General features: G+C 51.3%; 46 protein-coding genes and 1 pseudogene (2 of these 47 cut by a window edge). 35 read left to right on the top strand and 12 right to left on the bottom strand.

The window, feature by feature from the left end:
* From ACTOY7_RS00495 to ACTOY7_RS00445, 11 genes are all read left to right on the top strand, one after another.
* Positions 1-1194 carry the 3' portion of an MFS transporter gene (locus ACTOY7_RS00495; protein WP_300884421.1) on the top strand. Its footprint begins 204 nt before the window's first position, so 1194 of the gene's 1398 nt are visible here — the last part of the coding sequence; the start codon falls outside the window, past its left edge; its stop codon occupies positions 1192-1194.
* 309 nt (positions 1195-1503) lie between these two features.
* The gene (locus tag ACTOY7_RS00490; RefSeq protein WP_482671073.1) at positions 1504-2835 is read left to right on the top strand and encodes a bifunctional folylpolyglutamate synthase/dihydrofolate synthase; all 1332 of its coding nucleotides are present in this window, start codon (positions 1504-1506) and stop codon (positions 2833-2835) included.
* Positions 2836-2914: 79 nt separating this feature from the next.
* Positions 2915-3478: a GTP cyclohydrolase I FolE gene (gene folE / locus ACTOY7_RS00485; protein WP_482671072.1), complete on the top strand. Its 564-nt coding sequence runs from the start codon at positions 2915-2917 to the stop codon at positions 3476-3478.
* Between the two features lie 51 nt (positions 3479-3529).
* Positions 3530-4018 carry an HD domain-containing protein gene (locus ACTOY7_RS00480; protein ID WP_300884419.1) on the top strand — a complete coding sequence of 163 codons (489 nt, stop codon included), beginning with the start codon at positions 3530-3532 and terminating at the stop codon, positions 4016-4018.
* A gap of 57 nt (positions 4019-4075) precedes the next feature.
* The gene (gene folP / locus ACTOY7_RS00475) at positions 4076-4897 is read left to right on the top strand and encodes a dihydropteroate synthase (RefSeq protein ID WP_482671071.1); all 822 of its coding nucleotides are present in this window, start codon (positions 4076-4078) and stop codon (positions 4895-4897) included.
* Positions 4898-5020: 123 nt separating this feature from the next.
* Positions 5021-5872, top strand: coding sequence for a 2-amino-4-hydroxy-6-hydroxymethyldihydropteridine diphosphokinase (gene folK / locus ACTOY7_RS00470; protein ID WP_160281482.1), 852 nt, complete (start codon positions 5021-5023; stop codon positions 5870-5872).
* Between the two features lie 472 nt (positions 5873-6344).
* Positions 6345-6536 (top strand): hypothetical protein, encoded by a 192-nt coding sequence (locus tag ACTOY7_RS00465; RefSeq protein ID WP_160281483.1) that lies wholly within the window; start codon positions 6345-6347, stop codon positions 6534-6536.
* A 71-nt stretch (positions 6537-6607) separates the two neighbouring features.
* Positions 6608-7279 (top strand): response regulator transcription factor, encoded by a 672-nt coding sequence (locus ACTOY7_RS00460; RefSeq protein WP_482671034.1) that lies wholly within the window; start codon positions 6608-6610, stop codon positions 7277-7279.
* Positions 7276-8532, top strand: coding sequence for a sensor histidine kinase (locus ACTOY7_RS00455; RefSeq protein WP_482671033.1), 1257 nt, complete (start codon positions 7276-7278; stop codon positions 8530-8532). The genes ACTOY7_RS00460 and ACTOY7_RS00455 overlap by 4 nt, the downstream gene beginning before the upstream one ends.
* A 173-nt stretch (positions 8533-8705) precedes the next feature.
* Positions 8706-9386 (top strand): ABC transporter ATP-binding protein, encoded by a 681-nt coding sequence (locus ACTOY7_RS00450; protein ID WP_160281486.1) that lies wholly within the window; start codon positions 8706-8708, stop codon positions 9384-9386.
* Between the two features lie 6 nt (positions 9387-9392).
* A complete protein-coding gene (locus ACTOY7_RS00445) occupies positions 9393-11747 on the top strand; it encodes an ABC transporter permease (RefSeq protein WP_300883953.1) in 2355 nt (784 codons plus the stop codon).
* A 71-nt stretch (positions 11748-11818) separates the two neighbouring features.
* Here the strand turns inward: ACTOY7_RS00445 and aroA are convergent, their stop codons facing one another.
* Together aroA and ACTOY7_RS00435 are read right to left on the bottom strand one after the other, a co-directional pair.
* The gene (gene aroA / locus ACTOY7_RS00440; RefSeq protein ID WP_300883956.1) at positions 11819-13114 is read right to left on the bottom strand and encodes a 3-phosphoshikimate 1-carboxyvinyltransferase; all 1296 of its coding nucleotides are present in this window, start codon (positions 13112-13114) and stop codon (positions 11819-11821) included.
* Positions 13115-13154: 40 nt separating this feature from the next.
* A complete protein-coding gene (locus tag ACTOY7_RS00435) occupies positions 13155-14252 on the bottom strand; it encodes a prephenate dehydrogenase (RefSeq protein ID WP_300883959.1) in 1098 nt (365 codons plus the stop codon).
* Between the two features lie 88 nt (positions 14253-14340).
* Between ACTOY7_RS00435 and ACTOY7_RS00430 the strand changes: the two genes are divergently transcribed.
* The 9 genes from ACTOY7_RS00430 (at position 14341) to alaS (ending at position 27631) form a co-directional block, all read left to right on the top strand.
* Positions 14341-14499, top strand: coding sequence for a hypothetical protein (locus ACTOY7_RS00430; protein WP_160281490.1), 159 nt, complete (start codon positions 14341-14343; stop codon positions 14497-14499).
* Positions 14500-14661: 162 nt separating this feature from the next.
* The gene (locus tag ACTOY7_RS00425; RefSeq protein WP_160281491.1) at positions 14662-16740 is read left to right on the top strand and encodes an elongation factor G; all 2079 of its coding nucleotides are present in this window, start codon (positions 14662-14664) and stop codon (positions 16738-16740) included.
* A gap of 370 nt (positions 16741-17110) precedes the next feature.
* Positions 17111-18175, top strand: coding sequence for a SpoIVB peptidase S55 domain-containing protein (locus ACTOY7_RS00420; protein ID WP_300883962.1), 1065 nt, complete (start codon positions 17111-17113; stop codon positions 18173-18175).
* 252 nt (positions 18176-18427) lie between these two features.
* A complete protein-coding gene (spo0A, locus tag ACTOY7_RS00415; RefSeq protein WP_160281492.1) occupies positions 18428-19216 on the top strand; it encodes a sporulation transcription factor Spo0A in 789 nt (262 codons plus the stop codon).
* Positions 19217-19402: 186 nt separating this feature from the next.
* Entirely contained in the window at positions 19403-20851 is a 1449-nt protein-coding gene (glgA, locus tag ACTOY7_RS00410; protein WP_160283085.1) for a glycogen synthase GlgA, read from the top strand.
* 1 nt (position 20852) lies between these two features.
* The gene (gene metF / locus ACTOY7_RS00405; RefSeq protein ID WP_300883965.1) at positions 20853-21722 is read left to right on the top strand and encodes a methylenetetrahydrofolate reductase [NAD(P)H]; all 870 of its coding nucleotides are present in this window, start codon (positions 20853-20855) and stop codon (positions 21720-21722) included.
* Positions 21723-21815: 93 nt separating this feature from the next.
* Positions 21816-22466 carry a vitamin B12 dependent-methionine synthase activation domain-containing protein gene (locus tag ACTOY7_RS00400; protein ID WP_160283083.1) on the top strand — a complete coding sequence of 217 codons (651 nt, stop codon included), beginning with the start codon at positions 21816-21818 and terminating at the stop codon, positions 22464-22466.
* Positions 22463-24913, top strand: coding sequence for a homocysteine S-methyltransferase family protein (locus ACTOY7_RS00395; RefSeq protein ID WP_394684311.1), 2451 nt, complete (start codon positions 22463-22465; stop codon positions 24911-24913). Before ACTOY7_RS00400 ends, ACTOY7_RS00395 begins: the two co-directional genes overlap by 4 nt.
* A gap of 78 nt (positions 24914-24991) precedes the next feature.
* Positions 24992-27631, top strand: coding sequence for an alanine--tRNA ligase (gene alaS / locus ACTOY7_RS00390; RefSeq protein WP_482671032.1), 2640 nt, complete (start codon positions 24992-24994; stop codon positions 27629-27631).
* 130 nt (positions 27632-27761) lie between these two features.
* Here the strand turns inward: alaS and rpsU are convergent, their stop codons facing one another.
* Positions 27762-27938 carry a 30S ribosomal protein S21 gene (gene rpsU, locus ACTOY7_RS00385; protein ID WP_004054229.1) on the bottom strand — a complete coding sequence of 59 codons (177 nt, stop codon included), beginning with the start codon at positions 27936-27938 and terminating at the stop codon, positions 27762-27764.
* Between the two features lie 297 nt (positions 27939-28235).
* Here rpsU and gdhA point away from each other — a divergent pair, with 297 nt between their 5' ends.
* Both gdhA and ACTOY7_RS00375 read left to right on the top strand, forming a co-directional pair.
* Positions 28236-29570, top strand: coding sequence for an NADP-specific glutamate dehydrogenase (gene gdhA / locus ACTOY7_RS00380; RefSeq protein ID WP_160283080.1), 1335 nt, complete (start codon positions 28236-28238; stop codon positions 29568-29570).
* Between the two features lie 357 nt (positions 29571-29927).
* Complete coding sequence (locus ACTOY7_RS00375) at positions 29928-32537, top strand: cation-translocating P-type ATPase (protein ID WP_394684309.1); 2610 nt, start codon at positions 29928-29930, stop codon at positions 32535-32537.
* Between the two features lie 191 nt (positions 32538-32728).
* On the opposite strand, the gene ACTOY7_RS00370 is transcribed toward ACTOY7_RS00375, so the two are convergent.
* The 3 genes from ACTOY7_RS00370 to ACTOY7_RS00360 form a co-directional block, all read right to left on the bottom strand.
* Complete coding sequence (locus ACTOY7_RS00370) at positions 32729-33490, bottom strand: type 1 glutamine amidotransferase (RefSeq protein WP_300883977.1); 762 nt, start codon at positions 33488-33490, stop codon at positions 32729-32731.
* The gene (locus ACTOY7_RS00365) at positions 33487-34848 is read right to left on the bottom strand and encodes a Mur ligase family protein (RefSeq protein WP_482671031.1); all 1362 of its coding nucleotides are present in this window, start codon (positions 34846-34848) and stop codon (positions 33487-33489) included. The genes ACTOY7_RS00370 and ACTOY7_RS00365 overlap by 4 nt, the downstream gene beginning before the upstream one ends.
* Before the next feature lie 313 nt (positions 34849-35161).
* A complete protein-coding gene (locus ACTOY7_RS00360) occupies positions 35162-36478 on the bottom strand; it encodes a replication-associated recombination protein A (protein ID WP_160283076.1) in 1317 nt (438 codons plus the stop codon).
* Positions 36479-36688: 210 nt separating this feature from the next.
* Here ACTOY7_RS00360 and ACTOY7_RS00355 point away from each other — a divergent pair, with 210 nt between their 5' ends.
* Together ACTOY7_RS00355 and ACTOY7_RS00350 are read left to right on the top strand one after the other, a co-directional pair.
* Positions 36689-38371, top strand: a complete 1683-nt coding sequence (locus tag ACTOY7_RS00355; protein WP_300883982.1) for a methyl-accepting chemotaxis protein — start codon at positions 36689-36691, stop codon at positions 38369-38371.
* Positions 38372-38823: 452 nt separating this feature from the next.
* Positions 38824-39528, top strand: coding sequence for a J domain-containing protein (locus tag ACTOY7_RS00350; protein WP_160283074.1), 705 nt, complete (start codon positions 38824-38826; stop codon positions 39526-39528).
* Here ACTOY7_RS00350 and ACTOY7_RS00345 read toward each other — a convergent pair.
* The 5 genes and pseudogenes from ACTOY7_RS00345 to ACTOY7_RS00325 form a co-directional block, all read right to left on the bottom strand.
* On the bottom strand, positions 39523-39981 hold the full coding sequence (locus tag ACTOY7_RS00345) for a low molecular weight protein-tyrosine-phosphatase (protein WP_160283073.1): 459 nt from the start codon (positions 39979-39981) through the stop codon (positions 39523-39525). The two genes, ACTOY7_RS00350 and ACTOY7_RS00345, sit on opposite strands and share 6 nt — an antisense overlap.
* A 78-nt stretch (positions 39982-40059) precedes the next feature.
* A complete protein-coding gene (locus ACTOY7_RS00340; protein ID WP_482671030.1) occupies positions 40060-40332 on the bottom strand; it encodes a hypothetical protein in 273 nt (90 codons plus the stop codon).
* 184 nt (positions 40333-40516) lie between these two features.
* Positions 40517-40969: a DUF3795 domain-containing protein gene (locus ACTOY7_RS00335; RefSeq protein WP_160283072.1), complete on the bottom strand. Its 453-nt coding sequence runs from the start codon at positions 40967-40969 to the stop codon at positions 40517-40519.
* A gap of 6 nt (positions 40970-40975) precedes the next feature.
* Positions 40976-41446, bottom strand: a pseudogene (locus ACTOY7_RS00330) (transposase); the annotation flags it as partial.
* Between the two features lie 225 nt (positions 41447-41671).
* Entirely contained in the window at positions 41672-42388 is a 717-nt protein-coding gene (locus ACTOY7_RS00325) for a PilZ domain-containing protein (protein ID WP_482671029.1), read from the bottom strand.
* Positions 42389-42853: 465 nt separating this feature from the next.
* Here ACTOY7_RS00325 and ACTOY7_RS00320 point away from each other — a divergent pair, with 465 nt between their 5' ends.
* The 7 genes from ACTOY7_RS00320 to ACTOY7_RS00290 all read left to right on the top strand — a co-directional run bounded on the left by ACTOY7_RS00320 (position 42854) and on the right by ACTOY7_RS00290 (position 51434).
* Positions 42854-44185, top strand: a complete 1332-nt coding sequence (locus tag ACTOY7_RS00320) for a D-alanyl-D-alanine carboxypeptidase family protein (protein WP_300883989.1) — start codon at positions 42854-42856, stop codon at positions 44183-44185.
* Between the two features lie 287 nt (positions 44186-44472).
* Positions 44473-45123, top strand: coding sequence for a deoxyribose-phosphate aldolase (gene deoC, locus ACTOY7_RS00315; protein ID WP_160283070.1), 651 nt, complete (start codon positions 44473-44475; stop codon positions 45121-45123).
* A gap of 124 nt (positions 45124-45247) precedes the next feature.
* Positions 45248-46177 (top strand): metallophosphoesterase, encoded by a 930-nt coding sequence (locus ACTOY7_RS00310; protein ID WP_160283069.1) that lies wholly within the window; start codon positions 45248-45250, stop codon positions 46175-46177.
* An 81-nt stretch (positions 46178-46258) separates the two neighbouring features.
* The gene (locus ACTOY7_RS00305) at positions 46259-47002 is read left to right on the top strand and encodes a segregation and condensation protein A (RefSeq protein ID WP_160283068.1); all 744 of its coding nucleotides are present in this window, start codon (positions 46259-46261) and stop codon (positions 47000-47002) included.
* A 137-nt stretch (positions 47003-47139) separates the two neighbouring features.
* Positions 47140-47709: an SMC-Scp complex subunit ScpB gene (scpB, locus tag ACTOY7_RS00300; RefSeq protein ID WP_160283086.1), complete on the top strand. Its 570-nt coding sequence runs from the start codon at positions 47140-47142 to the stop codon at positions 47707-47709.
* Positions 47710-47907: 198 nt separating this feature from the next.
* Positions 47908-49230: a D-alanyl-D-alanine carboxypeptidase family protein gene (locus ACTOY7_RS00295; RefSeq protein ID WP_482670486.1), complete on the top strand. Its 1323-nt coding sequence runs from the start codon at positions 47908-47910 to the stop codon at positions 49228-49230.
* 215 nt (positions 49231-49445) lie between these two features.
* Positions 49446-51434: a 2-isopropylmalate synthase gene (locus ACTOY7_RS00290; protein WP_482670483.1), complete on the top strand. Its 1989-nt coding sequence runs from the start codon at positions 49446-49448 to the stop codon at positions 51432-51434.
* 208 nt (positions 51435-51642) lie between these two features.
* Here ACTOY7_RS00290 and abc-f read toward each other — a convergent pair whose 3' ends face one another.
* Positions 51643-53628, bottom strand: a complete 1986-nt coding sequence (gene abc-f, locus ACTOY7_RS00285) for a ribosomal protection-like ABC-F family protein (protein WP_482670482.1) — start codon at positions 53626-53628, stop codon at positions 51643-51645.
* A gap of 139 nt (positions 53629-53767) precedes the next feature.
* On the opposite strand from abc-f, the gene ACTOY7_RS00280 reads away from it, so the two are divergent.
* The 4 genes from ACTOY7_RS00280 to ACTOY7_RS00265 all read left to right on the top strand — a co-directional run.
* Complete coding sequence (locus tag ACTOY7_RS00280) at positions 53768-54412, top strand: redox-sensing transcriptional repressor Rex (RefSeq protein ID WP_300884000.1); 645 nt, start codon at positions 53768-53770, stop codon at positions 54410-54412.
* Positions 54413-54546: 134 nt separating this feature from the next.
* Positions 54547-56067 carry an NAD(P)H-hydrate dehydratase gene (locus ACTOY7_RS00275; protein ID WP_482670481.1) on the top strand — a complete coding sequence of 507 codons (1521 nt, stop codon included), beginning with the start codon at positions 54547-54549 and terminating at the stop codon, positions 56065-56067.
* 23 nt (positions 56068-56090) lie between these two features.
* Positions 56091-57221: an alanine racemase gene (gene alr / locus ACTOY7_RS00270; RefSeq protein WP_160283062.1), complete on the top strand. Its 1131-nt coding sequence runs from the start codon at positions 56091-56093 to the stop codon at positions 57219-57221.
* A gap of 152 nt (positions 57222-57373) precedes the next feature.
* Positions 57374-57671, top strand: partial view of a type II toxin-antitoxin system PemK/MazF family toxin gene (locus tag ACTOY7_RS00265; protein WP_160283061.1) — the 5' portion only. 50 nt of this gene lie beyond the right edge of the window; 298 of the gene's 348 nt are visible here — the first part of the coding sequence; its start codon is at positions 57374-57376; the stop codon falls past the right edge of the window.

Raw genomic sequence — 57671 nt, 5'->3', positions numbered from 1 at the left:
ACCATGGGGCAGATCGTGGATCGCTCCAGACCGACAAAAGACGGAAAGTTTAAGCCGTGGATCAAACGGATGTGCGGGCCGGTGGCAATCTCGTCCTTTTTGATCTATCAGTCTGCGTTTGCGGATATGTCCTATGGATTCCGGATTGTATGGATGGTCATTACCTATATTTTATGGGGATCTATTTTCTATACATCTATCAATATTCCTTATGGATCCATGGCTTCGGCCATTTCCGCGGATCCGAAGCAACGCGCGGAGCTTTCCACCTGGCGGACCATCGGCGCTACGCTTGCAGGGCTGGTGATCGGTGTGGGGACTCCTGTAGCGGCTTATGTGGTGGTGGACGGCAAGACGGTTCTTTCCGGCCCCCGGATGACCGGCATCGCCGGAGTATTCAGCATTCTGGCGATTGTCTGTTATCTGCTCTGCTTTCGTCTTGTGAGGGAACGGATTCCGGTGGAGGCCAATAACCAGAAGCTGGAGATCGGAAAAATGTTAAAAAACCTGGCCATGAACAGGGCATTGCTGGGGATCATCGCGGCAGCCATATTGCTGCTGCTGGGAATGCTGGGCATGCAGGGGATGGCAGGCTATGTGTTTCCGAATTACTATGGCTCCGCAGCCGCCCAGTCTTTGTCTGCCATGACAGGAAGCATTGTGATGCTGGTGATCTGCGCGCCTCTTGCCGCCAGACTGTCCGCAAGATTCGGCAAAAAAGAGCTTTCGGTGGTTTCCTGCGCGTTTGGGTCGGCGGTGTATCTGCTCTGCCTGCTGATCAAGCCGCAGAATCCGTATGTATATGTGGGATTTTATACATTGGCTTATGTAGGGCTTGGATTCTTTAATACGGTGATCTGGGCCATGATCACGGATGTGATCGACGATGCGGAGATCAAAAACGGGGTGCGGGAGGACGGCACGATTTATTCGGTGTATTCCTTTGCAAGAAAGCTCGGACAGGCATTTTCCTCCGGCATGATCGGGGGGCTTCTGAGCCTGATCGGCTACACCCAGGCGACAGCCTTTGACCCGGAGATCACGTCAGGGATTTTTAACCTGTCCTGTATCATTCCGGCCGTTGGGCTGGGCGCGGTGTCTTTGGCCCTGCTGTTTATCTATCCGCTGAATAAGGCACGGGTGGAGGCGAATGTGGCGGAGCTGGCGCGGAGGCGCGGGAAACCTACAATTTGATTTATCAGTATTTAGTATATGTATAGAAAGATTAAGCATTTTCTGGAATCATGGAAAGAGAGCAAACACCGTAATCCTTTGATTTTACTTTGCTGCAGCCGCATATCAAAGACAGTACGATACAAAAATGCTCTATGCAGTCCTGCTGAGCGCTGCGGTTTTTGTGAGGAGTCCTGCGGCATTCAGGCTGAAATAAGGGACGGACAGATAGCGGAAAAGACTTTTTGAGACGAATTTATACTTGTAGGATTCCATGGGAAGTGATATGATGTTTGATGGCAGCATTATTTTCAGCGTGGGATTGCTGCCATGAAGAAAAATCAGAAAGGAAACAACGATAACGTGACCTATAAAGAAGCAAGGGTATATTTGGACGAGGTGTCGAAATACGGAAGTGTACTTGGCTTGGATACGGTTCGGGAGCTTTTGCGTGAGCTGGGGGATCCCCAGAAGGATCTGAGGTTCATCCATGTGGCGGGAACGAACGGAAAAGGGTCTGTGCTTGCATTTATTTCTACGATTCTGAGTGAAGCGGGCATCCGGACCGGAAGATATATTTCACCGACCGTGGTTTCGTATCTGGAGCGGATCCAGATCAATGGGAAATGGATTCCGGAGGAGGAATTTGCAGAACTGGTTGAAGAAATTCAGAAAGCTATTGTGCGTATGGAGGCAAAGGGGTTTCATAGCCCTACTGTTTTTGAGATTGAGACCGCAATAGCTTTTTTATATTTCCGAAAAAAACAATGCGGGATCGTGGTATTGGAGACCGGGCTGGGCGGGAAGGAGGATGCCACCAACATCGTAGAGCATACGTTGGTTTCTGTCTTTACCCCAATCAGCCGGGATCACATGGGCTTTTTGGGGGATACGCCGGAAGCGATCGCAGAGCACAAGGCGGGCATCATCAAACCAGGCTGTATTGTGGTATCCGCACCCCAGGAGCCGGAGGTCAGAAGCGTGTTGGAAAGGCGCGCGGCAGAACAGGGCTGTGAGATCCGGTTTGCAAAGCCGGAGGATGCCATGGTCACACAGGAGGATTACCGGGGACAGACATTTTCTTACGGGGGGATGAAGGATCTGAAGACGCGGCTGGCGGGAACCTGTCAGATCATCAATGGGATAACTGCATGGGAGGCTGTCCGGGCGGCGGAAGATGCTGCGGGGATTCAGATCCGGGAGGAGGAGATACGCAGGGGCTTTGAGAAAACCCGTTGGCCGGGAAGGTTTACCTGTCTGAGGGAAGCGCCGGTGTTTTTAGTAGACGGGGCACATAATGCAGACGGGGCCCGCTGGCTTAAGGCCTCTGTGGAACGCTATTTTCCAGGGCGGAGACTGTTTCTCATTATGGGAGTATTCCGGGATAAGGAATATGAACGAATGGCGCAGATCATGGCTCCTCTGGCAGAACGGATCTATACGGTCAACCTGCCGGATGAAAAGCGAAGCCTGTCTGCGGAGAAATTGAAAAAGGCGGCGGAGATTTATTGTAAGGGAACGGTTCTGGCAATGGACGGGATTGACCGGGCAGTAGAGGAAGCCATGCGGGACGCGGGGGAGAGGGATGTGATTCTGGCCTTTGGGTCACTGTCCTATCTGGGCAGAGTCATGGAAGTAGTGCAAAAAAAGACCGCCGGATGATGAGGACAGGCAGATTTTATTCGGAAACTGCTGTGAATAGTCAATGCATGCGAAGGAATGAAACAGAGAGGTAGGGAACATGATAGATCAGGAGAAGGTAAAACAGGCAGTTCGTCTGTTTTTGGAAGGGATCGGAGAGAATCCTGAGCGGGAGGGGTTGATAGAGACACCGGACCGGATCGCCAGGATGTGTGAGGAAATCTACGGAGGGCTGGAAGAGACGGCAGAAACACATCTCCGGAAAACATTTCGGACCGAGGAGCGGGGGATGGTGCTGGAGAAGGACATTGTATTTTACTCTACCTGCGAGCACCACCTGCTGCCGTTTTTCGGGAAAGCCCATATCGCCTATATCCCGGACGGGAGGGTGGTGGGCTTGAGCAAGCTGGCCAGGACTGTGGAAGTCTATGCAAGGAGACCCCAGATTCAGGAGCAGCTGACCGGACAGATCGCAGATGCATTGATGCGGGAGCTCTGCCCTAAAGGGGCTATGGTGATGGTTGAGGCAGAGCATATGTGCATGACCATGCGGGGGATCAAAAAGCCGGGAAGCCGGACCGTGACGGCAGCAAAACGGGGGTGCTTTTTGGAGGATCCGGAATTGGTACATACGTTTTACGCAATGCTCGGGCAGGGACGGTAGAGATGGAAGTAAGGAACTGTGAGCCTGAATAGAAAAGAAGGGAGCGGCAGTATGAAGGCGATTGAGGAAATCCGAAATCATCCGCTGTATGTGGAATCTTATAAAAAATTAGAGCATGCAGAACAGGAACGGATCTTTTGCTGTCACCAGATGGAGCATCTGCTGGATGTGGCGCGGATCGCATACATCAAAAGCCTGGAGCAGAAGCTGGAGATCCGCAAGGAAGTCATCTATGCGGCCGCGCTTCTGCATGACATCGGAAAATACCGGCAGTATACAGAAGGCATCCCCCATGAAAAGGCATCTGCTGAGATTGCGGAGGTTATTCTGAACGAGCTCTCGGAGGAACTCTTTTCGGAAACAGAAAAAGCTTCCATACTCCGGGCCATCCTGGGGCACCGCAGGCCGCGGGAGGATATGGAGGCGCTGGAAAGGCTGATCTATACCAGCGACAAGCAGTCCCGGAATTGTTTTGCATGTAAGGTGCAGGAAGAATGTGACTGGGATGTGGGGAAGAAGAATACTGTGCTGGAAATTTAAAAACTGGCGGATAAAAACTGAAATTTGACATCACAGGAAAGGCAAAAGGAGAACAGAATGCAGATTGGCGGAAAAGTATTTGACATTGGACACAGGACTTACATTATGGGGATTCTGAATGTGACCCCGGATTCTTTTTCGGACGGAGGCCGTTTTCAGAATATGGACGCGGCGCTGCGGCATGCACAGGAGATGATCCGGAATGGGGCGGATATCCTGGATGTGGGCGGAGAATCTACACGCCCGGGGCATGTGTTGGTTTCAGAGGAGGAAGAGATCCGGCGGGTTGTGCCTGTGATCCGCGGCTTAAAAGAACAGCTTGACATCCCCGTATCGATTGATACTTATAAAAGCAAAGTGGCTCGGGCCGCGCTGGATGCCGGGGCGGATCTGGTCAACGACATCTGGGGACTGAAATATGATCGGGAGCTGGCCGGTGTGATCGCGGAATACGGCGTGCCCTGCTGTCTGACGCATAACCGGGAGAAGGCAGAGTACAAAGACTTTATCCCGGAGGTGCTTAACGACCTGAGGGAATCTCTGCGGCTGGCAGAGGCGGCAGGTATTTCCCGGGAACAGATCATCCTGGATCCGGGCATCGGCTTTGGAAAAACCTATGAAATGAATCTGGAAATGCTGAAGCATCTGGAGGAATTGAACAGCCTTGGATACCCCATACTGCTGGGAACATCCAGAAAGTCTGTCATCGGACTGACCCTGGACCTTCCGGCAGACCAGAGGGAAGAGGGGACTCTGGTGACGACAGTGCTGGGGATCAGGAGCGGCTGTTCCTTTGTGAGAGTCCACGATGTAAAGGCGAACGTCCGCGCGGCTAAAATGACAGAGGCAATCCTGCGGGAGCATGATTTACGTGGATGATCTTCCATGAATCAACGGGACAGGCGGATATGCCGCATATCTATCTGGCGTTTTCGGCGAGGGGAAGAAAATCCCACGTAGTATATTATGTTTTATGACTGCTTCGGCGAATGGGGAGGAATTATGGATAAAATCAAGATAGAAAATCTGGAAATATTTGCAAAGCATGGTGTGTTTCCAGAGGAAAATAAACTGGGGCAGAAGTTTCTTGTATCAGCAGACCTGTATACGGATACCCGGAAAGCAGGAAAGACGGATGCTCTGGACGCGTCTGTTGACTATGGAGAAATCTGCCATTTTATAGAGACATTTATGAAAGAGCATACCTTTTCATTGATCGAGCGCATAGCGGAGAATCTTGCGGAGGAGTTGCTCCTTCATATTCCGGGGCTGGAAAAGGTAGGGCTGGAAGTGAAAAAGCCTTGGGCGCCCATCGGGCTTCCGCTGGAATCCGTATCCGTGGAAATCCTGCGGCAGTGGCATACGGTATATATCGCCCTCGGTTCCAATATGGGAGACAGGAAGGCATATCTGGATCAGGCAGTGCGGGCGTTGGATTCTTTGGCAAAGCATCCTGTGAAAGATGACCGGGGAGGTATTCTTTCGGCCGGGGCTGTGGAACGAGTATCCGGCTATTATGAGACTCTGCCCTATGGGATGACGGAGCAGGAGGATTTTCTGAATGCATGTCTCAGGCTGCGCACACTGATGACACCCCGGGAATTGCTGGATGAGCTTCACCGGATCGAGCAGGAGGCCGGAAGAAAACGGGTCATACACTGGGGGCCGCGCACGCTGGATCTGGATATTATTTTTTACGATGACCTGGTTCTGGAAGCCGAAGACTTATGCATCCCTCATGTGGAGATGCATAAGAGGAAATTTGTACTGGAACCGCTCTGCGAGATCGCGCCGTATCAGCGCCACCCGGTATACAAAAAGACCGTACAGGAAATGCTGGAATTGGTGTCATAATCATGCAGGGTACAGAAATGCTCAAAAAAGCTTTCCGTACCCTGCAGATCAAAGTTATTCTTTCTTTTTACGCATAGAACAACCGGACAGATTCCGCTCACAGGACTTTTCAGAAAAATAGTTCCATAGGCCGGCCAAACCGTGTTCTGTTAAAGCTGCTTCCATATCTGCCGGAAGAGCAAGCTACAATAATTGCAACTGCAAGTTACATGTCACACCCCGACCAATCACCACGCTGATTGGTCGGGAGGATGCACATAAGAGCTGGTATTCAGGCCGTCCATTGCCGTAGGCAATTTAAAATGACGGCCTGAGTTACAGGGCACGCCTGGTCAAGGTGTGACCTGTAACAACTGTAACGCGCTCTTTATCGATCGTTGAATATAGGCTTTACACTCAAAAATCCTTTTGCTATAATGAAAATATCTCATAGACGATATTTTCATATTTATAAAACCAGGGAGGTGATTCTATGCCAAATACAGGTGAGATCATTGAAAGAGCTGTCAATGACTTCCAACGTGTACAGCAACATATGAAACATGCAAAAGAAGAGAATGCCCAAAAAACATATGAAGGTTTAAAGGCTGATTATAAGTCTTTGAAAGCTGTACTGACTTCTTTAGGCGTGAATCTGACAGAGATAGACGTGATAAAAGAGTAACTGTAAATCAGGGTGTAAGGTCATGATCATCAAGGACTTTACACTCTTTTCTGTAAAGGCAGGGACGCAAAATGATGGAGATCTATTACGTGGAAGATGATGAAAATATAGCCGGGAGTGTGAGTGAATTTCTCGGAAAATACGGCTACAGGGTTTCCCTTTTTCCAACGATCGCGGACGCGAAGCAGGCTTTGAAGCAGGCGTGTCCGACCCTGATGCTGGTAGACTGGAACATGCCGGACGGCAATGGGAATCTGCTGGTCCAATGGATCCGCGCAAACTGGAAGGAGCTTCCGATTATGTTTCTTACGGTTCGGGGCGATTCCTGTGATGTGATCTCCGGTTTCCAAAATGGGGCGGATGACTATGTAACCAAGCCCTTTGAACTGGATGTTCTGCTCCTGCGCATCGGCGCTCTGCTGCGCAGGACAGGGGATGTTTCCGGGCAGTACCTGTCCTGTGATTCGATCGCGCTTGACCAGAAGCGAATGCTGGTTTTCTGCGATACGGAGGAAATCTGCCTGAGCCCGCTGGAATATCAGGTGCTTTTCTTTCTGCTCCGGCACAAAGGGAAAACGGTCACCAGAAGGAAATTACTGGAGGAAATCTGGGATATCAACGGAAATTTTGTGAACGACAATACGCTCACCGTGACGATCAAGCGCCTGCGGGAAAAGCTGCGCCAGCCTGTCTGCCTGAAAACGGTCCGGAGCGTGGGATACCGGATGGAGGATTCGAAATGAACAAAAGAAAAAAACAGGGCAGCTGTTCCAAGAAGCGTTCTGCATTTCCAGCACGGAATCTGTTTATACTGACCGGGATCGTATTATCGGTGAGTCTGGCGGCGGCTTCTTTTACCGCATTTCTTCTGACCGGGTACTATAACCGGATGCAGATCCGTACATTGGGCAGTATATGTCAGGGAATCTTGGAAAATCAGCCGGATGCAGAAGGGGCGGTTTTGTCAGCGCTGAGGGAATATCAGGAGAGGCCGGATACTATGACAGATGAAAATGAAAATATCATTCTGGCATATGGCTATCGGCAGGCAGATTTTTTGCGGCCGGCTCAAAAATATGGAACCTGTTCTGCGGCTGCAGGCTTTCTGGCCGGGGGACTGGTGTTTTTGCTCCCCTATTCGCTTCGGCGCGGGAAGGAGAAGGAAAGGATCCATGCGCTGACGGATTATCTGGAACAGGTCCATACCGGAGACGGAGGCGTCCTTTTTCCGGCTGTGGAAGATGAGTTTTCCCAACTGCAGGATGAGATTTATAAAACGGTAACGGAGCTGCACCAGACAAGGGACGCGGCATGGAAAGCCAAAAATCTTTACGCGGAAAATCTTGATCACATCGCGCATCAGATCAAAACCCCGATCACATCACTTTCTCTGTCAGCACAAATGATGCTTCCAAATCCTTCCCCAAAGCATTTGGAACGGATCCGCCTGCAGCTTTCACGGCTGACACATCTGGCGGATGCTCTGCTTCTCTTATCCCGGATCGATGCCGGCGTACTGCCTTTGGAGCGTACAAAGACGGATGTGTTCACGGTCCTTATGCTGGCCGCCGATCAGCTCCAGGAATTATTTTTAAAGGCAGGTGTCTCTGTCCGGATTCCCGAAATGGAAGAAACCGTGATCTGCGCGGATCTGGAATGGACGATGGAAGCCGTCATAAACCTGATGAAAAACTGCATGGAGCACACCCCGCCCGGAGGAAGTGTCTGCTGTTCCTGTGAGCAGACTCCCCTCTACACACAGATCCGGATCCAAGACAACGGAACGGGATTTGCGGAGGAAGATCTGCCGCACATTTTTGAACGGTTTTACCGGGGAAAAAATGCGAAGGACGGTGGGATCGGTATCGGGCTGGCTCTGGCAAAGGCGATCATTGAGAGTCAGAACGGGACGGTCACGGCTGAAAATCCTGCGGCCGGCGGCGCATGCTTTGAAATCCGATTTTATACCCAGGGGAATTACTTAGAAAATGACTGAACGGCTATTATGGGATGCGCTTTGAGCTGATCTCCGGAGCAGGACCGTCACTGAGCTGTCACTTTATTTTGATATAATAGGTATTGCGCTGAAGCGCAAGCAGGTCATCCATTTTCTAAAGAAAAATGGTGACAAATTACAATAGACAGAAAAGATAAAGGAGGCATTGAAGCTTGGAGATTTTGAAGTGTGAAGATATCAGAAAAGTGTATGGCAGCGGCAGTCATCAGGTGATTGCCCTGGACGGGATTGACCTGTCCGTGGAAAAAGGGGAATTTGTGGCGATCATCGGGGCGTCCGGCTCCGGGAAATCTACGCTGCTCCACATCCTGGGCAGTGTGGACCGGCCGTCCCAGGGGCGGGTCCTGATTGAGGGGACAGATATTTCGACCCTGAACCGGACCGAATCGGCGATCTTTCGCCGCAGAAAGGTGGGGCTGGTGTATCAGTTTTATAATCTGATCCCCACGCTCACCATCCGGAAAAATATCCTGATGCCGCTTCTGCTGGATAAAAGGAAACCGGATCCGAAGCTTTTTGACCGGATCGTAACGACCCTGGGAATCGCCGACAGGCTGGAGGCTCTGCCCAATCAGCTCTCCGGCGGACAGCAGCAGCGGGCGGCCATAGCCAGATCCCTGATCTACCGTCCGGCTCTGCTGCTGGCGGACGAGCCCACCGGGAACCTGGACCGGAAAAATTCCAGGGAGATCCTGGACCTGCTGAAATTGTCCAACCGGAATCTGGAACAGACTATGATACTGATTACCCATGATGAGAAAGCCGCTCTGGAAGCAGACCGGATCGTCACCATAGAGGACGGGCGCATCATCCGGGATGAGAAGAGGTGGTGACAGACGATGTGGAAGGACTATTCAAAAGGATATCTGAAACATAACAGGGCATCCGGTATTTCCGTGATGACGGCGGCTTTTATTTCTGCGCTGCTTTTGTCCCTGCTGTGCAGTCTGTTTTATAACCTGTGGGCCTATGAGGTGGAGCGGGTGAAAGCAGATGTGGGAGACTGGGAAGGACGACTCAACGGAGAGATCAGCGGGGAGGCCCTGGAGCGCATCCAAAATTACGGAAATGTGGAGAGGGCGGTTCTCCGTGAAGGGCCATCTGAGGGACAGGAGGAGATGGTAGAACTTTATTTTAAGGATAAAGGAAGTATCTTTCAGGATATGCCCCGAATTGCGGAACTGGCAGGGCTTTCGGAGAAAAATGTGACCTGCAACTATGAGCTTTTAAACCTGTACCTGATCCGGGATCCAGAAGACCCGGCCCTCCGCTGGGTGTTCCCTTTCTTTCTGGCGGTGGTTCTGTTTGCATGCCTTTCTCTGGTGATGGTCATCCACAATGCCTTTGCGGTGACCATGAATTCCAGGATCCGGCAGTTTGGTATTTTTTCCAGTATTGGAGCAACGCCGGGGCAGATCAGGATTTGCCTTCTGCAGGAGGCTTTTTGGCTCTGCGCATTGCCGATCCCGGCGGGAAATCTGCTGGGCGTTCTGTTCAGCATGGGGATCATGAAATGGACCAACGTGATCCTGGCAGATGTGGAAAGACATCTGGTACTGCCGTTTCAGTATCATCCTCTGATACTGGTCTTATCTATTCTGGTTTCCGCCGTTACTGTATGGATCTCCGCCTGGATCCCTGCATGGAAAATGGGCAGGCTCACCCCTTTGGAGGCCATCAAAAATACCGGCGAGCTGCAGCTGAAAAGGAAGCGCGATTCCCGGATCTTATCCTGTCTCTTCGGGATAGAGGGGGAACTTGCGGGAAATGCGCTGAAAGCACAGAAGAAGGCGATGCGGACCGCGTCTATTTCTCTGACCCTTTCGTTTCTGGCTTTTTCCTTTATGATGTGCTTTTTTGCGATCATGAGGATCAGCCAGAGGGAGACTTATTTTGAAAAGTATCAGGATGCCTGGGATATCATGGCAGAGGTAAAGGATACGGAGATCGACGCGTTTGACGAGTCCGATGCCCTGCAAACGCTTACCGGAGTGTGCGGCAGTGTGACGTACCAGAAGGCAGCGGCCAGACGGATCGTGACAGAAACGGAGCTCAGTGAAGAAATGCGGGCGGCGGGAGGACTGAAAAACGCGTCGGCAGAGTATGTTTCTCACGTCCCGGAGGGATGGCTGGTGAATGCGCCGCTGGTGATCCTGGATGACGACGGATTTTCAGAATATTGCAGACAGATCGGGGTCAAACCCCGGCTGGACGGCGCGGTGATCCTGAATCAGACGCAGGATGCTAGGGATCCCAATTTCCGGGAACGGCGCAGATACCCTTATCTGGCAGGAAACAGGCAGACGACCGTGCTGCGGCCGGCAGAAGCGATAACTCCGGAAAATGGAAATCGACGGGAGTCTGCGGCAGCCGAGCCTGAAGATAGCCGGGAGAGGCAGACAACAGAACCTGCGGAGACGGCGGATAGCCGGGAGAGGCAGGCAACAGAATCTGCGGGGAGTATGAATACCCGGGAGGATGGGACAGCGGAGCTGCCGGTGATCGCATATACCCGGGAAGCACCTGTTCTGCGGGAGGAATATGGGACTCTGGATTTTTATGAATTGGTGCATTTTATTCCGGTTTCTGTCTGGAAAGAGATCAAAGGGCGGATTGGCAGCCAGGAGGAAAATGTGTGGATCCGCATCCTGGCAGGGGATGAGGTAACGCTGAAAGAGCTGAATGGTGTGGAAGAGGAGGTCTCAAAACTTTTGGGAGGCAGGTATGACATTGAGATCGAAAACCGGATTCAGGACAGGATGGATAATGACAATATGATCCATGGAATGACAATGATACTCAGCGTTTTCTGCATCCTTCTGGCGTTGATCGGGATCGGGAACGTATTTTCCTATACGTTTGGATTTGTATGGCAGAGGAAGCGGGAGTTTGCGCGCCTGCTTTCTGTGGGAATGACTCTGGAGGGGATGAAAAAGGTATTCTGCGCGGAAGCTCTTGCGATTGCCGGGCGGCCGGTGCTGACTGCGCTGCCTGTGAATGCGGCGGCGGTAATCCTTTTTCTGAAGATCAGTTATCTCGATCCGATGACATTCATCCGGGAAGCGCCGCTGATGCCGATAGTCGCGTTTATACTGCTGATCTTTGGCTCTGTCGCTCTGGCATATTTTCTTGGAGCAAGGAAGGTCATGGGGAGCAGCCTGGCAGATTCCCTTCGGGATGATACGATGATGTGAATGATTACGCCGGGCCAATCGTCACTTGACTGGTCCGGCGAATTTGCATCCAGGTTTAAATCCCATGCCTTTTACAGCAGACTTTCAAAGGTATCGTAAAACGTGGGGAAGGATACATCTACACAATGGCTGTCCAGGATTTTGGTATGCCCCTCGGCAGCCAGAGCCGCAATACTGAATGCCATGGCGATTCGGTGGTCAAGAAGTGTGTGGATGGTTGCCCCATGCAGGGAATTGCCGCCCCGGATCACCATGCCGTCGGCGGTGGGGATGGCATCACAGCCCATGGCTTTCAGATTGTCGGTGACGGTTTCGATGCGGTCTGATTCTTTGACCTTCAGTTCTGCCGCATCCCGGATAAAGGTGGTTCCTTCTGACAGAGCTGCCATGACCGCGATGACCGGAATCTCATCGATCAGGGTGGGAATGATCTCTCCTTTGATCGTAATCCCGTGGAGACGGCTTGTGCGTACCAGGATATCTGCAACCGGTTCACCGCCTTCCTTCCGCTGATTCAGAAGCGTGATGTCGCCTCCCATATCCTCGCAGACCGTCAGGATTCCGGCGCGGGTGGGATTGATACCGACATTTTTGATCAGGATCTCGGAATCCGGAACCAGCAGTCCGGCGGCAATAAAATAGGCCGCCGAAGAGATATCTCCGGGCACGGTGATCTTCTGTCCATACAGCTCTTCACAGGGCCGGATCACGGCGGTGGATTTCGGGGTGCCGTCCAGAGCATGAACCGAGCGCAGATCAGCGCCGAATTCCCGCAGCATCAGCTCTGTATGGTTTCGGGACAGGCTGGGTTCGGTCACGGAAGTCTCTCCGTCCGCATAAAGCCCGGCAAGCAGGATGCAGGATTTGACCTGGGCGGAGGCCACCGGGGAATCATAGAGGATCCCGTGAAGCCGGGCCGGAGTAATGTACAGCGGCGCGCAGTCATTTCTCAGGATGCTGGAAATGTTTGCTCCCATCTGCCGCAGAGGCTCAATGATCCGCTTCATGGGACGGGAATTTAAGGATTCATCCCCGGACAGCTTGGAGTCAAAGGGCTGTCCGGCCAGGATCCCGGAGATCAGCCTTGTGGTGGTGCCGCTGTTTCCCACATCCAGAAGATTGTCCGGCGCGGTTAAGCCGTGAAGCCCTTTTCCGTGTATCAGGACGGAATCCCCTTTTTTCTCAATCTCAATTCCCAGCCTGCGGAAGCAGTCCATGGTGGACAGGCAGTCCGCTCCCTGGAGAACATTGTGTACCTCGGTGGTACCCTTTGCGATGGAGCCGAACATGATGCTGCGGTGGGAGATGGATTTGTCCCCAGGTACGGTGACCTCTCCTTTTAACCCCGTGATGTTTGTTAATTCCATAATGTATTGATCCTTTCCTGTTGATCTCTTGGGTAACATATTATACTTCATACACGATATATCGGTGCTTTTTCAGCAATTCCGTAGCTTTGGCCGAGGCGTCTTCATCGTAAAATTCAATCCGCAGAACCCCTTCTTCAAATTCCCGGTTATGGATGATGCCGATATTTTTAATGTTGACCATATTGCTGGCCAGGATGGTAGCGATGGTGGCAATCCCTCCGGCCTCATCAATGATGTCACAGTATACGGCAAACTGCTTCTTGATCGGCCCGGAAGAGCCTTCGGGCATGGAATTGCGGTAATCCCGGGAAGACTCGAAGATGGAATAGAGGGTGTGCTCCGATCCCTGATCCACCGCCTGCTTTGCGTCTGTCAGAGTTTGGATAAATTCCCCCAATATTTGGGAAATATTTCCCCTGTTTTTGAGACAGATCTGCTGCCACATGACAGGAGAAGAGGAGGCAATGCGGGTAATATCCTTGAAACCGCCTGCTGCCAGCATCTTCATCAGTTCTTCCCGGGTATCATGCTCCTTTACAAAATTGACCAGGCTTGCCGCCAGAATATGGGGCAGATGGCTGATGGCGCCGGTCACATAATCGTGCTGCTGATAGTCTAGAATGATGGGCAGCGCTTTCAGAGATTCCACGAAGGCGCGGTATGACTGCACCTGCTCTTCGGAAACCTTTACGGATGGTGTCAGGATATAGTAGGCGTTTTCGATCAGATGCGGCTTTGCATTGACGAATCCGCTTTTTTCTGACCCGGTCATGGGATGTCCGCCGATAAAATGCTCTTCCAGCCCCAGGGAAATGACTTTCTCATGGATGGAGTTCTTGACGCTTCCCACGTCCGTCAGGATGCAGTCTGGGCCAAGGACGTTTTTCACCTGGCTTAGATAGGCTGTGTTGCAAGAGACCGGGGCGCACAGGAAGATATAATCGCAGTCCCGAAAATTGTCATCAATGGAGGAGCAGGAGGTATGGATGATCCCTTCCTGTACGGCCAGGGCCAGTGTTTCTTTATTTTTATCAAATGCGAGGATCTCACAGTCGGGATGATACTGGCGGATGGCTTTTGCAATGGAGCCGCCGATCAGGCCCAGGCCGATGAAACCTGTTTTCTTTACGTGCATGTTTTATCCTCTCTTTATATTTTTTGAAATGAAAAACCAAAAATATTTTAGCATTTTAAATCGTAAAAGTAAAGGGAGAGTTGCGCCGATGGGGGAGCTGTTTTCCGGCTTACCGGGAACGGCGGCAGCTGTGGGGAATGTGAGGGGCGGCGAGGGGCGGCGCGCGGGAGAGGAAGAAGTGCGGAAGAATGGGAGTTTGAAAGAAGGAAAAGAAAAAAGATGTAGAAAATATGTGAAAAATTTATAAAAGAGTTGTAATAAGGGCAGAAGTTTAGTACAATATTTACAGAGTGTGTACGGCTGTGGTAAGAAAAAGATAAAATGAATTTGTACGGATAGCGGATGTACAGAGGAGGTTTGGACGATTCTTGGGCAGATGCGCATAAAATAGAAACAAGGAGGCAGCAGCATGAAGGTTTACAGAACGGATGAAATCAGAAACGTAGTATTGCTTGGACACGGGGGCAGCGGTAAGACGAGCCTGGTGGAGGCAATGTTATATGTATCCGGAGCTACAAAGCGTATGGGCAAGGTTTCCGAGTCCAATACGACCAGTGATTTTGATAAGGAAGAGCAGAAGCGAGGATTTTCCATCAGCACAAGCATCGTGCCGATCGAGTGGGAAAAGGCCAAGATCAATATATTGGACACCCCGGGATACTTCGATTTTGTCGGGGAGGTAGAGGAAGCGGTCAGCGCGGCGGACGCGGCGGTGATTGTGGTATCCGGTAAGGCCGGGGTGCAGGTAGGCACGGAGAAGGCATGGGAACTCTGCGAGAAGTACCATCTGCCCCGTATGATCTACGTGACAGAGATGGACGTGGACGACGCCAGCTTCCGCCAGGTTGTGGAAGACCTGACCGCAAGATACGGCAAGAAGATCGCGCCCCATTTCCAGCCGATCCGTGAGAATGAGAAGCTGGTCGGATATATCAACATCATCAAGAACGCGGGAAGAAGATATACCGGCATCGGCCAGAGAGAGGAATGCGAGATCCCGGACTACTGTCAGGAGAACCTCCAGACCCTGCGTGATTCCCTGATGGAAGCGGTGGCAGAGACAAGCGAAGAGTTCATGGAGCGGTATTTCGGCGGAGAAGAATTTTCCGTAGAAGAGATCCGCGCGGCTATGCGTACCGAAGTGATGGGCGGAGACATCGTGCCGGTGGCAATGGGCTCCAATATTGAGGCTCAGGGCGTTGCGAACCTGCTGTCCGACATCGTGCGTTTCTTCCCAAGCCCGGATAAGAGGAGCTGCGCGGGAATCAACCGGACGACCAACGACATCTTCGAAGGCAATTACGATTTCTCCAAGGCGAAGACCGCTTATGTATTCAAGACAATGGTGGATCCGTTTATCGGAAAATATTCCTTCGTAAAGGTGTGCTCCGGTGTACTCAAAGGCGATGACGTTCTTTTCAATGCAACCAGCGAGGCAGAGGAGAAGCCGGGCAAGCTGTATATCATGAGCGGCAACAAGCCGACGGAGGTCAGCGAGTTGTTTGCGGGAGATATCGGCGCTATCGCGAAGCTGGCAAATACGAAGACAGGCGATACGCTTTCCACGAAGAATACACAGGTGCTGTATACAAAGACCGAGTATTCCGTACCGTATACATATATGAGATACCGCGTTAAGAATAAAGGAGAGGAAGACAAGGTATCCCAGTCACTGGCGCGTATGATGGCGGAGGACGTGACTCTCAAGGCTGTCATCGACAGTGAGAACCGTCAGTCCCTGCTCTATGGCATGGGCGACCAGCACTTAGAGATCGCGGTCAGCAAGCTGCTGTCCAGATACAAAGCGGAGATCGTCCTAGAGACACCGAAGGTTGCCTTCCGCGAGACCATCCGCAAAAATTCCGACGTGGACACCAAGTATAAGAAGCAGTCCGGCGGACACGGACAGTACGGCCACGTGAAGATGAAATTCGAACCCTCCGGAGATCTGGAGACGCCTTATGTATTTGAAGAGGTCGTAGTCGGCGGCGCGGTGCCGAAGAACTATTTCCCGGCAGTGGAAAAGGGACTCCAGGATTCCGTGGTGAAGGGACCCTTGGCCGGATATCCGGTGGTTGGTGTGAAAGCGATCCTTTACGATGGATCCTACCATCCGGTAGATTCCTCAGAAATGGCATTCAAGACCGCTACCTGCCAGGCCTTCAAAAAAGGCTTCATGGAGGCATCCCCGGTTCTCTTAGAGCCGATCGCGTCCTTGAAGGTGACGGTTCCGGACAGCTATACCGGCGACGTGATGGGAGACCTGAACAAGCGCCGCGGCCGTGTACTGGGCATGAACCCGATCGCAGGAGGCAAGCAGGTGATCGAGGCCGACATCCCCATGACAGGATTGTTCGGATACTGCACGATTCTGCGTTCCATGACCGGCGGAAGAGGGACCTATGAGTATGCATTTGCAAGATACGAGCAGGCTCCGTCCGACGTGCAGGAAAAGGAGATTGCCGCACGCGCGGCAGCGGAAGCATAAAAAATAAATCAATACAGAAAACCTGCCAACGGCGGCTTTTCTGCATACGATGATATCCGGAACAGCAGGCAAAAGATTTGTCTGCTGTTCTCCTGTTCTCATTTTTTTGAAAAAAATGGAATTCTGTGAATAAGAATACCAGTGTGAAATTTTTTTGAATCCATATAATAATGACAAAGCTGAAAAACGGATACCAAAATCTGCGGTATTCGTTTTTGTATGTCTTTCGGACCTGTATGAAAATAACGAATCCATCTTGACTGGTCTATTTCTCAGGCTCAGTTTTTTTCTACAGCTCCTTTTTTTTCGGCTTTGGGTATAAATGGAAGATACACGTGAGAAAATGAGAACAGGAAGGATGTAAGGCGGCATGAAGAACAAAGGAATCAAAAGCATGATCCTGGCGGCAGTCTTTTTTTCCGGGCTGCTGGCTTCAGGGTGTCTGGGTTGGGCGGCGGCAGGCTATATTCCTCAGGAAGAGGTCAGCACCGTTGAGATCGGGGAGGATACGGTCCTGGTAGGTGGGATGCCCGTGGGGATCTATATGGAAACGGACGGAGTTCTCGTCTTGGATACACAGACCATCGAGGGCGTGGACGGGCTGGAGCACGATCCGGCGGGCAACCTGGTAAAATCCGGCGACTATATCGTCGGGATCAACCAGGAATATGTCAGCGGAAAGGATGACCTGATCCAGGTTCTGAAAAATCTGACCGACAAGGATGTGGTGCTGACTCTGCGCAGGGAGGATGAGACTGTGGACGTGCGTCTGGAGGCAGTGGAAAATGCTCCCAATGATTATAAGCTTGGGATCTGGGTCCGGGACAATGTACAGGGACTGGGAACCATTACCTTTCTGAACCAAAACAGCAGGTTCGGCGCCCTGGGACATGGGATCCATGACGCGGATACCAATGTGTTGATGGAGATTGAGGACGGAAGTCTTTATAAGACCAGCATCCGTTCCATATTAAAAGGTGAATACGGGATTCCGGGCAGCATGGAAGGCCTGATCGTATATAATTCTTTTAACCGGCTGGGAACCATTGACAAAAATACGGAGGCCGGGATCTACGGGGCAGTGGAGAAGATCGACGATCTGTTCCAGGAGCAGATCCCGGTACAGCTAGCCGCAAAGGAGGAAATCCACACAGGGGAGGCGGTGATCCGCTGTTATCTGGAGGATGAGATCCGGGAATATGCTGTCATGATCAACGGTGTGGACCCGGAACCGAAGGAGATCAATAAGGGAATCGTATTTCAGGTAACAGATCAGGAACTTCTCGACAAAACAGGAGGGATCATCCAGGGAATGAGCGGTTCGCCGATTCTCCAGGACGGAAAGCTTGTGGGTGCGGTGACCCATGTATTTGTCAATGACCCGACAAAAGGATATGGGATTTTTGCGGAAACGATGGCGCGCGAAGCGCGGTAGCGCGGATTTCCCGGCCGTTGGGAACAGGATCTGCGCACAGAGGAATCCTATGTTCCGGGGGGGGACGAACCGGAAACAGCCCGGATACAGTATCGACAATTTCCGGCAGAAAGCGTGTAAAAATAAGGAATCTTCGACATTACATGTCGAATCATCACGGCAAAATATCCTTGATTCTGTAATCTTGTGTAGATATAATAAAACTTGATAGTGGTAATTCTGCAGTACAGAGACCTGTCTGGAGGAAAAGGTATGGAACAATTGACCGTAGCTATCGCTGATGACAATGAGAAAATGCTGAACATGCTCGATGAGATCATCAGTCTCGACAAAGAGCTGAGCGTAGTAGGAAAAGCGAAGAATGGCGAGGAAATGTGTCAGATCATCAAAGAAAAACAGCCGGACGTTGTCCTTCTGGATCTGATCATGCCGAAAATGGATGGTCTTACCGTGATGGAACATATCAATCATGACAAATCCATGTCGAAGCCGCCATATTTCATAGTTGTTACAGCAGTCGGACAGGAAAGAATTACAGAAGATGCTTTTGATAAAGGTGCAAATTACTATGTTATGAAACCGTTCAATAACGAGATCTTATTGAACAGGATTAAGACCGTAAGAAAGGTATTTCGAGGCCACGAAAGGAGAGCAGAAGAAGTAATAGAAAATACGCAGATTCGAGAAGATGACCTGGAAAATAGAGTTACAGATATGCTTCACGAAATTGGAATACCAGCCCATATCAAAGGATATCATTATCTGAGGGATGCTATCATCATGGCCGTAGAAGATATGGATGTCCTCAACGCGATTACCAAGGTGCTGTACCCAACTGTAGCGAAAAAGTACCAGACTACTTCCAGCCGGGTCGAGCGAGCCATACGGCATGCGATCGAAGTGGCGTGGAGCCGGGGGAAGCTGGATACATTGGATGAACTGTTTGGGTATACTGTGAGTAACGGAAAAGGAAAACCGACGAATTCTGAATTCATTGCTTTGATCGCCGACACAATTCAGCTGGAGTACAAGCATAGATAAAAAAGATAAAAAATCAATTCAAAAAAACACGATTTCACCGTTCAAGACAAAATTCCCAAAAGAAAAACAAAATTTAGCCAATATTCCTGCAAGATAAATCTTTTCAATGTACGAAAAATGAGTTATAATAACAATAATCATACTATTTTGAGGAGATACTAAGAAAGGGTCAGAGGTTTGTTAGCTATGAAAAACATTTTATTTGCAGCTTCAGAATGTGTACCATTTATTAAGACAGGAGGACTTGCAGATGTAGCAGGATCCTTGCCAAAGTATTTTGACAAGGAAAGATATGACGTGCGCGTTGTACTGCCGAAGTACAACTGTATGTACCAGAAGTGGAAGGACATGCTGGAATATGTAGATCACTTTTACATGAATCTGGCAGGACAGGACCGCTATGTAGGAATTTTGAAGTGCCAGTATGAGGGCGTACAGTTCTATTTTATTGACAACGAGCATTATTTCAACGGATTTGCGCCCTATGAGGGAGATCCGAAATGGAATATCGAAAAATTTGCTTTCTTTTCCAAGGCAGTTTTGAGTATCCTTCCGGTGATCGGATTCCGGCCGGACCTGATCCACTGCCATGACTGGCAGACAGGGCTGATCCCGGTATATCTTGATAATTTCCGGTATGCGGGAGAATATTACCGCGGGATCAAGACCATCATGACGATACATAACCTGAAGTTCCAGGGCGTGTGGGATACGAAGACGGTACGCGGCATCACAGGACTTCCGGAATACTATTTTGTTCCGGATAAGATGGAAGCGTATAAGGATGCCAACCTGTTAAAGGGCGGTATCGTTTATTCCGATAAGGTGACCACGGTCAGCCAGACCTATGCCGAGGAGATCAAGACGCCGTTCTACGGAGAAGCGCTGGACGGCCTGATGAACGCGCGGTCCAATGATCTCTGCGGTATTGTCAACGGACTGGACTATACGGACTGGAATCCGGAGACAGACAACCGGATCGCAAAGAACTTCAATATTGAGAATTTCCGTAAGCTGAAGCAGATGAATAAGCTGGCCCTTCAGGAGGAGCTTGAGCTGGATAAGGATGCCCATGTGATGATGATCGGTATTGTATCCCGCCTGACAGACCAGAAGGGGTTTGACCTGATTGATTATGTGATGGACGAGCTCTGCCAGGACGCGGTGCAGATCGTGGTACTGGGAACAGGAGATCCAAAGTATGAGAACATGTTCCGCCATTTTGCGTGGAAGTACTCCGGAAAGGTTTCCGCGAACATTTACTATTCCGATGAGCTGTCCCATAAGATCTATGCTTCCGTTGATACCTTCCTGATGCCGTCTCTGTTTGAGCCATGCGGGCTGAGCCAGCTGATGAGCCTCAGATACGGTACCCTGCCCATCGTGCGGGAGACTGGCGGCCTCAAGGATACGGTAGAGGCATACAATGAGTATGAGAAGACGGGAACCGGATTCAGCTTTACCAATTACAATGCACACGAGATGCTCAATACGATCCGTTATGCAGAGCAGATTTACTATGACAAGAAGAGAGACTGGAATAAGATGATAGAGCGGGCTATGGCACAGGACTTCTCATGGAACAATTCCACGAGACAGTATGAGGCGCTCTACAGAGATTTACTGGGAGAATAATATGAAGATCATTGATAGGCTGAACGAAGATAAGATACACATTTCCTTTGAGGTGTTTCCGCCCAAGACGGATGCGGGATTTGACAAGGTACTGGACGCCACGGACAAGATTGCGGCGCTTAAGCCTTCCTACATCAGCGTGACCTACGGGGCGGGCGGAGGAACCAGCAAGAATACGGCGAGGATCGCGTCCCATATCAAGGACGATCTGGGCGTATTGAGCCTGGCTCACCTGACCTGCGCGTCTTCCACCAAGGCGGAGGTCAGGAGCGTTATCGCAAATCTCCGGCAGCTTGGAATTGAAAATATACTTGCACTTCGGGGAGATATCCCCGAAGGAATGGTATTTCCCACGGAGGATCGTTTTCGCTATGCATGGGAGCTGGTGGAGGAGATCAAAAAGTACGGCGACTTCTGCATCGGCGCGGCATGCTATCCGGAAGGCCATGTGGAGAATGAGCACAAGGCGGATGACATCCGGTTTTTGAAGCAGAAGGTAGACAGCGGAGTGGATTTTCTGACGACCCAGATGTTTTTTGACAATGATATTCATTATAATTTTTTATACCGGATCCGGGAGGCAGGCATTACGGTTCCCGTGCTTCCGGGGATCATGCCGATCACCAGCGCTACCCAGATGAAACGCAGCCAGGAGTTGTCCGGCACTGTATTTCCACGGCGTTTTCTGGCGCTGCTGGATCGGTTCGGAAGTTACCCGGAGGCGATGATGCAGGCGGGGATCGCATATGCCACGGATCAGATCATTGATCTGCTGGCAAACGGAGTAAAGAACATCCACATTTATTCCATGAACAAGCCGGAGGTGGCGGAGAAGATCATGTCGAACCTGTCGGAGATCATCCGGTGCTGAGACCGGATGCTGTCAGGAGACGCAGAAAAACCACGATACAAAAAAGACTGTCGCAGGCAGTCTTTCTGTACGTGTATTGGGAGTGTGCGGAGCATGGATCATTTGATGAGAGAGGCTGTCCGATACCTGGGATATGGAAAGCATGCGGTAGATGATCAGACACTGAGACTGATCGCGGATTCCTTCGGGAGCCTGCGTTCGGTCGGCAGCAGAAAGTCGGTCTACCGCATCTTTGATTTAGAGCAGGAGGACGGGGAGACCGTCCGGTTCGGGAGCCTGACCGTAAAGAGCAAAAGCCTGGGGAAAAACCTCCGGGGCTGTGATAAGATCGTGTTGTTCGGGGCCACCCTGGGAATCGGGGTGGATCAGCTTTTGTCCCGGACATCCAAAACGGATATGGCAAAAACCGTAGTGACGCAGGCATGTGCCGCGGCACTTTTGGAGAAGTACTGTGATGAATGTCAGGAACGGATCCGGCAGGAGATGGAGTTGGAGGGCCGGTATCTGCGGCCGCGTTTCAGCCCGGGATACGGGGATTTTCCCATAGAGTGCCAGAGGGATCTGATCCGGGTGCTGGATTGTGCCAGAAGCATTGGGCTGACCTTGACGGAGGGCTGCATGATGGCTCCGTCCAAATCGGTGACGGCTGTCATCGGGGCGGGCCGGACTGTGATCAGATGCCACAGACAGGGCTGTGAATCCTGTGAAAAAATAGACTGTATTTATAGAAGGGATACCTTATGATTAAAAATGATTTGGGAAAGAAACTGCTGTTTTTCGACGGCGGGATGGGCACGCTGCTCCAGGCAAAGGGATTGAAGCCGGGAGAACTGCCGGAGACATGGAATGTAACACACGGGGAGGAGATCATCGGCATCCATCAGGCCTATATTGAGGCCGGAAGCGACCTTGTCCTGACCAATACATTTGGCGCCAATGCCCTGAAATTCCGGGATGGAGGCTATCCGCTGCAGGAGATCATAGAACAGGCGGTCAGCCACGTGAAGGAAGCGGCCCGCCGGGCCGGGCGCGGCGTCTATACGGCACTGGATGTAGGCCCCACCGGGAAGCTGCTAAAGCCCATGGGGGATCTGGAATTTGAGGCCGCATATGAAGCCTTTAAGCAGGCCATGGTCTACGGGGAACAGGCGGGCGCGGATCTGATCCACATCGAGACGATGAGCGATACTTATGAGATCAAGGCGGCGGTGCTGGCGGCAAAGGAGAATACGAAGCTGCCCGTGTTTGTGACCGCCATTTTTGATGAACGGAAAAAACTGCTCACCGGCGCGGATGTTCCTGCCGTTGTCAGCCTGCTGGAAGGCCTGCGGGTGGATGCCCTTGGGGTGAACTGCGGACTGGGGCCGGTTCAGGTGATGCCGGTTCTGGAAGAGCTGCTGGTCTGCGCGTCCATTCCTGTGATTGTGAAGCCCAATGCCGGACTGCCGAAGCAGCGGGGCAATGAGACATATTACGATGTGAGTCCCGAGGAATTTGCGCGGACCATGAAGGACATTGTGGAAAAAGGGGCGGCTGTCGTGGGAGGCTGCTGCGGGACTACGCCGGAACATCTTGGCAGCATGATCGAAGCCTGCCGGGGAATGTCCGTTAAACCGACGGAGAAAAAAACGTTTACCGTGGTCTCTTCTTACGGGCAGGCAGTGGTCCTGGGAAAGGGATCTAAGATCATAGGGGAACGGATCAATCCCACCGGAAAGAAGAAGTTCAAGCAGGCTTTGAAGGACCATGACCTGGATTATATTTTGAAGGAAGGCATCTTGCAGGAGGAAAACGGAGCACATATCCTGGATGTGAATGTGGGGCTGCCGGATATCGATGAGACGGCCATGATGGTAGAGGCAGTGGAAGGGCTGCAGAGCGTTACCAGCCTTCCCCTGCAGATCGATACGGTGGATGTGCGTGCCATGGAAGCGGCGCTTCGGATCTACAACGGAAAGCCCATGGTCAATTCGGTCAGCGGCAAGCAGGAATCCATGGATGCGGTGTTTCCTCTCATTGCAAAATACGGCGGTGTGGTGATCGGACTGACACTGGATGAAAAGGGCATTCCGGGTACAGCTGACGGCCGGGTACGGGTGGCAGAGCGGATCATCCGGGAAGCTGCGAAGTACGGGATTGAAAAGAAGGATATCGTCATTGATGTGCTGGCCATGACCATCAGCTCGGAACCGGAAGGGGCTGCCGCGGCACTGGAGGCCATCGGGCGGGTGCGCCAGGAGCTGGGGGTGCATACGGTACTGGGGGTGTCCAACATTTCTTTCGGGCTTCCCTGCCGTCCGATCCTGAATGCCAGCTTCTATATGATGGCCATGTACGCCGGGCTCAGCGCCGGGATCGTGAATCCCTCTTCCGAGTCCATGATGGAGGCCTATGACGCATACCATGCCCTGATGGGCTTTGACGAGAACTGCAGCCGTTATGTGGAAAAATATGCGGGACGCAAAGTTCGGGGGACGTCGGCTCCGGGCGGGAGCATGGCGGCACTTGAATCCGGGGGCAGGGCTTCGGCGGGCCTTGCGGCAGGCGGCGGAGCAGATATGCTCGGCGGTGACATGAGCCTCCAGACGGTGATCGAAAAAGGGCTGAAGGAAGAGGCATACCATATTACGGAAACGCTGGTCCGGGATCAGGCCCCGCTTGATATTATCAATACCCATCTGATTCCGGCCCTGGACCATGTGGGAAAGGGCTTTGAACAGGGAACCGTATTCCTTCCCCAGCTTTTGATGAGCGCGGAGGCGGCGAAGGCGGCATTTTCCGTATTGAAGGAGCGGATTGCGGAGAGCGGGGAAGCGGCGGAAAAGAAGGAAAAGGTGGTTCTGGCAACGGTGAAGGGAGATATCCATGATATCGGAAAAAACATCGTAAAGGTTCTGTTGGAAAACTACGGCTTTGAGGTGATCGATCTGGGCAAAGACGTGCCGCCGGAACAGATCCTGGAAGCAGTCCGGGCGCAGGACATCCGGCTGGTGGGCTTAAGCGCGCTGATGACGACCACTGTGGTCAGCATGGAGGAGACCATCCGGCTTCTGAAAATGGAAGCGCCAAAGTGCAGGGTCATGGTCGGAGGAGCGGTGCTGAATCAGGAATATGCCGATATGATCGGGGCGGATTTTTATGGGAAGGACGCCATGCAATCCGTTTACTATGCACAGAAGAGTTTGCTGTGATTTTTGAAGGTTTACAAACAGAAAACGCTGTGATATGATGAAAAACAGTCGAATTGGATCAATAGGAGGATGAAACAAATGCACCAATATGGAGTGAACCAGCTGAGAAAAATGTTTTTGGAGTTCTTTGAGAGTAAGGGACATCTTGCTATGAAGAGCTTTTCCCTGGTGCCGCACAACGATAAGAGCCTGCTGCTCATCAATTCGGGGATGGCGCCGCTGAAGCCGTATTTTACAGGGCAGGAGATTCCGCCCAGGAGAAGGGTGACCACCTGCCAGAAGTGTATCCGTACGGGAGATATCGAGAATGTGGGAAAGACCGCCCGTCACGGTACATTTTTCGAGATGCTGGGGAATTTTTCGTTTGGAGACTATTTTAAAAAGGAAGCCATCGAGTGGTCCTGGGAGTTTCTGACCGAGGTCGTGGGACTGGATCCGGACAGACTGTATCCTTCCGTATATGAGGAAGATGACGAGGCGTTTGAGATCTGGAACAAAAAAATGGGGATCCCGGCAGAGCGGATCTTCAAATTCGGAAAAGGGGACAACTTCTGGGAGCATGGTTCCGGCCCCTGCGGCCCCTGCTCGGAGATCTATTATGACCGCGGAGAGAAGTACGGCTGCGGCAAGCCGGACTGTACGGTAGGCTGTGAGTGCGACCGCTATATGGAGATCTGGAACAATGTATTCACCCAGTTTGACAATGACGGCAACGGCAATTACAGCGAACTGGAGCAGAAGAATATTGATACCGGCATGGGACTGGAGCGTCTGGCATCTGTCGTGCAGGATGTGGAGTCCATTTTTGATGTGGATACCATCAAGGCACTGCGCGACCATGTGTGCAGCCTGGCAGGAAAGGAATACGGAGCCGTATATCAGAATGATGTTTCTATCCGGGTGATCACGGACCATGTCCGTTCGGTGACTTTTATGATCTCAGACGGGATCATGCCCTCCAATGAGGGAAGGGGATATGTGCTGCGCCGTTTGCTGCGCCGCGCCTGCCGGCATGGAAGGCTTCTGGGGATCGAAGGAAGCTTTCTTCCGAAGCTGGCGGAGACGGTCATTGCAGGCTCGAAGGACGGATATCCGGAGCTGGAGGAGAAGAAGGATTTTATTCTGAAGGTGATCGCGAAAGAGGAAGAACAGTTTAATAAGACCATTGACCAGGGGCTGGGAATCCTGTCCGACCTGATCGCGGAGATGGAGAAAAAGGGAGAGAGCACGTTGTCCGGAGATTCGGCATTCAGGCTCTATGATACCTACGGCTTTCCGCTGGATCTGACGAAGGAGATTCTGGAAGAGAAGAAGCTGTCCGTGGATGAGGAAGGCTTTCAGTCTGCCATGGAGGTGCAGAGGAAGACAGCCAGAGACGCCCGGGAGGTTACAAATTATATGGGAGCGGACGTGACCGTATATGAGTCGATCGACCCCGGTGTGACCAGTACCTTTGTGGGATATGACCATCTGAGCGCAGAGTCTGTGATCACGGTCCTGACCTCAGAGACCGAGTTGGCGGACGCACTGTCAGACGGAGAGGCAGGCACCGTTTTTGTAGAGGAAACACCGTTCTATGCGACCAGCGGCGGACAGGAGGCGGATACCGGCCTCATCCGGACCGGGGAAGGGGAATTCCAGGTGGAAGATACGATCAAGCTCTTAGGGGGCAAGATCGGCCATGTGGGACGTGTCGTAAAGGGCATGATCAAGGCCGGTGACCAGGCGGTGCTGGAAGTGAATGCGGAAAAACGCGCGCTGTCCGCAAGGAACCACAGCGCCACCCATCTGCTCCAGAAGGCCCTCCGAACGGTTCTGGGAACTCATGTGGAGCAGGCAGGATCCAGCGTCAACGAAGAACGGCTGCGGTTTGACTTTACCCATTTTTCGGCATTGACTGCGGAGGAACTGGAACAGGTGGAAAATCTGGTCAATGAGAGCATTGCAAAGGCATTGACCGTGGATATCAGAAATATGCCGATTGAAGAGGCAAGGAAGACCGGGGCGCAGGCCCTCTTCGGGGAGAAATACGGGGATATTGTGCGTGTCGTGAATATGGGAGATTACTCCATTGAATTCTGCGGCGGCACTCATGTAGGAAATACCTCGGAGATCATGGCGATGAAGATTATCAGCGAGACCGGCGTGGCGGCCGGTGTGCGGCGTATCGAGGCGCTGACCTCCAAAGGGCTTCTGAAATACTACGGCAGTCTGGAAGAGAAGATGCGGGAGGCGGCGAAGCTTTTAAAGGCGACACCGGAGAATCTTGGGGACAAGATTGCGCATTTGCTCTCGGAGAATAAGGCGCTCCACGGGGAAGTGGAAAGCTTAAAGAGCAAGATGGCACAGGATGCCGCAGGGGATATCCTGGACCAGGTAAGGGAAGTGTCCGGAGTGAAACTCCTCGCGGCTCAGCTGGACGGAGTGGATATGAACGGACTGCGCGACTTGGGGGACCAGCTCAAGGAGAAGCTGGGAGAGGGCGTGGTCGTTCTGGCATCCGCAAACGGCGGCAAGGTCAGCCTGATGGTCACAGTGACAGAAGGGACTATGAAGAAGGGGGCACATGCGGGCAACCTGATCAAGGCAATCGCAGGCTGCGTCGGCGGAGGCGGAGGCGGCCGTCCGAATATGGCGCAGGCCGGAGGAAAAGATCCGGCAGGCATCCCGGACGCGCTGGCAAAGGCGGCAGAGGTCCTGGAAGGACAGATCGGCTGAGAGATAGAAAAAACAGGAGAACAGCAGACGACAGATGGGTCTGCTGTTCTATAGGAATAGTCGAAGAAATATCCTATAGAACAAAGAAAACAGGATGCTGGTATTCCAGCATCCTGTCGTTTTGCGCATATTAATTATACTTCCGTTTTCTGGCCGCCTCAGACTTTTTCTTACGTCTTACGCTCGGCTTCTCATAATGCTCTCTTTTACGGATTTCCTGCTGAATGCCCGCTTTCGCACAGTTTCTTTTGAATCTGCGTAAAGCACTATCCAACGTCTCGTTTTCTTTCACGATTACATTTGACATAGACTCACACCTAACCTCCCCTCCAGCCTTGTATTGTGCATCATACGACTGTTCGGGTATATTTAGCACTACAGAAGATTATAACATATTTTTTCGTTCAGTCAACTGTTTCTTCACAAAAATTTTATGAAAGTCGTTGCATAAGCCTGTTTCACGACATTTTTTTGTGGTACCGTTGGATTTTTTGTTGACAATCGCCGGTATAGCTTATAAAATAGACAGGTAGGCAAAATGTCATATTATTCGCCGGGCGGCTTTGTCTGTCCGGCTATTTATGTTGAGGAGGTAATGTTGAGTATGTCATATGTTGATGAAGTCATTGAATCAGTTGTGAAGAAAAATCCGTCAGAGCCGGAGTTTCATCAGGCTGTGAAGGAGGTTCTGGAATCTCTTCGTACCGTTGTGGAGGCGAACGAGGAGAAGTTCAGAAAAGACGCTCTTCTGGAAAGACTTGTAGAGCCGGAGAGACAGTTTAAGTTCCGCGTACCGTGGGTAGATGACAATGGACAGGTCCATGTCAATACAGGTTACCGTGTACAGTTTAACAGTGCGATCGGACCTTACAAGGGGGGACTTCGTCTTCATCCATCCGTGAACCTGGGAATCATCAAATTTTTGGGATTCGAGCAGATTTTCAAGAATTCCCTGACAGGACTTCCCATCGGAGGCGGAAAAGGAGGCTCTGATTTTGACCCCAAGGGAAAATCAGACAGAGAAGTGATGGCTTTCTGCCAGAGCTTTATGACAGAACTCTGCAAATATATCGGGGCGGATACGGATGTACCTGCCGGGGATATCGGAACAGGCGCGAGAGAGATCGGATACATGTTCGGACAGTACAAGCGGATCCGCGGACTGTTTGAAGGCGTCTTGACAGGAAAGGGCCTGACCTACGGCGGTTCTCTGGCGCGTACGGAAGCGACCGGATACGGGCTGCTCTATCTGACCCAGGAGATGCTCAAGCTCAACGGCATCGACATTGCCGGCAAGACCGCGGCTGTTTCCGGTTCCGGAAACGTAGCCATCTACGCAATCGAAAAGGCACAGCAGCTGGGCGCAAAGGTGGTAACAGCCAGCGATTCCAACGGCTGGGTTTATGATCCAGATGGGATCGACGTTGCGGCGCTGAAGGAGATCAAGGAAGTGAAGCGCGAAAGACTGACCTCCTACAAGAGCTATCGCCCGAATTCCGAATATCACGAGGGAAGAGGCGTATGGACCGTTAAGGTTGACATTGCCCTGCCCTGCGCGACCCAAAATGAGCTGCACTTAGAGGACGCTAAGGCGCTGGCGGCAAACGGATGTATTGCTGTTGCGGAAGGCGCGAATATGCCGACCACCATGGAAGCAACCGAGTATCTGCAGCAGAACGGGATCCTGTTCGCTCCCGGAAAGGCAGCCAATGCAGGCGGTGTGGCAACCTCCGCTCTGGAGATGTCCCAGAACAGCGAGCGTCTGAGCTGGTCCTTTGAAGAGGTGGACGCGAAGCTGAAAGACATTATGATCAATATCTGCCATAACATGGCTGACGCGGCTGAGAAGTACGGATGCAAGGGCAACTATGTGGCAGGCGCGAATATTGCCGGATTTGAGAAGGTTGTAGAGGCAATGACTGCACAGGGGATCGTGTGATCCGGATGAAGTGTGTTGAGCTTTTCCGCGAAAGCGTGCATCCGATACGAATCTGATGGATCATTACCGAGTCAGACCTGCTCATTCGATAGGGCGGGCCTGACTCTCTTTCATAGTCAGGCCATGCTAAAATCCATTCTCTGATCGGCTGAATGCTTTTCAGAAAAGTGCAGGGCATTGTGGATCACAGGCTATGACATCAGGGTCAAACGGCCATGTTTGATATTGAATGCTTGCGGAAACGCTGCCTGCAGCAGGATTTCCGTTTGAAATGACCTTTTGCCCCTGATATCATATTATAAATTTTGATGATATTGTAAAAGATAAAGGGTAACTCTGTAATAAGGAGGATTTCATATGAGTGAATATTATCAATTACCGGGCAGGGAGGTTCTGAAAAAGCTGAATGGTTCCGAGGAGCCGCTGACGTCCCAGCAGGTCCGGGAGCATCAGGAGAAGTACGGGCGAAATGAACTGGCGGAAGGGAAAAAAGAGACGATCCTGCACATTTTCCTGGGGCAGTACAAGGACTTTCTGGTCATGATCCTGATCGCCGCGGCAATTGTGTCCGGTCTGTTGCGGGATGTGGAGAGCGCGGTTGTGATCCTGGTCGTGATTACCATCAACGCGGTTCTGGGAACCCTGCAGACCGTGAAGGCGGAGCAGTCGCTGGATAGTTTGAAAAAGCTGTCTGCGCCGGAGGCAAAGGTCATGCGGGACGGCAATCTCGTCCAAATCCCATCTGCGGAGGTGACGGTCGGGGACATTGTATATCTGGACGCGGGGGACTATATCCCTGCGGACGGCCGGATCCTGGAGTGTGCCAGCTTAAAGACCGATGAAAGCGCCCTCACCGGGGAAAGCCTTGGAGTTGAGAAAAGCACCGAGCCGGTGAAGGGGGAGGTTTCTCTTGGAGACCGCACGAATATGGTCTATTCCGGCTGCTTTGCGACCTATGGAAGAGCCTCCTTTGCGGTGACTGCCGTCGGGATGGAGACAGAGGTGGGCAAGATCGCGGGACTTTTAAACCAGACCTCTCAGAAGCAGACACCTCTGCAGATCAGCCTGGATCAGTTCGGGAAGAAGCTGTCCATCCTCATCCTGATCTTCTGCGGTATTTTGTTCGGAATCCAGGTGATGCGGGGTGGAGACGCGGGAGACGCGTTTTTGTTTGCGGTAGCCCTCGCGGTAGCGGCGATCCCGGAAGCATTGAGCTCTATTGTGACCATCGTGCTTTCTTTCGGGACGCAGAAGATGGCTAAAGAGCATGCCATCATCCGGAAGTTGCAGGCAGTAGAAGGGCTGGGCAGTGTGTCTGTCATCTGTTCCGATAAGACGGGAACTCTGACCCAGAACCGGATGACAGTGGAAGATTATTATGTAAACGGGATCCGGATCCCTGCGGAAGGGATTGATCTGGAAAATCCTCAGGAAAGCATGCTGCTTCTGAGCAGCATCCTCTGCAACGACGCCTCCAACGCGGAAGGGGCGGAGATCGGGGATCCTACAGAGATTGCGCTGATCAACCTGGGAGATCGGTTCGGACTCTATGCATCCGGCGTCCGGGAAAAATATCCCCGGTTCGGGGAGAATCCTTTTGACAGCGACCGGAAGCTGATGTCCACCCAGCATGTGATGGAGGACCGGCCCACCATGCTTGTCAAAGGCGCGGTCGATGTGCTGCTTGAACGGATGACCCATATCCAGACGGATGAGGGGGTGCATCCATTGACGGAAACGGACAGGGAAAAGATCCGAAACCAGAATCAGGAATTTTCCAAAGAAGGGCTTCGGGTGCTGGGATTTGCCTATAAAGAGATTCTGGTCGGCCATGAGATTACACTGGAGGATGAATATCATCTGACCTTTATCGGGATGATCGCCATGATGGATCCGCCCCGGGAGGAATCAGCAGAGGCTGTGAAGCAATGTAAGCAGGCCGGGATCCGGCCGATCATGATCACCGGGGACCATAAGGTGACGGCAGCGGCCATTGCAAAACGGATTGGTATCTTAAAGGATGATTCTGAGGCCTGTGAGGGTTCGGAGATGGATTCCATGTCGGATCAGGAGCTGAGGGATTTTGTGGAAGATATCTCGGTCTATGCCCGGGTGACGCCGGAGCATAAGATCCGGATCGTAAAGGCATGGCAGGACAAGGGCTATATTGTGTCCATGACCGGGGACGGCGTGAATGACGCTCCGGCGCTGAAACAGGCGGATATCGGAGTGGCAATGGGGATCACCGGGAGCGAGGTGTCCAAGGATGCGGCCTCTATGGTGCTGACGGATGACAATTTCGCGACCATAGTCAAGGCAGTGGAAAACGGGCGGAATGTATACCGGAATATCAAAAATTCCATCCAGTTTTTACTATCTGGAAATTTCGGAGCGATCCTTGCGGTGCTGTATGCGTCTGTCGCGGCGCTTCCGGTTCCCTTTGCGCCGGTGCATCTGCTGTTCATCAATCTGCTGACAGACAGCCTTCCGGCAATCGCGCTGGGACTGGAGCCTCATACGAAGGACGTGATGGACGAGAAGCCGCGGCCGGTCGGGGAATCCATCCTGACGAAAGCATTTTTGCAGAAGATCGGCATTGAGGGCTTATCTATCGCGGTAACTACCATGGCCGCATTTTATATCGGAAACCATTTTGGCAATGCGGTGCTGGCAAGCACCATGGCATTCGGGACACTGTGTACGGCACGTCTGGTCCATGGGTTCAACTGTAAGGCTGACATGCCGGTGGTGCTTTCGAAGAAATTGTGGAATAATAAGTATCTTCTGGGGGCATTTGCTCTGGGGCTGTGTCTGATCACGGCAGTTTTGATGATCCCGGCGTGCAGCGGAGTATTTCAGGTGCAGACTCTGACAGGGACACGGCTTCTGATCGTGTATGGACTGGCGGCGCTGAATCTGCCGATCATACAGATCATCAAGATGGTCCGCGTCAAAATGAAGAAGTGATTCGTGCGGCCGCAGGGAACTGTAGGAAAATAACTTGTGCAGATCTTACTGGATATTTCCGTACAGTTCCCAGGTACGGAAACAATATAAAAAAGGACTGTCGGAAATCGTGTATTTCTACAATATATTTCGAATGATATATATTAAAAATACGTCATTTCCAGACAGTCTTTTTTGTTCACTTTACTGTGTCAGGTGTACCGTTTGATGGTCTCCTTGAGTACATATTTTTTATCGCTGTACCGGTCAAAGATATAGCTGTTTGCCTTGTGCTCCAGTTCATCCGGCAGCGGCTCCAGCCGGACCTCTGCCCCATATTTTCGGATCAGTGCCTTTTCCAGCAGATAATCGCATACGTGAGGATTCTTCGGCAGGAGCGGACCATGGAGGTAGGTGGCGATCACATTTTTGTAAACGACCCCTTCGCAGCCGGATTTTCCGGTATTTCCCAGACCGAAAAATACCTTTCCGAAGGGGGTGTGGTTTCCAATATAGGTGCGTCCCCCGTGGTTTTCAAAGCCCACTACAGGCCGGTCGAATAAGGGGCTGTTCAGGATGATATTGCGGATCATCCGTTCCGGTTCCCATTCCGTATAAATGTCCAGAACCTCCAGACCTTCGATGGTCTTTTTTTCTGTTTTGTAGTACCGTCCCAGGAGCTGGTAGCCGCCGCAGACAGCCAGTACCACGCCGTTGTTTTCTACATAGTCCTGGAAATCAGTTTTGATGCTCTGCAGATACTGGCATACCAGCTCCTGCTCCCGATCCGACCCACCGCCCAGGAGCACGATGTCCAGCTTGTGAAAATCAATGCTGTCGCCGGAGAGGAACGGGATCACCTCTGCTTCCATGCCGCGCCATTCCAGACGCTTGCGGAAGCACTGGATATTGCCCCGGTCTCCGTAAAGGTTCAGCAGGTCGGGATATAAATGCCCAATGGTCAGCTTTTTCATGATTCTCCAGCCTCCTTCCGGTTGTCGTCCATTCCGGTCAGCAGATGATTGGTTCGGTAGAGACCGGAATAATTTACGATCAAATACAGATTTTTCGTGCCAGCCGTTGTCAGTGTTTCAATCGTACCTTTCAGATCCGTAGTGGAACCGCAGTCGATATCCTCGTATTTGAGCCGCAGTCCCATATCATGCCGGCGTGTGCCGTTGGTGGTGATGGTGGCTGCGTTGGCATCTGCCAGGTACTGGAAATCTACATCCCACAGCCAGGAAATGTCTTCGCCGTCCTGGTAGGTGTCGTTGATCTGGATGATCACGTCCTTGGGAGCCGGATCCTTTAACACTAGGGAGATCTTCTGCTGGAAGCCGATGGGGTTTTTCGCCAGATGGAGCTGGACCCGGGCGCCGTGGATGGTAAAGATGCTCTCCCGGTTATTGCCGTAATCAAAGGCTTCGATCATTTCCTGAAAATGTCCTGTGGGCGCGTCAAGCGCCATCAGAGCGGCATAGGCGGACAGGGTATTGTAGATGTTGTAGGGCGTCCTAGCGGTAGAATTGATTCGCGTCCCGTCCATATCAAAGGAATAAACCTCATCGTGAAAGTCCACATTGGCCGCCGTATAATCCGGATCGGGACGTGAGAGCCCGCAGGCAGGGCAGTGGTAGATGCCAAGCTGCCCATAGTGGAAAAATTCGTAATCCAGCTTCTTTCCGCAGGAGCGGCAGAAAATACTTTCCCGGATCTCTGAGCGGGAGATCTCGTCAAAGATCTGCTCATTGATGCCGTAGGTGACATAAGAGTTCTTGCTTTCCGCAGCCAGAGTGTAGGAGAGCACGTCATCGCAGTTGATGATGAGGGTACTGTCCGGAACGCTGGTGACGGCGGTTTTTAATTTTTGAAAGGTAATGTCTACCTCACCGAAGCGGTCCAGCTGATCACGGGAAATGTTGGTCAGCAAGGCGCAGTCCGGCTTTAACTGGGGTAGAACACGTACGGACGCGATCTCATCGCACTCAATGCAGGCGTAATCCGCGTCCAGCACACCATGCCTGTCCGTAGCCAGGACGAATGCGGATATGATGCCGTTGAGCATGTTGGCTCCGGTGCGGTTGATGATGACCTTCTTGCCCTCTGCTTTCAGGGCGTGATACAAGATACTGTTGGTGGTGGTCTTCCCGTTGGTCCCCATGGTGACAATGGTCTTTTCGCGGACCATGCCGGACATGGCGGAGAGGATCTTGGGATCAATCAGGCGCGCAACGTAACCGGGAAGGGTGACGCCGCTTCCCCGGTTCAGCTTTTTGATCAGGGCACTGGTGGCCTTGGCGCAGGTAATGGCCAGTTTGCTTCGTAAATTCATGGTTATTCTATCCTCTTTGTAGATTATTGGTAACTCTGTATATTATACGGGAAGATGCAGGAGAAAACAAGGGATAAATTGTTACAGGCCGCAGCTTCGTCAGATGTGGTTACTGGTCACACCTTGACCAGGCGTACCCAGTAACTCAGGTCGTCATATAAAATTGCCTGCGGCAATGGACGTCCTGAATACCAGCTTTTATGTGCATCCTTCCGACCAATCAGCGTGGTGATTGGTCGGGGTGTGACATGTAATCAGATGTGCCATATGACGACAAATTCGCGGCGGATCTTAAATAAAATGGGTTCCTGAGTCAGATCTGCCGCTTCCAGTGCCGGATATGCTCAAAGCGCTCTTTCACGGCTTTTTCCTCACCTTCTTCCGTGGGATGATAATAGGTTCGGTGCTGCAGGGATTCCGGCATGCATTCCATGTGCGTCAGCTTTTCTTCCGTATCGTGGGCGTACTCATAGCCTTTTCCATAGTCCAGCTCCTTCATCAGCCTTGTGGGGGCATTGCGCAGCTGGAGGGGGACCGGCTCGGCACGAAGCGTTCCTACATCCTGCTTGCAGGACTCACAGGCCCGATAAAGGGCATTGGACTTTGGAGCCAGTGAGAGGTAGGTGACGGCATGGGTCAAATGTACGTCGCATTCCGGCATGCCCAGGAAATGGCAGGCCTGGTAAACGGATACGGCAACCTGCAGGGCATGGCTGTCCGCCATTCCAATGTCCTCGCTTGCAAAACGGATCAGCCGTCTTGCGATGTAGAGGGGATTCTCGCCTCCCTCGAGCATCCGGCACATCCAGTATATGGCGGCATCCGGGTCGCTGTTGCGCATGGATTTGTGGAGGGCGGAGATCAGGTTGTAATGTTCTTCACCGTTCTTATCATACAGAAGGGATTTCCGGCTGATGCACTGGGAAAGACCCTCCGCCGTGACCGTCATCCCCTTAGCATCGACCTCCCCGTTGAGGACCGCCATTTCCAGGGTGTTGAGGGCTGTCCTGGCATCTCCGTTGGCAAATCCGGCGATGGCCCGCAGCTGTTCTGGAGTGATCCGGATGGTCTGGGAGCCGAAGCCGGCAGGATTTTCCAGGGCATTTTCCAGGAGCCGGACCAGGTCGGCTTCCTCCAATGCCTTTAAGACAAATACCCGGCAGCGGGAGAGCAGGGCGGCGTTGACCTCAAAGGAGGGATTTTCGGTGGTGGCCCCGATCAGGGTGATACTTCCCCGTTCTACAAAGGGCAGGAAAGCATCCTGCTGGGCCTTGTTGAACCGATGGATTTCGTCCACAAACAGGACCGTGCGAATCCCCATGCGGCGGCTTTGCTCCGCCTGGTTCATGACCTCCTTGATCTCCTTGATTCCGCTGGTAACGGCGCTGAAATTGATAAAATCAGCCTGGGTCCGTCCGGCGATGATGCTGGCGAGGGTGGTCTTGCCAACGCCGGGAGGTCCCCAGAAGATCATGGAGGAGATCTGGTCCTTTTCAATCAGCTGCCGCAGCATCCTGCCAGGTCCCAGGAGATGCTCCTGCCCGACAAAATATTCCAGAGATACGGGCCTTAAGCGGCTGGCAAGAGGTGCGCTGTCTGTTCGGTTATCAAATAATGTCATCTGTTCCATAGCGTTTTTTTGTCTCCTTCTATTGTACGGATTGCGCATCGGAAAAGGCAGTATAATCGCTTCGCGCTTATTTTAGTTTATCACAGGAATATGCCAGATTCTATTGATATTTTTTCGAATTTTATGTAGAATGATATTATTCTCCTTGTCTTGCGGGGATGGGGAAAAATAAAGTAAAATTAGCAGGTTTTAAGTGGAGGAGAGATAGTGATGAAAAAATCTATGAACCAGTCTACGTTGATGATGATTTTAAACGGGGGTTCTATTTTTGCTCTTGCTGTCGTGATCATTCTTCTGTTTGTTTACGGGAGTGTGAGCGGTCAGCTTGACGATGCAAATGAAGACCGGTTTAATCTTACATACAACGCGAACCGTTTTATGAACGGTTCCTCATATCTGACCAACGAGGTGCGTGCATTCGCGTCAACCGGGGAGCAGGAGCATTATGATAACTACTGGAATGAGATTAATAATCTGAAGAACCGGGATCAGGGAGTCGCGGCCATGCAGGAGATCGGGATTACGGATCAGGAGCAGGCCATGATTGACGAGATGTCTTCCTTGTCCAATGAACTGGTTCCGCTGGAGGAAGAGGCTATGAATCAGGTTCAGGAAGGGGAGCTGGAGAAGGCTCTGGATTATGTATATGGAACAGAGTACAGCACGGCCATCGCAAAGATCAATTCCTTGAAAGAGCAGTTTTTATCGGCGTTGGATGAGCGGACCGGGAGTAAGGTCAAGGCTCTTGGAAGAAGGTCGGATTTTATCCGCCTGGCAATGATCTTGGCACTTGTTATGGTAGGGGCGTTCCAGATTACCAATCAGACCATGACCCGGAAACGGATCTTAAAGCCTGTCATTGCGGTCCGGGATCAGATGCGGGAGATCTCATGCGGAAATCTTTCCGCGGAGTTTGCGCTGGAGCCGGATACCTCCGAGATCGGTATGCTGGTACAGTCTATCCATGAGACGAAGCAGGAATTAAAAAAGTATATCAATGATATTGATATGAAGCTGGCGCAGATGGCTCAGGGAAATATGGACCTGGTGATCGGTGATGATTACCGCGGGGAATTTCAGCCCATTCAGAAGGCCATGCGCCAGATTCTGGAGGCGCTCAATTCCGCGCTTTCTCAGATCAACCAGTCGGCGGAACGGGTTACGGCGGAATCCGAGCAGGTGGCGGACGGGGCGCAGATCCTGTCCAGAGGCGCCATGGACCAGGCTTCTGCTGTGGAGGAATTGACGGCAAATATCCAGGAACTGTCGGAAGAGGTGGACAATTCCTCTGCAGACGCGGATCATGCAAGGAAGAGCTCCATGGACGCGGCAAGGCAGCTGGAGCTCTGTAACACAAAGATGGAAGAGCTGACTAGGGCTATGGAGGATATTTCGAAATCTTCTTCGGAGATCGGCGGTATTATCAAGACGATTGAGGACATTTCCTTCCAGACCAACATCCTGGCATTGAATGCCGCGGTAGAAGCGGCACGGGCCGGTGAGACAGGAAAAGGCTTTGCCGTAGTGGCGGATGAAGTGCAGAGCCTGGCAAACAAAAGCTCGGAGGCGGCTCAGAATATCACCTCTCTGATCGAGGACTCCATCAAGCTGGTGAAGGAGGGAACCGCTTTGTCGGCGGATACGACAGAGGCGCTTTCGGCAGGCGTTCTGGGGGCGCGCAGATCTACGGAGCTGGTGGAGCGGATCGCGGAATCCGCAGAGCAGCAGGTGGAGGCGCTGCGGCAGCTGACCCAGGGGATGGAGCAGATCTCAAATGTGGTGCAGACCAATGCCGCAACAGCGGAAAAGTCCGCATCCTCCGCGTCAGAGCTGTTAGAGCAGGCGCATGACCTGAAAGGATCGGTGCAGAAGTTCCGGCTGCGTCAGTATTAGATTACTGTTCACACCCTCGCCGGGTGCTCACAGCAACGAATCCGGCAATAGGCCGGATTCCAGCGTCGGTACTGTACTGCCTGTAACCGTGCGGCATAGTGCTCGCGGTCCAGGAAAGAACAGTAACTATTAGTGTTACATGTCACACACTGACCAATCACTACGCTGATTGGTCGGGAGGATGCACATAAAAGCTGGGATTCAGGCCGTCCATTGCCGCAGGCAATTTAAAATGACGGCCTGAGTTACAGGGCACGCCTGGTCAAGGTGTGACCTGTAACCTATTAGTCAATAGAACGGATAAAAAACCGGAATTTGTCTTGATTTTTCTTTCCTGGTGGCGTAATATGATTGTTGCGTATGAACCCGTCGGCCGTATATGCGCGGATGGGCGGGACATATCTGTGGGAGTATAGAACAGACAGGCAATGATGATATAAGGGAGGACTCCAATGTCAAGTCGTACATATTACAATGTTCTTGGAGTTTCCAGGGAGGCAACCCCGGAAGAAATTACGAATGCAAAAAATGCGTTGGCGAAGATCTACCATCCAGATGCCAATATGCACAATGATATCGATACAACGAAGGAGATGCAGGAGATCCTGGAGGCCTACCGGGTTCTTTCAGATCCGGAAAAGCGGAAAGTTTATGACCGCAAACTGGGCGGAGGCAAGGCGCGGGTATTCCGTACCTTTACCGTAGGGGAATCCAAAGAGACAGACGAGCAGTTTTCCTTTGTCAGCTGCTGGAATGCGGCCATGAAGCTCCAGGAAACGGTCAGGAGAAGCTCCTGGCTCTTAGAGCGGGAATCCAAACGGAAGAATATTTCCGCAAGGATCCTGGAAAAGCTGGGAAAGAACAGCCGCCTGGAGAAGGAGCTGCGCACCCAGATGGACGAGCTCTGCCAGGAGGCGCTGGAATATACAGCGGTGTTAAAAAACGCGGAGATTCCTGTGGATTACTGGAACGCGGAAGCCATGAACTGGGTGCTGGTTCACTGGGGGCACAACAAAAATGCGAATTACCTTACATTGTTTGCGCAGTATGACGCACATGTCAACAGGGATAAGTCAGGAACAGAGCGCCTGCGCTTAAAGTCTCAGAACAGGCAGTTCCATCATAACCTGAAAAGACTGCTGAGCTATGCGTTATAAGCGCAACCAGCAGTCTTCCAGGAGTGCTTCGCAGCCTTCTTTGATATCGCTGTAGGTGACATCAAAATTGCCGGTATACCAGGGGTCGGCAATATCCCGGGGATGGTCGGTAAAATCCAGCAGCCTGCACACTTTATGCTCCGGGTCATCTCTTAAGATCCGCAGCATGTTCCGGATGTTCATGTGCTCCATGCCGATCAGATAGTCGTATTTCTCGTAGTCATCCCTTCGAAGCTGAACTGCATATTTTCCATCTGTGGAGATGCCGAATTCTTTTAGCTTCCGCCGGGTGCCGTGATGTACCGGATTCCCGATCTCCTCCGTACTGGTGGCTGCGGACGCAATATAAAAGTCCTTTTCGGCACCGGCTTTTTTTACCATATCCTTCATTACAAATTCTGCCATTGGGGAACGGCAGATGTTGCCGTGGCAGACAAATAGTATTTTGATCATCTTTTTCATATCCTTTCTTTTTTTGATGTATGCTCATAAATGGCGGCTTTTCTTCAGATATCTTGAACTTTTTCTGCATTATAGACTTTTACAGGTATCACAGAGACTCCCCGTCTTTTTTATTTTTTCTTTACTGCCCGCATCTTCCAGCGCTTCTGTCAGACCAGTCATAATGCTGTTGTATATAAAAGCCATACGATATCTATTCGGTGTTCTATCTGTTAAGTTCCATAGAAACAATGCCACTTCATGGGAATAAAACCTTCTTTTAAATCGATTTTGCAAATTGAATATCTCATCCTCCCAGACCTCCGGCAAAATATAAACACCTATGGCAGATTTCTCAATCACGCCTTTCTCCACAAGATATTTGATATTCCCACGAGAGAAACCTGCCGCAACTCCACATCATAATTTGAAATATTTAGATTTCTATAAAATTTCCAAATTAATTCCTTTTTGCTATCTTTGTCTTATCAAGACTCTGATGTGCTGTTGGCGTGCGGCAATATGGAATTTTTATGCGGTTACAATTCTACAAACTGGAACTTGATTCTCTCTTTTTGTATACAATGATTTCAGGCTCTGCGCAATTGCAACCATATTCACATACAAGTAAATAGTCGTTATCTGCAGCAAGTCCATAGCACCTATCACTGTTTGATTTTTCGACTTGATAACCGAGATATATTTTTGTATCATCAAGCAATTTTATCTTTTTTCCGTTTGAAAGAGTATATTCCAAATTAACATATGCGCCGTTCAACTGAGAGAGGGTTGTTATCGTGGGCATATCCGAAATTCCAAGAGCATTGAACTCTTCGATTAAGCGCTTTTTGTTTGCAATAAAGCAGCTTTCGCCGCCTGATTTATAACACTCGGCAGCAATACAATCACCGCCAAAAGGGCGTCCGTTTGTTTCTGTACATCCTTTACAGTTGTCTCTAAAGCCGCATCCGCTGCAGTCAATTCCACAAATTGTTTTCATTTTGCATTACCTCCATACAAATTCACATATTGTTGCTGCTTTCTGCTCCCTTTTTTCTTCATATTTTTCAATTTCATGATGTATAAATCGGTGGTATTTCATGATGTTTTGACCGATTGCATACAGCATAAACTCTTTATATACGTTTTCCGCTGAACGGTAGTTGAACCTTCGGAAGTCCTCGTTTTCTTTTATGTCCCCAAAGTGTCCTTCCGTCTGGATGGAGCGTGTCTGGCGTTTCGGGATATCCGTCTCACTCTGGATGTTCGCATTGGATTCTTCTTTCAGTTTTTCCCATCGTTCGCTGAACTTCATGACCTTGCTTCGATCCGGTTCCTTTTCGGCATTGTATTTATAAAGACACTTCGCTTTGCGCTCACAGCCGCCGCAGCCCGCGCATTCATATACCTCAAGTGTCTGGGCATATCCAGCCTGTTCTCTGCTTTCTGTCCGGATATGGCTCAGCTCCCTTCCGCCATATTCTACCTCTACAAATATTCCAACTGTACGGTTGGATGCTCTAAAGAGCCTCCAACCTACTCATCCATTCGCAAAAACCGTGCTTACGCACTCTAACGTCTGCTAACGTAGCCGCTTTTTTGTTCATTTATGAGTAGATTGCTAATCCAAAATCTCAGTTTTATTGCAATAAATTGCATAAAATTGAGACTTCGGATTGCAACCGTACAGTTGGCAAATATTTTAGAAATGGGACGTTTGAAGGGCTGCCTGTGTAATAAAACGTGTGATCTGTTCCTGGCTGGTTTCCGTCAATTCCAGAAACTGGCATCCATATTCAAATTGTGACGTATCTGTCTGCATCACACGCAGCACTTCACAATACACCACGAAGGATTTCTTTTCTCCGAACAGCCTTGCCTTCAGAAAGAATTTATCCCCTTTGTAATACCGATGCGCCAGGCTGATCCCGGCCCCGCCGATGCTGATATTTAAAAGTTTACATGCCCGTTCTTCGGCATCCGCCTTATTGGAGCTCATGACAGCGGCATCCATATCCATATCCAGGCGGGGGTCTGAACGTTCATTCTCGATTGCGGTAATGTTCAGATCCTCAATCTGCCATATATGCTTCTGACTGGTGGGACTCATATATCCTTCCATAAAAATCGCTTTTCTGGTATTGTCATTATAACCGCGGATCCTGACGGGAACGGGAGCTGTTTTCGGAAGGGCTTCCGGATCCATATCCTGAGAAATTTCCATTTCAGAGTACTGGAACAGCTCTGCCATATGGCTTCGGGGATCCTGCAGTCTGGCTATAAAAAGCAGATTTCCCTCAGAACCCTCCACCAATACACGCATACCGGAATAGAGTTCAAGCTCTCTTGTATCGCTCAGTTTTTTATTTCCAGGTGTATCCTTTTCCGATTTTTTTCCGAATCTTTCAAATAGTCTCAAATCAGACAACCTCCTCTTTTGTATTCCCTCACTGTTTTGCATAAATTCTATTGTATCACAAGCCGGAGGGCATTTCTACATCTTTGTGAAGGCATTTTTTATAAACATTGATATATAGTTACAGGTCACACCTTGACCAGGCGTGCCCTGTAACTCAGGCCGTCATTTTAAATTGCCTACGGCAATGGACGGCCTGAATACCAGCTCTTATGTGCATCCTCCCGACCAATCAGCGTGGTGATTGGTCGGGGTGTGACATGTAACGATATATAACATGGCGGCAAGAGCAATAGAAAATATGGAAGTTTGTTGTCAGTAAAATCCGGGTAAACTGTGTTGCGTGATCAAAAGCTGCCGCATCGGTTAAAAATACGCTGACAATTACAGAAACAAACAGGAAAATGTTCTAAAAAGCGTTTCTGTACACTATATTGTGAATAGACGATATAACGGAGGGAGCTTTTTATGAAAGCATTTCTGGCAGTACTGTTGAGTTTGCTGACGGTGACAGGAGACGTATCATTTACAGGATACCTGATATCAGGACAAAACAGCGGCAATACAGACGTGTATGCGCAGGATGTACATATTCTTCATGAAGAGACAGTAGAGAGGGATGCAAAGCAGGACACGGCGTCAGACAGCGAGGAGCAGAAAGCAGACGCAGATGCGGGGACGGAAACCAATGCGGAGGCGGATACGGCGGAACATACAGGAGGGCCGCAGATCAGCGCCCCGTCGGCAATCTTGATGGAGGCGTCCACGGGAAGCGTGATCTATGAAAAGGATGCGGATACCGCACGGCCTCCTGCAAGCGTGACAAAGGTTATGACTATGCTCCTGATTTTTGACGCATTGGAAAGCGGGAAGATCAAGCTGGAGGATGAGGTGACGGTTTCGGAATACGCGGCTTCCATGGGGGGCTCCCAGGTCTATCTGGAGCCGGGAGAGACGCAGACTGTGGATACGATGCTGAAATGTATTTCCGTAGCGAGCGCGAACGACGCCTGTGTGGCCATGTCGGAATACATAGCCGGCAGCGAAGAAGAGTTTGTCCGGCAGATGAATGAACGGGCGAAGGGGCTGGGCATGAAAAATACCCAGTTTGTCAACTGCAACGGCCTGGATACGGACGGACATGTGACCACCGCGCGGGATATAGCCCTGATGTCCCGGGAGCTGATCACAAAATATCCCCAGATCCATGATTACTGTATGATCTGGATGGAAAATATCACCCATACCACCAGGAAGGGCAGCAGCGAATTTGGGCTTACCAACACGAATAAGCTGGTCCGCCAGTATGAGTATACGACCGGCCTGAAAACAGGGTCCACCGGACTGGCAAAATTCTGTGTTTCAGCCACCGCAAAGAAAGGGGATGTGGAGCTGATCGCCGTTATCATGGCGGCGGATGATTCCAAGACCAGATTTAAAGACGCTACCGCGCTTCTGAATCATGGATTTGGGAAATGCCAGATCTACAGGGATGAAGACTTAGAGCCTTTGGGAGAAGTCGCGGTGGCAGGGGGAGCGGAGGATACCGTGTCCTGTGAATACGGAGGGATCTTTACCTGGCTGGATACGGAAGGGGCAGATTTATCGGCCATCACCAAAGAATATAAAATGGAAGAATCCGTGCAGGCGCCTGTGAAAAAAGGAGACCGAGCAGGTTGCGTTTCCTATATCCTTAATGGAAAGGAGATCGGCAGTATTGATATTCTGGTGAGCGAGGATGTGGAAAAAGCAGGATTTCTGGATTATCTGATCAAAATGATGGGGCAGTTCCGGGCATAGGAGATTAAATATATTATAAAAAGCAGAGTGTGCTCTGCAAATAAAAGAGCACACTCTGCTTTTTGAGGCGGAAAACGGGAAAAATAAAAGGGTTCTTTACTTTATGGGGAAAAAATGGTAGGATATAGTAGTTGATTCGCACATTGCTGTTTACGGTCTGATTGTGGACTGCAGGCGGGAGCAGATATGAATTCGGCTTATAATATGGAAAAAACACAACAAAGTATGCGTGTATACAATTTGCGCAGACCATACATAAAATAATAAAAATACGGAGGAAAATGAAGATGGATTACGGAGCTTTGATTGATCATACGATACTGGCCCCCCAGGCAACCAAGGAACAGGTGGAGCAGCTATGTAAAGAAGCGATGAAGTACGGCTTCCATTCGGTCTGTGTAAATTCCAGCTTTGTCTATTATTGTGCCCGGCTTTTGAAGGACAGTGATGTGGCGGTATGCACGGTGATCGGATTTCCGCTGGGCGCCATGTCTACGGCCGGTAAGGCGGCGGAGGCAGAGCAGGCGATCCGGGATGGCGCCGCGGAGCTGGATATGGTGATCCATATCGGAATGATCAAGAGCGGAGATTGGGAATATGTAAAGCAGGACATTTCCTCGGTTGTGGAAACGGCAAAGGGTAGGGCGAAGGTCAAGGTGATCCTGGAGACCTGTCTGCTTACGGACGAAGAGAAGATCAAAGCCTGCCGGATCTGCAGAGAATGCGGAGCTGATTTTGTGAAAACATCCACCGGATTTTCCAAGGGCGGAGCAACGACGGAGGATGTGGCCCTGATGCGTAGGACCGTAGGGCACGATATGGGAGTGAAGGCCTCCGGCGGGATCCGTACTCTGGAGGATGCCAGAGCCATGGTGGAAGCCGGCGCCAACAGATTGGGTACAAGCTCCGGTGCGGCAATCGTGCAGGGACAGGAATAAACAGAATTCAAAGGCAGGAACAATACAGTAAAAGGGCCGATCGTACGATTGGCCTTAAGGAATCAGCTGCTGTTGCTGTGGGCTCCGGTCAGAATACAGCGGTAACGAAAAATGAGGAATCTGTATGAAATGGTGGAAAAAAATAGCCCTTTCAGGCGCCGGATTATTTTTCCTGGTGTTGGGAGAGGGCACGAGGGAATGCCGCGGCTTCCGGATGACACATTACCATCCGGAACGTTCTAATCAGCATCCAAATGGACCCACGAATGAAAACAGGATCGTATTTTTAAGCGATTTGCATAACCGGGTATACGGCAGCCAAAATGACATCTTGCTGGAAAAGATCCGCAAGGCCAGGCCGGGACTGATCCTAATCGGCGGGGATATGCTGATCGGGAAAAAGAATGCTTCGCCGGAGCACGCCTTGGATTTTATCCGTCGGCTTCCGGAGATCGCTCCGGTATATTATGCCCTGGGCAATCATGAGCAGCGGCTGAAAAGCCAGGTGGAAAAGTACGGGGATGTGTTGTATTATTATAGGAAGAAACTGACAGCGGCAGGTATCCATTTTCTGGAAAATGAATCTGCCGATGTTACGCTGTCCGGAAGAAAAATCAGGATTACCGGTCTGGCGCTTCCGCTGGATACTTATACCCATAAGGCAACCCATGGCTTCTGCTCCTGCGGAAGGGGTGGATTTCGCCCGGCATGGGATACCCGAAAGGCATCTGTGACAGGAAGAGATATTAGAAAACTGGCCGGACCAGCAGACAAAAGCCGGTATCAGATCCTGCTGGCCCACAATCCGGCCTATGTCCCGGCTTATAAGGAGTGGGGCGCCAACCTGGTGCTGTGCGGGCATCTGCACGGAGGCGTTCTGCGGATTCCAGGCTGGCGAGGGGTTGTGACCCCCCAGGCAACTTTGTTTCCGAAGTACTCAGGGGAGATGACCGTAGAGGACGGTACGACGGTGGTGGTCAGCAAAGGACTGGGAACCCATACCGTCAATCTGCGCGTGTTCAATCCGGCGGAGGTCGTGGTGCTCCATATATAGACGTCCAACCGCGCGGGTGAAAAGAACTGTTTGCGTTGGAAACGACAAAGGCACAAGTTATGGATAGAGGGGGAGATTTACATGGGGATACCTGTAAAACTGGAAGTATTTGAAGGGCCTTTGGACCTGCTCCTGCATTTGATTGATAAGAACAAAATAGACATCTACGATATACCGATCGTGGAGATCACGAACCAGTATATGGACTACATCCGGCAGATGCAGCGCGCGGACCTGAATGTGATGAGTGAATTTCTTGTCATGGCAGCTACGCTTCTGGATATCAAATGCCGCATGCTCCTTCCGAAGGAAGTCAATGAGGAAGGGGAGGAGGAAGACCCGAGGCAGGAGCTGGTGGAACAGCTCCTTCAATATAAGATGTACAAATATATCGCGTTTGAACTGAAGGACAGGCAGCTTGACGCGGATCTGGTACTGTTCAGGAAATCCACCATTCCGGAAGAGGTCCGGGAGTACGAAGAACCGGTTGACCTGGACGCGCTGCTGGCAGATGTGACGGTTTCCCGGCTCGGCAGGATCTTCCGGGATGTCATGAAACGGCAGAATAACAAGATCGATCCGGTCCGAAGCAAATTCGGCAGGATCGAAAAGGAGGAAGTGCCCCTTCCGTCCAAGATCGCATTTGTGGAGGGCTATGCGAAACATCACCGGAAGTTCAGCTTCCGGCAGCTTCTGGAAGGGCAGAAGAGTACCATGCATCTGGTCGTAACATTTCTTGCGATCCTGGAATTGATGAAGACCGGGGCGATCCGGGCAATCCAGGAAAATACATTTGGAGAGATCCTGATCGAATCCACGTTATAAAAAAGAATTGCCGATGTATCTGCTAAAGAATCAGCGTAAAAATATACTCACGGCAGATTCTAAAGATACAGAACGGATATCAGAAGGCAAAGGCGGGTGGGCTGATGGCGGAAGACAGAAAGGAACAATTGAAGCCGATGGAAATAAGAAAGATGCAGGGGATCATTGAGGCGATTCTGTTTACGATGGGCGATTCCGTGGAATTGAGCAGGATCGCGTCTGCGATTGAGCATGATGAGGAAACGACCCGAAAGCTGATCCACAATATGATGGACCGATATAAAAAGGAAGACCGGGGTATCCAGATCCTGGAGATGGACGACTCCTTTCAGATGTGCACCAAAAAGAATGCCTATGAGTATCTGATCCGCATCGCAAAGCAGCCGAAGCGCTATGTCCTGACGGATGTGATGCTGGAAGCCCTGTCTATCGTGGCCTATAAGCAGCCGGTGACCAGGCTGGAGATCGACAAGATCCGGGGGGTCAAGACGGATCATGCGGTCAATAAGCTGATTGAGTACGGGCTGATCGAAGAGGTGGGTCGGCTGGATGCGCCGGGGCGGCCGATCCAGTTCGGCACCACGCAGGAGTTTTTCCGGAGGTTCGGCCTGCAGTCGCTGGATGAGCTGCCGACTCTGGATGAGGAGCAGATCGCGCACTTTAAGGAAGAGGCGGAGGATGAGGCCCAGCTGCAGCTGGACATCTGAAGAAGCATCGTAACATATACATCTGATTATGTGACAGACAGCAGGCGGGCCGAAGCAACCATCGCAGATCTGAAATACATAAAAATGCCGGGGCCTGTATCATAATGAATGCATGCTGTTTCCATAAGTTCTAAGAAAAGACAGACAGTCATACATATAGGATAAAGCGTGTATCACGGAGTTTTGTGCAGGATGAAAATGAATTTGGAATGTGGAAAACTTGTGGAAAAAGCGGAAAAGAGTGTGGATAACTTCCGAAAAACGGTGAAAAAGTGCGGGATATGTCTGATTTTATGCGCGGCGATGTGGATAACTACAACCGCGGAGGTCCATGCAGAGCCTGAGAAGGAGATCAAAGAACCAGAAGGATTATACGCCCAGTCAGCGGTATTGATGGATGCGGACAGCGGGCGTATTTTGTTTGCGAAAAATGGACAGGAGGAGCGGGCCATGGCCAGTACCACCAAGATCATGACCTGTATCCTTGCGCTGGAAAACGGCAATCTGGATGATACGGTGACTGCCAGCGCCAGGGCGGCGTCGCAGCCGGAGGTCCATCTGGGTGTCCGGGAAGGGGAGCAGTTCCAGCTCAGGCACCTTCTGTATTCCCTGATGCTGGAATCTCATAACGACGCGGCGGTTGTCATTGCGGAGCATATCGGGACCAGTGTGGAGGGCTTCGCGGACATGATGAACGAAAAGGCCAGACAGGCCGGATGCACCCAGACCCATTTTGTCACGCCCAACGGACTGGATGCCTCGGATGAGGAAGGCTCCCATCATACGACGGCAGAGGACCTGGCCCGGATCATGAAATACTGCATTATGGATTCTCCACAGAAAAGCGTGTTTCTGGAGATTACCCGGACAGAAAGCTATGAGTTTACCAACATGGACGGCAGCCGCGGCTTTTCCTGCAATAACCACAATGCATTCCTGAAAATGATGGAAGGGGCTCTTTCCGGAAAGACCGGTTTTACTGGGGAGGCGGGCTACTGCTATATCGGGGCGCTTCAAAGGGATGACCGCACCTTTATCGTCAGTCTTCTGGCATGCGGGTGGCCCAACAATAAAGGCTATAAGTGGGCGGACACCAAAAAGCTGATGACCTACGGAATCGATTTCTTTCATTATCAGGAGGTATGCAGGGATGTGGATACCGGCACGGTGCCTGTCCAGGGCGGCATCCCGGATGGTAACCGTTTCAACGGGACCGCTTCGGTACATACTATTGCCGGACAGGGCGAAGGCAGCGGGACGCAGACGGACGGGGATGAAAGTCCTGAGGGAGTGGGGAAAAAGATCCTGCTTCGGGATGACGATGAGATCTTGGTTCATGTAGAAAAGGAGGAGAGTCTGGACGCGCCTGTCTCAGAAGGCGATCCTGTCGGAAAAATCTTCTATATGCTGGGAGACGAGGTGCTTTTCACCCGGAAGATCATTGCGGACGAAGCGGTGGAGGTTCGCGATTACCGATGGTGTCTGGAAAAGCTTGGGGAGATTTTTTTCATGAGGGTGTGAGAGAAGGCGTTTACTCCGCGCCATTCGCAAAACGCATCTTCGCTGCTTTCCCGCTGCTTTGCGGCTATTTTTGTTCATAAACGAGTGAACTGGGATGATAAAATACATCAATAAAAATGATTAAAAATGTCACTGGATTATATACCCTGGATGTGATAGTATAAGCGAAGATAAAATAAGACAAAATGATTGATAAAATATAAGGAGATGTTACCATGAAGAATTATGAAAAGTACGCACGGACTTATTTTATGCCGCCGGTAGACTGTTATGACTGGGTGAAAAAGGATTATATCAACCACCCGCCGACCTGGTGCAGCGTGGATCTGCGGGACGGCAACCAGGCATTGATTGAGCCCATGAGCCTGGACGAAAAGGTGGAGTTTTTCCAGATGCTTGTGGATGTGGGATTCAAAGAGATCGAAGTCGGATTTCCGGCGGCCTCGGAGACAGAGTACCAGTTTATGCGTACACTGATTGAGCGCGATATGATCCCGGAGGATGTGACAGTCCAGGTGCTGACCCAGGCCAGGGAGCATATCATCAAGCGAACCTTTGAGGCGGTCAAGGGTGCTCCGCATGCAGTGATACATGTATACAATTCTACTTCCGTAGCGCAGCGGGAGCAGGTTTTCCGGAAGGATCAGGAGCAGGTGAAGCAGATCGCCATCGACGGCGCAAAGCTTTTGAAGGAGCTGGCGGAGGAGACGGAAGGAAACTTTACCTTTGAATACAGTCCGGAGAGCTTTTCCGGTACGGAGATGGAGTACGCCATGGAGGTGTGCAACGCGGTACTGGACGTATGGCAGCCCACCCCGGAGAACAAGGCCATCATCAACCTTCCGGCAACCGTGGAAAATGCCCTTCCCCATGTATTTGCGAGCCAGGTGGAATATTTCAACAAGTATATGAAATACCGGGAAAATACGATCATCAGCCTTCACCCCCACAATGACCGGGGAACCGGCGTGGCTACGGCGGAGCTTGGGATCCTGGCAGGGGCAGACCGGATCGAGGGAACTCTTTTTGGAAACGGAGAGCGGACCGGGAACGTGGATATCATCACGATGGCAATGAATATGTTTTCCCACGGAGTAGACCCGGGACTGGATTTCTCCAACATGAGCGAGATCAGCGAGGTCTATGAACGGCTCACAAGAATGCATGTTTCTCCTCGTCAGCCTTATGCGGGAGAACTTGTATTCACTGCATTTTCCGGATCGCACCAGGATGCCATTGCAAAGGGAATGGCATGGAGGGAGGACGGAAACACGGAGCAGTGGTGCGTCCCCTATCTTCCCATCGATCCGAAGGATGTGGGCAGAAGATACGATTCAGACGTGATCCGGATCAACAGCCAGTCCGGAAAGGGCGGCGTAAATTACATATTAAAACAGAACTTCGGCATCAGCCTGCCGCAGAAGATGCGGGAGGAAGTGGGGTATCTGGTGAAGGATGTCTCCGACAAAGCGCATAAGGAGCTGTCCCCGGAATGGATCTACCAGATATTCGAGGACCACTATATCAACGCGAAGAATGTGTTTACCCTGGAGGAGTGCCATTTCAAGCAGGAGGACGGTATTGTGGCTTCCGCGACCATTCTGCACGGCGGGAAACAGCAAGTCATTACCGGAGTGGGAAACGGACGCCTGGATGCGGTCAGCAACGCGATCAAGCATTATTTTGATATCAGCTACGAGCTGTCGGTCTATGAAGAGCATTCCATGACAAAGGGGTCTTCCTCCAAGGCGGTGGCTTATGTGGGGATCATCTGCAACGGGAAAAAATATTGGGGCGTCGGGATCGACCCGGATATCATCAAAGCGTCCATCGCAGCTCTGGAGGTTGCGGTAAATAAGATCGAGGAGATCAAAAGCAGGGAGGAGAGTAAGGATGAGCGGCTCCTGCAGATCACCAATTATATTTACGCAAATTATAAGACCGTGACGCTGGATGACCTTGCGGAAGAATTTTATCTTTCCAAGCCCTATCTTTCCAAGTATATCAAAGAAAAATCCGGGGAGACCTTCGGGGATATTCTGAAAAAGGTGCGGATGAAAAAAGCCCGGGCAATGTTGAAAAGCGGCAATGCGACAGTGGAAAGCATCGCGGAATCCGTAGGCTATCAGAATGTAGAGCATTTTAATCGGATCTTTAAGAAAATGTACGGCCTGACACCGGTGCAGTTCCGGAATCAGAATTAGGAGTTGTAAAAAAAGCACAGAACTGTTTGTGTGTAGACAGTTTTGTGCTTTTTTGCAGCGCAGGCGTTGTATGGTGTGAAAGCAGGAAGTCTTTATTTCCGCGAAGCAACGAGCCAAGCAGCCATGCTCGCATGGATATTTGGCGATTGCCGCGAGGGTCAAATCCCCCGCAGCTTGCTTCGCTAGAATTTTGATGCCCGTCAGCTTGCTACGGGGTATTTGGCTCCTCTAACTCCGCCCACAGCTCGTACAGCTCCTCCAGCCTGGCGTCATTGGCTGTCTTTTCCTCGGCAAGCTCCTGGCACTTGACGGAATTGGAGTAGACATCTTCATGGATCATGAGCTCATTGATCTCCTGATTGCGTGCCTCCAACAGAGAAATCGTTTCCTCCGTCCGCTTCAGTTCATTTTTTCGTTTCCTCTCCCGGGCCTGTGCCTCCTTTTGCTCCAGCCAGTTCTGCTTATTCACGGAAGCCGCGCCGGTTTCTGCTGCCAAAGGCCCCGCTGCCGGGCGTTCTGCCTGAAAATAAGTCCCTTTTGAAGTTCCTTTTACCTCCTGCGGCCCGGCGGTGGACAGGGCGGCGGTCCGTTCTTCCTTCTTTTCCAGATAGTAGTCATAATTTCCGATATAGTTCACAAAGGTCTGGTCGGAGAGCTCCAGGATCCGGCTTGCGGTCTGATTGATGAAATACCGGTCATGGGAGACATAGAGGACGGTTCCGGTATAATCGTTCAGCGCCTGTTCCAGGATTTCCTTGGAGGTGATATCCAGGTGGTTGGTGGGCTCGTCCAGGATCAGGAAATTCGCCTCCGAGAGCATCAGCTTCGCAAGGGAGACCCGTCCCTTCTCCCCGCCGCTTAAGTCCCCCACCAGCTTGAATACATCGTCCCCGGTAAACTGAAAGGCAGCCAGCGTATTGCGGATCTCCGTATTGTTGAGGGATGGATAATCGTCGGAAATCTCATCGAATATATTTTTCCGGTCGTGAAGTACATGATGCTCCTGGTCATAATACCCGATATGTACCTTTGTACCCAGGGAAAAAGAGCCGCTGTCCGCGTCGGCCAGGCCGTTTAAAATTTTCAAAAGTGTGGTCTTGCCGGTTCCGTTGCCGCCGATGACCGCCACATGCTCCCCACGTTTGATCTCAAAGGAAGCGCTGGAAAACAGGGTCTGACCGTCATACTGCTTGGACAGCTCCTCTACGGAGAGAACATCATTTCCGCTGACACAGGAAGGCTCCAGTGAAAAATGGATCTCCTGCACGTCACTTAATGGTTTTTCGACTACGGTCATCTTGTTCAGCATTTTTTCCCGGCTCTCTGCGCGCTTAATGGATTTTTCCCGGTTGAAGGAGCGCAGCTTCTCGATGACAGCCTCCTGGCGGCTGATTTCCCTCTGCTGATTCAGATATTCCTTCATCTGTGCGTCCCGGATCTGCCGTTTCTTGTCCGAGTATGCCTTATAATTGCCGCTGTACATGCGGATGCTGCCGTGTTCGATCTCCACCACCTTTGTCACCACCCTGTTCAGGAAGAAGCGGTCGTGGGAGACGATGAACACGGCGCCCGGATAGTTCAGCAGATAGGTCTCCAGCCAGGAGATGGAGTTTAAGTCCAGGTGGTTGGTGGGCTCGTCCAAAAGCAGGATATCCGGGTTGGTCAGGAGCAGCTTTCCCAGGGATACCCGGGTTTTTTGGCCGCCGGAAAGGGTATCGGCAGGCTTTTCGAACTCCTCCTCCTGAAATCCCAATCCCTTTAAAACCCCGACGATCTCGCTCTCGTAGGCGTATCCGTTTTTCGATTCAAATTCGGACATGAGGCGGTTGTAGGTCTCAAGCCTGGCCTCCAGAGCCTCACCGCTCAGTGATTTCAATTCCTGCTCGATGGAACGGATCTGCTGTTCCAGCAAAATGATGTCGGACTTTGCCGTTTTCAGCTCCTCATAAACGGTATTTCCGCTTTCCAGGTTCTGCTGCTGGGCCAGATATCCGAGCTGTTTTCCCCTGGTGAGGATTACATTGCCGCCGTCGAGAGGCTCCTCGCCGATGATCATTTTCAGGACCGTAGATTTTCCGGCACCGTTGACCCCGACAAAAGCGGCTTTTTCCCGCTCCTCAATATGAAAGGAGCCATCCCTTACAATGACTCTTTCTCCAAATGATTTATTCAGATTATGACATGCAAGTATCATATGAAACCTCCTGTAAAACCGCATTGACAATTATTATACTACATTCCTTTGATTGTATCAAACAAAAAAATGACTTTAAATTGACTTTAAGCAGACTATTCTATATAATAAAAATAGTTTATTTGGAGGTTGATTAAAATTGGAAGAGAAAGAAATATCAAAAGCGGTGATCAGCAGGCTGCCAAGATATTATCGATATTTGGGCGAGTTGACAGATGCGGGGGTGGAGCGGATATCATCCAATGACCTGAGCCAGAAGATGCGGGTGACCGCATCCCAGATCCGGCAGGATCTGAATAATTTCGGCGGATTTGGACAGCAGGGGTATGGATACAATGTAAAGTACCTCCGGACAGAGATCGGTAAGATCTTAGGCTTGAACCAGAGCCATAGCATGATCATAGTCGGTATGGGGAATCTGGGACAGGCGCTGGCCAATTATGCTTCTTTTGAGAAAAATGGATTCGTGATAAAAGGGTTGTTTGATGTGAATCCCAGCTTGGACGGCAGGGAGGTCAGGGGGGTTCCGATCCGTATGCTGGATGAGCTGGAAGTATTTTTGAAGGAGAATCCCATCGAGATCGCGGCGCTTACGATCCCAAAATCAGAAGTGCCGCGGGTCTCCGACATCCTGGTAAAATGCGGGATCAAGGCGATCTGGAATTTCGCGCATACGGATCTGAACCTGCCGGAGGATGTGATCGTGGAAAGCGTCCATCTTTCAGACAGCCTGATGAGACTGTCCTACAATATTACCAGCTATCAAAAGGAACATGGCGAATAAGAGATCGTACATCATTGTATTTATTCCTGCATTCATTTTGCGTGTATTCAAGCAAGAATGCATCAGGCAGCGAACAGGATACCATGCAGAAGGCTTGCATGGCATCCTGTTTTTAAGAGGAGGAGGGAAACAGGATGCGTTATTTACCAGACGGAACAAGAATGCGGCAGGCGGATGCCCATACGATCCAGGAGATCGGAATTCCATCCGTAGTCCTGATGGAACACGCGGCGCTGCGGACCGTAGAGGCCATGGAGCAGGAAAAGATCGACTGCTCCCGGGTTCTGGTGGTCTGCGGTTCTGGCAATAACGGCGGAGACGGATTTGCCGCCGCAAGGCTTCTGGCCGGGAAGGGCAGCGCGGTGACTGTTGTATTTGCGGGGCGGGAGGCTTCTCTGACTCCGGAATGCCGGATCCAGATGCAGATTGTGGAAAATCTGGGAATCCCGGTGGTTTCGGAGCTTCCGGAAGGCCGGTATACGGCTGTGGTGGATGCCCTGCTGGGGGTGGGACTGAGCCGGGATGTGAGCGGAGCCTATGCGGAACTTCTAAAAAAACTGAATGAGCTGCCGGGCGCAAAGGTGGCAGTCGATATTCCCTCCGGCATCTGCTCTGCCACGGGAAGGGTGCTGGGATGCGCCTTCCGGGCGGATCTGACGGTTGCGTTCCAGTGCGAAAAGCTGGGTACGGCGCTGTATCCGGGCAGGGAATACGCAGGAAAGGTGATCCCTGCGGAGATTGGGATCGATACCTCCTTTTACGAAACGATTCCGGATATCTGTTATACCTTGGAGAAAAGCGACCTTTCCCGTCGGCTTCCGATGCGGAAGCCGGATTCCCATAAAGGGACTTACGGAAAGGTGCTTATGATCACCGGAAGCAGAGGCATGGCAGGTGCGGCTTATTTAAGCGCCAAAGCGGCTTACACGAGCGGTGCCGGGCTGGTGCAGATCTATACCGAGGAATCCAACCGGGCCATCCTGCAGCAGCTTCTTCCGGAGGCCATTATTTCCGTGTACGAGGAATATGATCAGGAACAGCTTACGTCTCTGCTGCGCTGGGCGGACGTGGTGTGCATCGGCTGCGGGCTGGGACAGAACCGGACCTCCGAAAGCCTGCTCAAGGGAACGCTTTTGGGATGCCGTGTGCCCTGTGTGGTGGACGCGGACGGCATCAATCTGCTGGCCTGCCATCCGGAGCTTCTAAAGGAGATGGGGTATCCGCTCATCCTGACACCTCACATGAAGGAAATGTCAGGACTGCTGGGATGCTCCGTGGCAGAGCTGCGGCAATCCCGGATGAGCCGCCTGCGCACGTTTATACAGACCTGTCCGGCGGTCTGTGTGCTGAAGGATTCCTGTACCATTGTGGCGCAGCGCGGAAAGCAGGACTTTGTCAATACGGCAGGCAATCACGGAATGGCAAAGGCGGGCTCCGGAGACGTGCTGGCGGGAGTGATCACCGGACTCTTGGCCGGCGGGCTTGATGCGTATGACAGCGCGGTGCTGGGCGTGTACCTCCATGCATGCGGGGGAGACGCGGCCAGAGAAAGGCTGGGAAGCTACTCTCTGCTGGCAGAGGACCTGATCGGCGGGATCAGGGAATGCCTGAAAGAAGCCGAAGGAAACAGCAGGCGGCAGAGAATCACGGAATGATAAACCATGGAGGAAATAAAAAAGTGAGTCAACACAATCGGGTGTATGCAAAAATAGATTTGCAGGCCATTGCATATAATATGAAACAGATGAAGCTTCGGATCGGCGACAGCGCGCAGCTGGCGGCCGTGATCAAGACCGACGGCTATGGGCATGGAGCGGTTCCCATTGCACAGTTATTTGAGCATACGGACTATGTATGGGGGTATGCGGTCGCAACCCTGGAGGAGGCGGTCAGCCTTCGGGAAGCGGAGGTGAAAAAGCCCGTCCTGGTCCTGGGATGTGTCTTTCCGGATCAGTATGAGGAAATGGTTTCCCTGGAGATCCGGCCGACCGTCTATACAAAGGAAATGGCAGAAGAGATGTCCCGGGCAGCCGTAAAACTCCGTAAGACTGCGTATTTCTACATTAAGATCGACACCGGCATGGGCAGGATCGGGTTCCCGGTATCGGAGGACAGCGCGGATACCATCGCGGAGATTGGTAAGCTTCCGGGTGTGGTGCCGGAAGGGATGTTTACCCACTTCGCAAAAGCGGATGAGACAGATCCTGCGTTTACCCGGGAGCAGCATGAGCGGTTTGTATGGATGCGGCAGGCTTTGGAACGACGGAAGCTGCGGATTCCCTGTCTCAGCTGCGACAACAGCGCGGGGATCATTGATTTTCCGGAATACAGGCACAACCTTGTCCGCGCGGGGATCGCGCTGTACGGAATGTACCCGTCGGATGAGGTGGATCAAAAGGCGGTTCCCTTAAAACCGGCCCTGGAGCTGATCAGCCACATTTCCTATGTAAAGGATGTGGAGGCGGGGACACCTATCAGCTACGGGGGAACCTTTACGGCGGAAAAAAGCATGCGGGTCGCTACGATCCCGGTGGGATACGGGGACGGTTATCCCAGGAGCCTCTCCAACAAAGGGGAGGTTCTGATCCGGGGGAAACGGGCCAAAATCCTGGGGCGGATCTGTATGGATCAGTTTATGGTTGATGTGACAGACATCCCGGGCGCGGCATTTATGGATCCGGTCACGCTGATCGGTCGGGACGGGGAGGAGCAGATCACGGTGGAGGAGCTGGGCGCTTTGAGCGGACGGTTCCACTATGAATTTGTCTGCTGTCTCGGAAAGCGGATCCCCAGGGTTTATATCCGATGAATCTTGTATATTTCTGCGAAACGTGGAAATACTTTAAGTACCATTCGATGTAAGGAACTGTGGATCTGATATCCTGCGCGGGAGGCGCAAGCTTTTTCACAGCTCCCGAAAACAGAGATTGGAAAAGAGGTAAAATCGGAGTGTGAAAAATTTTGACGATCAAACGTGGAGATATTTATTATGCAGACTTAAGCCCGGTGGTAGGTTCGGAACAAGGAGGAGTCCGTCCGGTGCTGATCATACAAAACGATGTAGGCAACCGGCACAGCCCGACGGTGATCTGCGCCGCCATCACGTCACGGATGAACAAGGCGAAGCTGCCTACGCACATTGAGATCAGTGCGCAGAAATATCATATCATAAAAAATTCGGTCATCCTGCTGGAACAGATTCGGACCATCGACAAGCAGCGTCTTCGGGAGTTCGTCTGCCATGTAGACAGCCGACTGA

The organism is Schaedlerella sp. (assembly GCF_056796775.1).
Note: the sequence above shows the minus strand (reverse complement) of the source record. Positions and strands in the feature narration are given on the sequence as shown.

What these genes read in the sequence shown, in the direction of transcription:
- ACTOY7_RS00490 (WP_482671073.1), top strand. Translation starts at nt 1,504, where the DNA reads ATGAAGAAAAATCAGAAAGGAAACAACGATAACGTGACCTATAAAGAA.
- folE (WP_482671072.1), top strand. Translation starts at nt 2,915, where the DNA reads ATGATAGATCAGGAGAAGGTAAAACAGGCAGTTCGTCTGTTTTTGGAA.
- ACTOY7_RS00480 (WP_300884419.1), top strand. Translation starts at nt 3,530, where the DNA reads ATGAAGGCGATTGAGGAAATCCGAAATCATCCGCTGTATGTGGAATCT.
- folP (WP_482671071.1), top strand. Translation starts at nt 4,076, where the DNA reads ATGCAGATTGGCGGAAAAGTATTTGACATTGGACACAGGACTTACATT.
- folK (WP_160281482.1), top strand. Translation starts at nt 5,021, where the DNA reads ATGGATAAAATCAAGATAGAAAATCTGGAAATATTTGCAAAGCATGGT.
- ACTOY7_RS00465 (WP_160281483.1), top strand. Translation starts at nt 6,345, where the DNA reads ATGCCAAATACAGGTGAGATCATTGAAAGAGCTGTCAATGACTTCCAA.
- ACTOY7_RS00460 (WP_482671034.1), top strand. Translation starts at nt 6,608, where the DNA reads ATGATGGAGATCTATTACGTGGAAGATGATGAAAATATAGCCGGGAGT.
- ACTOY7_RS00455 (WP_482671033.1), top strand. Translation starts at nt 7,276, where the DNA reads ATGAACAAAAGAAAAAAACAGGGCAGCTGTTCCAAGAAGCGTTCTGCA.
- ACTOY7_RS00445 (WP_300883953.1), top strand. Translation starts at nt 9,393, where the DNA reads ATGTGGAAGGACTATTCAAAAGGATATCTGAAACATAACAGGGCATCC.
- aroA (WP_300883956.1), bottom strand. Translation starts at nt 13,114, where the DNA reads ATGGAATTAACAAACATCACGGGGTTAAAAGGAGAGGTCACCGTACCT.
- ACTOY7_RS00435 (WP_300883959.1), bottom strand. Translation starts at nt 14,252, where the DNA reads ATGCACGTAAAGAAAACAGGTTTCATCGGCCTGGGCCTGATCGGCGGC.
- ACTOY7_RS00430 (WP_160281490.1), top strand. Translation starts at nt 14,341, where the DNA reads ATGGGGGAGCTGTTTTCCGGCTTACCGGGAACGGCGGCAGCTGTGGGG.
- ACTOY7_RS00425 (WP_160281491.1), top strand. Translation starts at nt 14,662, where the DNA reads ATGAAGGTTTACAGAACGGATGAAATCAGAAACGTAGTATTGCTTGGA.
- ACTOY7_RS00420 (WP_300883962.1), top strand. Translation starts at nt 17,111, where the DNA reads ATGAAGAACAAAGGAATCAAAAGCATGATCCTGGCGGCAGTCTTTTTT.
- spo0A (WP_160281492.1), top strand. Translation starts at nt 18,428, where the DNA reads ATGGAACAATTGACCGTAGCTATCGCTGATGACAATGAGAAAATGCTG.
- glgA (WP_160283085.1), top strand. Translation starts at nt 19,403, where the DNA reads ATGAAAAACATTTTATTTGCAGCTTCAGAATGTGTACCATTTATTAAG.
- metF (WP_300883965.1), top strand. Translation starts at nt 20,853, where the DNA reads ATGAAGATCATTGATAGGCTGAACGAAGATAAGATACACATTTCCTTT.
- ACTOY7_RS00400 (WP_160283083.1), top strand. Translation starts at nt 21,816, where the DNA reads ATGGATCATTTGATGAGAGAGGCTGTCCGATACCTGGGATATGGAAAG.
- ACTOY7_RS00395 (WP_394684311.1), top strand. Translation starts at nt 22,463, where the DNA reads ATGATTAAAAATGATTTGGGAAAGAAACTGCTGTTTTTCGACGGCGGG.
- alaS (WP_482671032.1), top strand. Translation starts at nt 24,992, where the DNA reads ATGCACCAATATGGAGTGAACCAGCTGAGAAAAATGTTTTTGGAGTTC.
- rpsU (WP_004054229.1), bottom strand. Translation starts at nt 27,938, where the DNA reads ATGTCAAATGTAATCGTGAAAGAAAACGAGACGTTGGATAGTGCTTTA.
- gdhA (WP_160283080.1), top strand. Translation starts at nt 28,236, where the DNA reads ATGTCATATGTTGATGAAGTCATTGAATCAGTTGTGAAGAAAAATCCG.
- ACTOY7_RS00375 (WP_394684309.1), top strand. Translation starts at nt 29,928, where the DNA reads ATGAGTGAATATTATCAATTACCGGGCAGGGAGGTTCTGAAAAAGCTG.
- ACTOY7_RS00370 (WP_300883977.1), bottom strand. Translation starts at nt 33,490, where the DNA reads ATGAAAAAGCTGACCATTGGGCATTTATATCCCGACCTGCTGAACCTT.
- ACTOY7_RS00365 (WP_482671031.1), bottom strand. Translation starts at nt 34,848, where the DNA reads ATGAATTTACGAAGCAAACTGGCCATTACCTGCGCCAAGGCCACCAGT.
- ACTOY7_RS00360 (WP_160283076.1), bottom strand. Translation starts at nt 36,478, where the DNA reads ATGGAACAGATGACATTATTTGATAACCGAACAGACAGCGCACCTCTT.
- ACTOY7_RS00355 (WP_300883982.1), top strand. Translation starts at nt 36,689, where the DNA reads ATGAAAAAATCTATGAACCAGTCTACGTTGATGATGATTTTAAACGGG.
- ACTOY7_RS00350 (WP_160283074.1), top strand. Translation starts at nt 38,824, where the DNA reads ATGTCAAGTCGTACATATTACAATGTTCTTGGAGTTTCCAGGGAGGCA.
- ACTOY7_RS00345 (WP_160283073.1), bottom strand. Translation starts at nt 39,981, where the DNA reads ATGATCAAAATACTATTTGTCTGCCACGGCAACATCTGCCGTTCCCCA.
- ACTOY7_RS00335 (WP_160283072.1), bottom strand. Translation starts at nt 40,969, where the DNA reads ATGAAAACAATTTGTGGAATTGACTGCAGCGGATGCGGCTTTAGAGAC.
- ACTOY7_RS00320 (WP_300883989.1), top strand. Translation starts at nt 42,854, where the DNA reads ATGAAAGCATTTCTGGCAGTACTGTTGAGTTTGCTGACGGTGACAGGA.
- deoC (WP_160283070.1), top strand. Translation starts at nt 44,473, where the DNA reads ATGGATTACGGAGCTTTGATTGATCATACGATACTGGCCCCCCAGGCA.
- ACTOY7_RS00310 (WP_160283069.1), top strand. Translation starts at nt 45,248, where the DNA reads ATGAAATGGTGGAAAAAAATAGCCCTTTCAGGCGCCGGATTATTTTTC.
- ACTOY7_RS00305 (WP_160283068.1), top strand. Translation starts at nt 46,259, where the DNA reads ATGGGGATACCTGTAAAACTGGAAGTATTTGAAGGGCCTTTGGACCTG.
- scpB (WP_160283086.1), top strand. Translation starts at nt 47,140, where the DNA reads ATGGAAATAAGAAAGATGCAGGGGATCATTGAGGCGATTCTGTTTACG.
- ACTOY7_RS00295 (WP_482670486.1), top strand. Translation starts at nt 47,908, where the DNA reads ATGAATTTGGAATGTGGAAAACTTGTGGAAAAAGCGGAAAAGAGTGTG.
- ACTOY7_RS00290 (WP_482670483.1), top strand. Translation starts at nt 49,446, where the DNA reads ATGAAGAATTATGAAAAGTACGCACGGACTTATTTTATGCCGCCGGTA.
- abc-f (WP_482670482.1), bottom strand. Translation starts at nt 53,628, where the DNA reads ATGATACTTGCATGTCATAATCTGAATAAATCATTTGGAGAAAGAGTC.
- ACTOY7_RS00275 (WP_482670481.1), top strand. Translation starts at nt 54,547, where the DNA reads ATGCGTTATTTACCAGACGGAACAAGAATGCGGCAGGCGGATGCCCAT.